The sequence below is a fragment of the Ruegeria sp. AP7 genome (genome assembly GCF_056539905.1).
Window position 1 is genome coordinate 54,039 of record NZ_JBQFVT010000006.1, and the last position, 55,536, is coordinate 109,574.

59 protein-coding genes (1 of these 59 cut by a window edge) are annotated in these 55,536 nt (G+C 56.4%); 35 read left to right on the forward strand and 24 right to left on the reverse strand.

Features of this window, described 5'->3' with window-relative positions:
• Positions 1–66: 66 nt before the first annotated feature.
• Genes flaF through ACR0KN_RS12755 form a run of 3 tightly spaced genes read left to right on the forward strand, consistent with a single transcriptional unit; the run spans position 67 to position 1,636 of the window.
• Positions 67–441: a flagellar biosynthesis regulator FlaF gene (flaF, locus tag ACR0KN_RS12745; protein WP_480653994.1), complete on the forward strand. Its 375-nt coding sequence runs from the start codon at positions 67–69 to the stop codon at positions 439–441.
• Complete coding sequence (flbT, locus tag ACR0KN_RS12750; RefSeq protein WP_170545296.1) at positions 441–842, forward strand: flagellar biosynthesis repressor FlbT; 402 nt, start codon at positions 441–443, stop codon at positions 840–842. The genes flaF and flbT overlap by 1 nt, the downstream gene beginning before the upstream one ends.
• Entirely contained in the window at positions 839–1,636 is a 798-nt protein-coding gene (locus ACR0KN_RS12755; RefSeq protein ID WP_480653996.1) for a DUF1217 domain-containing protein, read from the forward strand. The genes flbT and ACR0KN_RS12755 overlap by 4 nt, the downstream gene beginning before the upstream one ends.
• Before the next feature lie 152 nt (positions 1,637–1,788).
• On the opposite strand, the gene ACR0KN_RS12760 is transcribed toward ACR0KN_RS12755, so the two are convergent.
• From ACR0KN_RS12760 to ACR0KN_RS12770, 3 genes are all read right to left on the reverse strand, one after another.
• Positions 1,789–3,348: a DUF427 domain-containing protein gene (locus ACR0KN_RS12760; RefSeq protein ID WP_480653998.1), complete on the reverse strand. Its 1,560-nt coding sequence runs from the start codon at positions 3,346–3,348 to the stop codon at positions 1,789–1,791.
• Positions 3,349–3,438: 90 nt separating this feature from the next.
• On the reverse strand, positions 3,439–4,140 hold the full coding sequence (locus ACR0KN_RS12765; RefSeq protein ID WP_480654000.1) for a winged helix-turn-helix domain-containing protein: 702 nt from the start codon (positions 4,138–4,140) through the stop codon (positions 3,439–3,441).
• Positions 4,112–4,399 carry a hypothetical protein gene (locus tag ACR0KN_RS12770; RefSeq protein ID WP_480654002.1) on the reverse strand — a complete coding sequence of 96 codons (288 nt, stop codon included), beginning with the start codon at positions 4,397–4,399 and terminating at the stop codon, positions 4,112–4,114. Before ACR0KN_RS12770 ends, ACR0KN_RS12765 begins: the two co-directional genes overlap by 29 nt.
• A gap of 176 nt (positions 4,400–4,575) precedes the next feature.
• Between ACR0KN_RS12770 and ACR0KN_RS12775 the strand changes: the two genes are divergently transcribed.
• The 4 genes from ACR0KN_RS12775 to ACR0KN_RS12790 all read left to right on the forward strand — a co-directional run bounded on the left by ACR0KN_RS12775 (position 4,576) and on the right by ACR0KN_RS12790 (position 8,520).
• Positions 4,576–5,055 (forward strand): hypothetical protein, encoded by a 480-nt coding sequence (locus tag ACR0KN_RS12775; protein ID WP_480654004.1) that lies wholly within the window; start codon positions 4,576–4,578, stop codon positions 5,053–5,055.
• A gap of 110 nt (positions 5,056–5,165) precedes the next feature.
• On the forward strand, positions 5,166–5,783 hold the full coding sequence (locus ACR0KN_RS12780) for a ribonuclease HII (RefSeq protein WP_480654006.1): 618 nt from the start codon (positions 5,166–5,168) through the stop codon (positions 5,781–5,783).
• Positions 5,784–5,888: 105 nt separating this feature from the next.
• Complete coding sequence (locus ACR0KN_RS12785) at positions 5,889–6,992, forward strand: site-specific DNA-methyltransferase (protein ID WP_170545279.1); 1,104 nt, start codon at positions 5,889–5,891, stop codon at positions 6,990–6,992.
• Positions 6,993–7,131: 139 nt separating this feature from the next.
• Positions 7,132–8,520 (forward strand): adenylate/guanylate cyclase domain-containing protein, encoded by a 1,389-nt coding sequence (locus ACR0KN_RS12790; protein WP_480654008.1) that lies wholly within the window; start codon positions 7,132–7,134, stop codon positions 8,518–8,520.
• A 78-nt stretch (positions 8,521–8,598) separates the two neighbouring features.
• Here ACR0KN_RS12790 and ACR0KN_RS12795 read toward each other — a convergent pair whose 3' ends face one another.
• Entirely contained in the window at positions 8,599–9,735 is a 1,137-nt protein-coding gene (locus ACR0KN_RS12795) for an alkane 1-monooxygenase (RefSeq protein ID WP_480654010.1), read from the reverse strand.
• Between the two features lie 59 nt (positions 9,736–9,794).
• Positions 9,795–10,781 (reverse strand): A/G-specific adenine glycosylase, encoded by a 987-nt coding sequence (locus ACR0KN_RS12800; RefSeq protein WP_480654225.1) that lies wholly within the window; start codon positions 10,779–10,781, stop codon positions 9,795–9,797.
• Between the two features lie 150 nt (positions 10,782–10,931).
• On the opposite strand from ACR0KN_RS12800, the gene ACR0KN_RS12805 reads away from it, so the two are divergent.
• Complete coding sequence (locus ACR0KN_RS12805; protein ID WP_480654012.1) at positions 10,932–11,438, forward strand: DUF721 domain-containing protein; 507 nt, start codon at positions 10,932–10,934, stop codon at positions 11,436–11,438.
• A gap of 14 nt (positions 11,439–11,452) precedes the next feature.
• A complete protein-coding gene (locus ACR0KN_RS12810) occupies positions 11,453–12,118 on the forward strand; it encodes a DsbA family protein (RefSeq protein WP_480654014.1) in 666 nt (221 codons plus the stop codon).
• A 38-nt stretch (positions 12,119–12,156) separates the two neighbouring features.
• On the opposite strand, the gene lpxK is transcribed toward ACR0KN_RS12810, so the two are convergent.
• From lpxK to ACR0KN_RS12835, 5 genes are all read right to left on the reverse strand, one after another.
• A complete protein-coding gene (gene lpxK, locus ACR0KN_RS12815; protein ID WP_480654016.1) occupies positions 12,157–13,155 on the reverse strand; it encodes a tetraacyldisaccharide 4'-kinase in 999 nt (332 codons plus the stop codon).
• A complete protein-coding gene (locus ACR0KN_RS12820) occupies positions 13,142–14,377 on the reverse strand; it encodes a glycosyltransferase N-terminal domain-containing protein (protein WP_170545265.1) in 1,236 nt (411 codons plus the stop codon). The genes lpxK and ACR0KN_RS12820 overlap by 14 nt, the downstream gene beginning before the upstream one ends.
• On the reverse strand, positions 14,374–15,174 hold the full coding sequence (locus ACR0KN_RS12825; protein ID WP_170545263.1) for a 3'(2'),5'-bisphosphate nucleotidase CysQ: 801 nt from the start codon (positions 15,172–15,174) through the stop codon (positions 14,374–14,376). Before ACR0KN_RS12825 ends, ACR0KN_RS12820 begins: the two co-directional genes overlap by 4 nt.
• Positions 15,161–16,507 carry a TldD/PmbA family protein gene (locus tag ACR0KN_RS12830; protein WP_480654019.1) on the reverse strand — a complete coding sequence of 449 codons (1,347 nt, stop codon included), beginning with the start codon at positions 16,505–16,507 and terminating at the stop codon, positions 15,161–15,163. Before ACR0KN_RS12830 ends, ACR0KN_RS12825 begins: the two co-directional genes overlap by 14 nt.
• Positions 16,508–16,632: 125 nt before the next feature.
• Positions 16,633–18,156, reverse strand: coding sequence for a DUF2125 domain-containing protein (locus tag ACR0KN_RS12835; RefSeq protein ID WP_480654021.1), 1,524 nt, complete (start codon positions 18,154–18,156; stop codon positions 16,633–16,635).
• 132 nt (positions 18,157–18,288) lie between these two features.
• Here ACR0KN_RS12835 and ACR0KN_RS12840 point away from each other — a divergent pair, with 132 nt between their 5' ends.
• Genes ACR0KN_RS12840 through ACR0KN_RS12850 form a run of 3 tightly spaced genes read left to right on the forward strand, consistent with a single transcriptional unit; the run spans position 18,289 to position 20,380 of the window.
• Positions 18,289–19,038, forward strand: a complete 750-nt coding sequence (locus ACR0KN_RS12840) for an SDR family oxidoreductase (protein ID WP_170476297.1) — start codon at positions 18,289–18,291, stop codon at positions 19,036–19,038.
• The gene (locus ACR0KN_RS12845) at positions 19,035–19,643 is read left to right on the forward strand and encodes an enoyl-CoA hydratase/isomerase family protein (RefSeq protein ID WP_170545257.1); all 609 of its coding nucleotides are present in this window, start codon (positions 19,035–19,037) and stop codon (positions 19,641–19,643) included. Before ACR0KN_RS12840 ends, ACR0KN_RS12845 begins: the two co-directional genes overlap by 4 nt.
• Positions 19,644–19,645: 2 nt before the next feature.
• Entirely contained in the window at positions 19,646–20,380 is a 735-nt protein-coding gene (locus tag ACR0KN_RS12850) for a VOC family protein (RefSeq protein WP_480654023.1), read from the forward strand.
• Here the strand turns inward: ACR0KN_RS12850 and ACR0KN_RS12855 are convergent.
• On the reverse strand, positions 20,377–20,673 hold the full coding sequence (locus ACR0KN_RS12855) for an HNH endonuclease (protein WP_480654025.1): 297 nt from the start codon (positions 20,671–20,673) through the stop codon (positions 20,377–20,379). The genes ACR0KN_RS12850 and ACR0KN_RS12855 overlap by 4 nt on opposite strands.
• A gap of 44 nt (positions 20,674–20,717) precedes the next feature.
• Between ACR0KN_RS12855 and ACR0KN_RS12860 the strand changes: the two genes are divergently transcribed.
• Entirely contained in the window at positions 20,718–21,896 is a 1,179-nt protein-coding gene (locus ACR0KN_RS12860; protein ID WP_480654027.1) for a TIGR03862 family flavoprotein, read from the forward strand.
• A gap of 3 nt (positions 21,897–21,899) precedes the next feature.
• On the opposite strand, the gene holA is transcribed toward ACR0KN_RS12860, so the two are convergent.
• The 4 genes from holA to ACR0KN_RS12880 all read right to left on the reverse strand — a co-directional run bounded on the left by holA (position 21,900) and on the right by ACR0KN_RS12880 (position 26,516).
• Positions 21,900–22,928 carry a DNA polymerase III subunit delta gene (gene holA, locus ACR0KN_RS12865; RefSeq protein WP_480654029.1) on the reverse strand — a complete coding sequence of 343 codons (1,029 nt, stop codon included), beginning with the start codon at positions 22,926–22,928 and terminating at the stop codon, positions 21,900–21,902.
• Complete coding sequence (gene lptE, locus ACR0KN_RS12870; protein WP_170545248.1) at positions 22,925–23,416, reverse strand: LPS assembly lipoprotein LptE; 492 nt, start codon at positions 23,414–23,416, stop codon at positions 22,925–22,927. Before lptE ends, holA begins: the two co-directional genes overlap by 4 nt.
• Positions 23,403–25,955: a leucine--tRNA ligase gene (gene leuS, locus ACR0KN_RS12875; RefSeq protein WP_480654031.1), complete on the reverse strand. Its 2,553-nt coding sequence runs from the start codon at positions 25,953–25,955 to the stop codon at positions 23,403–23,405. The genes lptE and leuS overlap by 14 nt, the downstream gene beginning before the upstream one ends.
• A gap of 72 nt (positions 25,956–26,027) precedes the next feature.
• Positions 26,028–26,516: a DUF3576 domain-containing protein gene (locus ACR0KN_RS12880; RefSeq protein WP_480654033.1), complete on the reverse strand. Its 489-nt coding sequence runs from the start codon at positions 26,514–26,516 to the stop codon at positions 26,028–26,030.
• A gap of 282 nt (positions 26,517–26,798) precedes the next feature.
• Here ACR0KN_RS12880 and ACR0KN_RS12885 point away from each other — a divergent pair, with 282 nt between their 5' ends.
• Positions 26,799–27,806, forward strand: coding sequence for a porin (locus tag ACR0KN_RS12885; protein ID WP_480654035.1), 1,008 nt, complete (start codon positions 26,799–26,801; stop codon positions 27,804–27,806).
• Between the two features lie 102 nt (positions 27,807–27,908).
• The gene (locus tag ACR0KN_RS12890; protein WP_480654037.1) at positions 27,909–28,568 is read left to right on the forward strand and encodes a YggS family pyridoxal phosphate-dependent enzyme; all 660 of its coding nucleotides are present in this window, start codon (positions 27,909–27,911) and stop codon (positions 28,566–28,568) included.
• Here ACR0KN_RS12890 and ACR0KN_RS12895 read toward each other — a convergent pair.
• Positions 28,552–29,052 (reverse strand): L,D-transpeptidase family protein, encoded by a 501-nt coding sequence (locus ACR0KN_RS12895; RefSeq protein WP_170476273.1) that lies wholly within the window; start codon positions 29,050–29,052, stop codon positions 28,552–28,554. The genes ACR0KN_RS12890 and ACR0KN_RS12895 overlap by 17 nt on opposite strands.
• Complete coding sequence (gene ribA, locus ACR0KN_RS12900) at positions 29,049–30,143, reverse strand: GTP cyclohydrolase II (protein ID WP_260023277.1); 1,095 nt, start codon at positions 30,141–30,143, stop codon at positions 29,049–29,051. The genes ACR0KN_RS12895 and ribA overlap by 4 nt, the downstream gene beginning before the upstream one ends.
• A gap of 161 nt (positions 30,144–30,304) precedes the next feature.
• On the opposite strand from ribA, the gene ACR0KN_RS12905 reads away from it, so the two are divergent.
• The 6 genes from ACR0KN_RS12905 (at position 30,305) to ACR0KN_RS12930 (ending at position 34,406) form a co-directional block, all read left to right on the forward strand.
• Entirely contained in the window at positions 30,305–30,991 is a 687-nt protein-coding gene (locus ACR0KN_RS12905; protein ID WP_008756096.1) for a response regulator transcription factor, read from the forward strand.
• A 188-nt stretch (positions 30,992–31,179) separates the two neighbouring features.
• Positions 31,180–31,647 carry a GNAT family N-acetyltransferase gene (locus ACR0KN_RS12910; protein ID WP_480654039.1) on the forward strand — a complete coding sequence of 156 codons (468 nt, stop codon included), beginning with the start codon at positions 31,180–31,182 and terminating at the stop codon, positions 31,645–31,647.
• A 114-nt stretch (positions 31,648–31,761) separates the two neighbouring features.
• Positions 31,762–32,550, forward strand: coding sequence for an exodeoxyribonuclease III (locus tag ACR0KN_RS12915; RefSeq protein WP_480654041.1), 789 nt, complete (start codon positions 31,762–31,764; stop codon positions 32,548–32,550).
• 87 nt (positions 32,551–32,637) lie between these two features.
• Entirely contained in the window at positions 32,638–33,555 is a 918-nt protein-coding gene (locus ACR0KN_RS12920) for a tetratricopeptide repeat protein (protein WP_480654043.1), read from the forward strand.
• A 27-nt stretch (positions 33,556–33,582) separates the two neighbouring features.
• Positions 33,583–34,224: an LON peptidase substrate-binding domain-containing protein gene (locus ACR0KN_RS12925; protein WP_010440815.1), complete on the forward strand. Its 642-nt coding sequence runs from the start codon at positions 33,583–33,585 to the stop codon at positions 34,222–34,224.
• On the forward strand, positions 34,221–34,406 hold the full coding sequence (locus ACR0KN_RS12930) for a Trm112 family protein (RefSeq protein ID WP_010440817.1): 186 nt from the start codon (positions 34,221–34,223) through the stop codon (positions 34,404–34,406). The genes ACR0KN_RS12925 and ACR0KN_RS12930 overlap by 4 nt, the downstream gene beginning before the upstream one ends.
• Here the strand turns inward: ACR0KN_RS12930 and ACR0KN_RS12935 are convergent.
• Positions 34,403–35,629, reverse strand: a complete 1,227-nt coding sequence (locus tag ACR0KN_RS12935) for an FAD-dependent monooxygenase (RefSeq protein ID WP_480654045.1) — start codon at positions 35,627–35,629, stop codon at positions 34,403–34,405. The genes ACR0KN_RS12930 and ACR0KN_RS12935 overlap by 4 nt on opposite strands.
• Before the next feature lie 88 nt (positions 35,630–35,717).
• On the opposite strand from ACR0KN_RS12935, the gene ACR0KN_RS12940 reads away from it, so the two are divergent.
• The 4 genes from ACR0KN_RS12940 (at position 35,718) to ACR0KN_RS12955 (ending at position 41,878) form a co-directional block, all read left to right on the forward strand.
• Entirely contained in the window at positions 35,718–37,046 is a 1,329-nt protein-coding gene (locus tag ACR0KN_RS12940; protein ID WP_480654047.1) for an amidase, read from the forward strand.
• 108 nt (positions 37,047–37,154) lie between these two features.
• Positions 37,155–38,336, forward strand: coding sequence for an aminotransferase class I/II-fold pyridoxal phosphate-dependent enzyme (locus ACR0KN_RS12945; protein ID WP_480654227.1), 1,182 nt, complete (start codon positions 37,155–37,157; stop codon positions 38,334–38,336).
• A 14-nt stretch (positions 38,337–38,350) separates the two neighbouring features.
• The gene (locus tag ACR0KN_RS12950; protein ID WP_480654049.1) at positions 38,351–41,242 is read left to right on the forward strand and encodes a DNA translocase FtsK; all 2,892 of its coding nucleotides are present in this window, start codon (positions 38,351–38,353) and stop codon (positions 41,240–41,242) included.
• A gap of 39 nt (positions 41,243–41,281) precedes the next feature.
• Entirely contained in the window at positions 41,282–41,878 is a 597-nt protein-coding gene (locus ACR0KN_RS12955) for a LolA family protein (RefSeq protein WP_170545217.1), read from the forward strand.
• Positions 41,879–41,888: 10 nt separating this feature from the next.
• On the opposite strand, the gene ACR0KN_RS12960 is transcribed toward ACR0KN_RS12955, so the two are convergent.
• Entirely contained in the window at positions 41,889–42,470 is a 582-nt protein-coding gene (locus ACR0KN_RS12960) for a transglycosylase SLT domain-containing protein (protein ID WP_170771537.1), read from the reverse strand.
• A gap of 60 nt (positions 42,471–42,530) precedes the next feature.
• Positions 42,531–43,412 carry an AEC family transporter gene (locus ACR0KN_RS12965; protein WP_010440831.1) on the reverse strand — a complete coding sequence of 294 codons (882 nt, stop codon included), beginning with the start codon at positions 43,410–43,412 and terminating at the stop codon, positions 42,531–42,533.
• A gap of 80 nt (positions 43,413–43,492) precedes the next feature.
• Between ACR0KN_RS12965 and hspQ the strand changes: the two genes are divergently transcribed.
• Entirely contained in the window at positions 43,493–43,819 is a 327-nt protein-coding gene (gene hspQ, locus ACR0KN_RS12970) for a heat shock protein HspQ (protein ID WP_010440833.1), read from the forward strand.
• Between the two features lie 24 nt (positions 43,820–43,843).
• Here the strand turns inward: hspQ and ACR0KN_RS12975 are convergent, their stop codons facing one another.
• From ACR0KN_RS12975 to ACR0KN_RS12985, 3 genes are all read right to left on the reverse strand, one after another.
• Positions 43,844–45,421: a gamma-glutamyltransferase family protein gene (locus ACR0KN_RS12975; RefSeq protein WP_480654052.1), complete on the reverse strand. Its 1,578-nt coding sequence runs from the start codon at positions 45,419–45,421 to the stop codon at positions 43,844–43,846.
• Between the two features lie 211 nt (positions 45,422–45,632).
• Entirely contained in the window at positions 45,633–46,049 is a 417-nt protein-coding gene (locus ACR0KN_RS12980; RefSeq protein ID WP_480654054.1) for an ATP-binding protein, read from the reverse strand.
• Between the two features lie 55 nt (positions 46,050–46,104).
• Positions 46,105–46,443 (reverse strand): STAS domain-containing protein, encoded by a 339-nt coding sequence (locus ACR0KN_RS12985; protein WP_170771531.1) that lies wholly within the window; start codon positions 46,441–46,443, stop codon positions 46,105–46,107.
• Positions 46,444–46,545: 102 nt separating this feature from the next.
• Here ACR0KN_RS12985 and ACR0KN_RS12990 point away from each other — a divergent pair, with 102 nt between their 5' ends.
• A complete protein-coding gene (locus ACR0KN_RS12990) occupies positions 46,546–47,718 on the forward strand; it encodes a thiolase family protein (protein ID WP_480654057.1) in 1,173 nt (390 codons plus the stop codon).
• Positions 47,719–47,793: 75 nt separating this feature from the next.
• Positions 47,794–48,246 carry a GAF domain-containing protein gene (locus tag ACR0KN_RS12995; protein WP_480654059.1) on the forward strand — a complete coding sequence of 151 codons (453 nt, stop codon included), beginning with the start codon at positions 47,794–47,796 and terminating at the stop codon, positions 48,244–48,246.
• Positions 48,247–48,256: 10 nt separating this feature from the next.
• On the opposite strand, the gene ACR0KN_RS13000 is transcribed toward ACR0KN_RS12995, so the two are convergent.
• The gene (locus tag ACR0KN_RS13000) at positions 48,257–48,541 is read right to left on the reverse strand and encodes a DUF1294 domain-containing protein (protein WP_319545411.1); all 285 of its coding nucleotides are present in this window, start codon (positions 48,539–48,541) and stop codon (positions 48,257–48,259) included.
• A gap of 117 nt (positions 48,542–48,658) precedes the next feature.
• Between ACR0KN_RS13000 and ACR0KN_RS13005 the strand changes: the two genes are divergently transcribed.
• The 7 genes in view from ACR0KN_RS13005 to ACR0KN_RS13035 are tightly spaced (at most 24 nt apart) and all read left to right on the forward strand, a layout consistent with a single transcriptional unit that may run on beyond the window.
• Entirely contained in the window at positions 48,659–49,228 is a 570-nt protein-coding gene (locus tag ACR0KN_RS13005; RefSeq protein WP_480654061.1) for a helix-turn-helix domain-containing protein, read from the forward strand.
• The gene (locus ACR0KN_RS13010) at positions 49,228–49,851 is read left to right on the forward strand and encodes a LysE family translocator (protein ID WP_480654063.1); all 624 of its coding nucleotides are present in this window, start codon (positions 49,228–49,230) and stop codon (positions 49,849–49,851) included. Before ACR0KN_RS13005 ends, ACR0KN_RS13010 begins: the two co-directional genes overlap by 1 nt.
• A 4-nt stretch (positions 49,852–49,855) precedes the next feature.
• Positions 49,856–50,236, forward strand: coding sequence for a GFA family protein (locus tag ACR0KN_RS13015; protein ID WP_480654065.1), 381 nt, complete (start codon positions 49,856–49,858; stop codon positions 50,234–50,236).
• 15 nt (positions 50,237–50,251) lie between these two features.
• Positions 50,252–52,699 carry a GcvT family protein gene (locus tag ACR0KN_RS13020; RefSeq protein ID WP_480654067.1) on the forward strand — a complete coding sequence of 816 codons (2,448 nt, stop codon included), beginning with the start codon at positions 50,252–50,254 and terminating at the stop codon, positions 52,697–52,699.
• 24 nt (positions 52,700–52,723) lie between these two features.
• Positions 52,724–53,770, forward strand: a complete 1,047-nt coding sequence (locus ACR0KN_RS13025) for an alcohol dehydrogenase family protein (protein ID WP_170771517.1) — start codon at positions 52,724–52,726, stop codon at positions 53,768–53,770.
• A 12-nt stretch (positions 53,771–53,782) separates the two neighbouring features.
• Complete coding sequence (locus ACR0KN_RS13030; RefSeq protein ID WP_480654069.1) at positions 53,783–54,676, forward strand: homocysteine S-methyltransferase family protein; 894 nt, start codon at positions 53,783–53,785, stop codon at positions 54,674–54,676.
• 9 nt (positions 54,677–54,685) lie between these two features.
• Positions 54,686–55,536: the 5' portion of a GlxA family transcriptional regulator gene (locus tag ACR0KN_RS13035; RefSeq protein WP_480654071.1), read on the forward strand. The gene runs 130 nt beyond the window's last position; only the first 851 of its 981 coding nucleotides appear in the window; the start codon lies at positions 54,686–54,688; its stop codon lies beyond the right edge, outside the window.

Below are 55,536 nucleotides of genomic sequence, written 5' to 3' on the forward strand. Positions count from 1 at the left end.
AGCCGGGGCGCGCGCGCCGTGCCCCGGATTTAACTGCCCGCTGATGGACAATCGGAAGGATTTCAAGTGAGTCCGCAAACGCTCGCCCAACGCGCTTATGCGCAATCTGCTGCGCCGACGCGAACGCCCCGGGATACAGAATATGAGGCGATATCCAAAATCACACACCGTCTGAAGTCTGCGGCAGCACGCAGGGAAACGGATTTTAGCGCCTTCGTCCAGGCATTGCATGAAAACCGCCGGTTATGGAGCGTGTTGGCGACCGATGTTGCGGATGCTGATAATGCACTGCCGAACAATCTGCGGGCTCGAGTATTTTATCTCGCTGAATTCACGGAACAACACAGCAGCCAGGTGTTGGGAAATAAAGCGACAGTAGAGCCGCTGCTTGAAATCAACATGGCAGTCTTGCGAGGACTACGTCAAATGAGGGGGAATTGATGGGCGGTCTGGTGCTAAAGCTTGCCCCAAAAGAGCGGGTTCTGATCAACGGTGTCGTCATCGAAAATGGTGACCGCCGCAGCAGATTTTCCATCATGACACCGCAAGCCAAAGTTCTGCGTCTGCGCGATGCAATTCACCCTGAGGAGGTGAACACCCCAGTGCGTCGTGTCTGCTATGCGGCACAGCTTGTGCTGTCTGGTGACACTGAACCCGATCAAGCGCGTCAGCAGTTGCTGCGACGCGTAGAGGAGTTAAGCCAGGTCTTTACAGATACCGATAGCCGCCGAGTGTTAGCCGATGCCACAGAAGCGTTGGTGGCCGAGCAATACTATAAGTGCCTAAAAGCGTTGCGCTCTTTATTACCACGAGAAGAGCGGTTGATGGCGTATGAGCAATGACCTTTCAACCGGTCGTACCCAACGGTGGAATTGTGGGCTGGCGATTTCTTCAGCGGACGTATGACGCGCAACTGCAAAGTTTTTCGAACTCGTCGATTAATGAGCGTGAGACAGCGTATTTTCTGAAAAACATAGGAAATGTTCGCTTGGCTGAAGATCTGGTTGCTGATCGTCGCTTGCTACAGATCGCCTTGGGCGCTTTTGGCCTCGAAGATGATCTGAACAATCGGTTTTTCATTCAAAAGATCCTGTCGGACGGTACTCAGGCGGAGGATGCATTGGCGAATAGGTTGGCTGACAACCGATATCGTGACTTTGCAAAAGCTTTTGGATTGGGGCCGGGTGAGATTCCCAAGACGAGTTTGGTCAGCGCGATGGAGAAGATCGCCGAAGATAATCTGACCGTTCGGTTCGAAATATCGGTTGATGAATCCGATAAAACGATGCGTATCGCGTTATTCACGCAGCACGCCTTGCGCGAGATAGCTCAACAAGGTGGAAGTGAGAACAGAAAATGGTTCGACCTTATGGGATTGCCACCGTTGCGCAATATGATGGAAACGGCATTAGGCCTGCCCAGATCATTTGCACAGTTGGATTTAGACAAACAACTTGAAGTCTTTAAGGATCGGTTGCATCGCGCCACCGGATCCTCGGATCTGGCGCAATTTACGGATATAGAAGCCGTCGAAAAATTGACAGATACCTATCTGACCCGCAGCCAAATCGCGCAAATCCAGAGTGTAACTTCACCTGCACAGACGGCTTTGATCCTGCTGGGTGGCGGGTTTTGATACTAAATTCCGGATCTCGGACGGAGTTCGATCTGGGTCAGAAATCGCTAAAACTCTGAAGCGTAAATTCGAATGTGGTAAAGACCAGGCTTCGGCAGCTAGGTGTTCAGATCTTTCGACGCGTCGTGTCCGCTGACAATATAAGTATCCGGTTAGATATCTGCAGAAGCTTGCAGTGCAAAAGAACTAATCGGTTGCGAAACGTTGTGCAGTTTGATCTCTCCCAACGGGATGGCCTGTTTGCAGGCGGGCTCGATATCGTGGGATACAACGATTCTGTGGCCAGCTGTTTTGCCATATTCCCCTAGTCTGGCGGCGATATTGGCCGCTTGTCCGATCACCGTAAAATCCAGCCGTTCTTGTGAGCCTACATTGCCGTAAGTAACACGACCATAGGCGACGCCTATTGAGCAATCGCAATGATAGTCATTTTCGCCGTTGCGCAGCTCAGCCAGTTTCTCGACGATCTCAATCGCGGAGAGCTGCGCGTTGGTCCGGGCATTAGCGGCGTCGTCACCCGCCGGGAAAACAGCTAGTACCGCGTCGCCGATGAATTTCAACACTTCTCCATCATGGTCGTGCACGATCCCCGATACTGTTTCGAAGAACGCGTTCAACAAATCGATGTATTCATCGCGGCCCAACGTCTCTTCGAGCGCGGTTGAGTTGCGCAGATCACAGAACATTATGGCCGCATCGATATCATCACCATCACCTCGGCGGATTTCACCGCCCAAAACCCGGGCGCCCGAGCGTTTGCCCACATAGGTCTCAAGCAAAACCTGGGCGTTTTCGCGCTGCATGAAGACCTCGTAGAAGCGCGCGATTACGGAAGAGCACTCAAAAACCAGGCCAAGGTTTTCTGTTGTGAATCCATCTGGGTGATCACTGGTCAGGGTCAGGACGTTTATTCGCCCATCCGAAAAGGGTAGTGGCATGGCAACATAGTCTGTTGCCCCTTTCGCGCGCAGATCTTCGATGATCGGAAAACTGTTTTGGGGATTGTCGTTGTTCAGGCGTTGACGCACGCCGCCCAGGCCGTTTGAGACGTGGCGCAGGGGGCTATTGGTAAAGGCAGGGTGATCGTGGATCTCGTAGGTCGGGGTGTGGGTTGAAATCTCGGCCGTGTCCTTTTCCCAGATGTAGTGTTTACCTGCGATCAATGGGTGCAGCGACCAGACCAGGATGCTAAGGCGCTGTATAGCGATGCCGTGTTCCAGCATTTTCTCGGCCAGTGCTTTGGTGAAAGCATCGGGTGTTTCGATATCCGACGCTCCGCGCATCAACCAGTCGATCAAAGGCCCGCTGATATTGCCGTCATCGGGTTGCCGAAGTTGGTTTTCTCCAAGGTCGATCCGCGTCGCCGTGTTGGGCATAAAGCCGATATGTCCTTGAATGGCTGCGCTTTCGGGAAAGGCATCTTCATAGGCCCAGATCGAGTTTCTCAGGTGCTCTTCCGGCAGGCTGATGTCGTGATAGGTTGCGGTACCCTTGAAGGGGCAGAATGTTTGCAACTCAGTCTCGGGGCTGAGTTCCACGCACAGATCTTCACGCGGGATGTAAACTGCAGGGGGCAGCCGCGTTTCATACATAACCTTGGCATTATGGCTTTCGGCTAGCAGGATATCACCACGGTAGATCGCAATCCGCCCTTTTAACGGTTCAACCGAAATACCATAGCCTTTGACATTTGGTGTGGCATGGACGTTCATCTGCAACCTCCCCTGGCCAAGCCCTTATATGATGGGCCTTCAGGGTGACGATTCCAAGATGTGTACACAGATTTTACCGCGTTGAAGCAGTCAGACCATCTGAATAACGTCTTTTTCGATCGACAACATGTAGCCTTTTTTTGCGATGTTTTTCACCAGCAATTCACTGACCATCTGATTGCCGAGTGCGTCCCTTAGGCGTTTGATACGGGTGGCACCGGCGGCTTCTTCGCAATCGACCACGTTCCGCCCTGAAATCATGGCTTCGATCTGCGCTCCGGACAGAACTTCGTCATCCAGCCGGGATTCGGCTAATACCGACAGGGTTTCCATTGCTGCGGGAGTTAGCCTGAAATCCATGTTGTTGAGGTATACCGTGTTTTCCTCGCGGCTGATTAGCAGCGAGGTCACCTGAATCCCGGTCCGCTCAATCTGCGCCATGCGGCGGTTCAGCAATACTAGCATAACCAGAAATACCAACGCAGTGATCAACATCGCGGTTGCAAATACCAACAGGACAAAAATCACCATCCTATAGCTGGACAGCGTATCGGCGAATGCTGTGCCGGATTGGGCCAGTATTTCCAGCAGGCGGATTTCGGATTGTGAGGTCAGGTCAGACTGGACAAACAACCGCTCGACACGCGCGTTGAAAGCGTTCGCATCCGGTAGCGTCCAGAACAGGAAAACCGCTGCAATCACCAGGATCGCGACGATTGCCGCTATCCCCAGACCAACCAGCCGAACCCCCGAGCGACGCGCTTCAGTAACGGAGATAGAATTTTCCGGCATTGGCCTTCCTTTGATCCAATCCAGTCGCCTCAAAAACGGTCATCACGTTCAGCAGGGTCCAGCCGTTTGATTTCAGCCGCTTGGCGACTTCGTTCCGGGCCGAGCCCTTATCGCAGCTTGAGACCTGCATGACGCCATAGTGCAGGCGCAAGGGGTTGTCCTGCTTGGCTTTGTAGTCGGCAAAGCAATCTGCCGCGACGGTCTGCGACCCAATCGATATCAGGGCCGTCAGAGCCAGAGAAGAGAGGATCTGTTTCATGGGCTGCATCCTGCGCATGGGTTGGGCGGATATTCAATAACCTCAGGGGTTTTGAGGTGCTGATATTGGATAACAGATTGCCGTTATTGCTTGTCTGAAGGGGGAGGTCGCAATGTCGGGTCATCAGTTTTGCGGTCGTTAACAGGCCTGCCCCATTATCCGAAAGGACACGTATCATGCACCGGAAGTTCATTGCTCTGATCATCGCAACCGCCGTCGCCATCACCGGGATCTCGACGTCACAGGCACGCGCGGCGGATACCCGAGATATTCTCGGCGGATTGGCTGCAATCGCGATCATAGGTGCTGCGGTCAACCACTATCATCAAGAGAAAAAGCGCGACGAAGAGGCAGAACGCCGCAAGCGTCATAAGAAGGCGGAAGCCAAGGCGAAGAAGGCTAAGAAAAAACATGCTGTACGCCCGTTGCCAAAGCGGGTGGCCCGTTATGATCTGCCGCAGCGCTGCCTGCGCACGTTCAATGCCTATTCGAGCAATCGTCCCTTGCTTGGGCCGAACTGCCTTAAGAAGCACTATAAACATGCCGATAGCCTGCCACACCAATGCAAGGTTGGTTTCTGGAATGGTAAAAGGGTAAAACGGGCATACGAACCCGCCTGCCTGCGCCAGAAAGGATACCGCGTCGTTTACCAGTAACCGGTTTCGAGCAGGAGTGGCGCCACAGAAGCGCCACGCGGGAGAGGGTGGCGCAAGCTGCCCTCTTCTTTTTTCTTGCGCCCGGCAAGGAAACGCGGTTTGCCAATTGTATGACGACACCTGATTTCGAACTCGAACGGGCTTTGCTGGCGCGCGGATACACCCGAATTGCCGGGGTGGATGAGGTTGGGCGTGGTCCATTGGCCGGGCCGGTTGTTGCGGCAGCGGTGGTATTGAATTCGCAGGATATTCCGGACGGGCTGAACGATTCCAAAAAACTGACGGCCAAACGTCGCGTTGGTTTGGATGAGACATTGCGCAATCGGGCAGAGGTCGCGGTGGCCGAAGCCACAGTCGCCGAGATAGATGAGCACAACATTCTGCGCGCCTCACATCTGGCGATGGTGCGTGCGGTCGCGGCGCTCGACCCTGCACCGGATTTTCTGCTGATCGATGGAAACCTGATCCCGCGCGGGATGAAACTGCCCTCGCAGGCGGTGGTGAAGGGCGACGCACGGTCGGTGTCGATTGCGGCGGCGTCAATCATCGCGAAAACCTGGCGCGATCAGTTGATGGTGGATTTGGCGCAACAGCATCCCGGCTACGGGTGGGAGGCAAATGCCGGATATCCGACAAAACAGCACCGCGAGGCGCTGCGAAATCTCGGGGTGACCCCACACCATAGACGTTCGTTCAAACCGGTCCACAATATCTTGTATCAAGAGTAAATCGTAAGTCGCTGATTCAAAAAAGAAATTGACGGCGAATCATCTTTGACTCATCCTTGTCCCAACCAAATGAGCGCAAAAGCGCCGTGGAACTGAGGCAGTGATATGACCACAATCAAGACGAAGGGCGCAACCGCGCTCCCTTTAAACACGATTCTATCCGGGGACTGCATCGAGGTGATGAACAGTCTGCCCGAGGCGTCGGTTGATCTGATTTTTGCGGACCCCCCGTATAATCTGCAGTTGAAAGGCCAGTTGCACCGGCCAGACAACTCTCAGGTCGATGCGGTCGATGATCACTGGGATCAATTCTCAAGCTTTGGCGCCTATGACCAGTTCACGCGTGAATGGCTGAAAGCGGCGCATCGTTTGCTGAAACCCAATGGCGCGATCTGGGTGATTGGGTCTTATCACAACATTTTCCGCGTGGGTTCCGCCCTGCAGGATGCGGGCTATTGGATTCTGAATGATGTGGTTTGGCGAAAATCGAACCCGATGCCGAATTTCCGCGGCAAGCGCTTCACCAATGCGCATGAGACGATGATCTGGGCCTCCAAACGTGAGGGTGCGAAATACACGTTTAACTACGAAGCGCTGAAAGCGCTGAATGAAGGCGTACAGATGCGCAGCGATTGGGTGCTGCCGATCTGCACCGGGCACGAGCGCTTGAAGGATGAAAATGGCGACAAGGCGCACCCGACACAGAAGCCAGAATCACTGCTACACCGTGTTTTGATTGGCTCGACCAATCCGGGTGACGTTGTGCTCGACCCCTTCTTTGGTACTGGCACCACGGGTGCTGTCGCGAAAATGCTGGGGCGAGAGTTCATCGGTATCGAACGCGAAGAAAGCTATCGCAAGGTGGCTGAAAAGCGCATCGCCAAGGTCCGTAAATTCGACCGCGAGGCGCTGGAAGTCAGCGCCAGCAAACGCGCCGAGCCACGCGTGCCATTTGGCCAATTGGTCGAACGCGGCATGCTGCGTCCGGGTGAGGAGCTTTATTCCATGAACCAGCGCCACAAGGCCAAGGTACGCGCGGATGGGACGTTGGTAGGCGACAACGTCAAGGGCTCGATCCATCAAGTGGGGGCGCATCTTGAAAACGCGCCGTCCTGCAATGGCTGGACTTACTGGTGCTTCAAACGCGATGGCAAGACTGTGCCAATTGATGTGCTGCGTCAGCAGATCCGATCAGAGATGCATAGCTGATTTACTCAATACCGCCGGTGCCTGTGGCCTGACACAAGGCACTAAGCCTTGCCCCGCCGTTTAGGCGGGGTCTTTTGTTTTCCTCTATAGGATGTTTGCATAGGGTAGCCCCTGACAGCGCATATGGGAGACCGATGCAATGACCGAGACAACCGCCAGTCAATCTCGTCTGAGCAGACTGTTCTTCACGCAGCCGGACAATTATGACCTAGACAACAAGTACACCGAAGCCGCGCTGGAACGGAATAAGCGTGAGGGTTTGGAGCTTGCAGTTCGGGCGCGCTGGATCGCAATGGCCTTTACAGCACTATTGCTGATTTACCTGAATCCCCACTGGGAGGTTCTCTGGTACCATTTCATTCTGTTGCTGATCTGCGCCAATGGTTGGTTGATCCGACGTGCGGGGCGCGTTGGTCAGTCCCGAACAGAGCTACTTTTGATCTTCATTGATCTGCTGATCATGACACTGGGTATGATCGTTCCTAACCCGTTCAGCGACGACGTGCGGCCGCTGGCAATGCAGTATCGGTTCGACAACTTCCAGTATTTCTTCATCATTCTGGCTGCAGGAACTCTTGCCTATTCCTGGCGTACCGTCATCGCGATTGGAACTTGGACGGCGTTCATGTGGACAGCAGGTTGGGTGATCGCATGGTGGGTCTCCACGCCGATACCGGGGATCAGCGAGCGCGTATCCGAGGCCTTGGCAGGTTATCCAGACGTCGCAGAATTCATGGATCCCAACAGTTTCATGCCGACGCTCCGTATTCAGCAGGTGATTGTTTTTGTCATGGTTGCAGTGACGCTTGGTGTTTCGATGCGGCGCCTCAATCGCTTGTTGATGTCGAATGCCGGACTTGAACGTGAGCGCGCGAACTTGTCGCGCTATTTCTCTCCGAATGTGGTTGATGAGCTCAGCCAGAACGATGAGCCTTTGAAGCAGGTCCGCAAAGAAGACATTGCGGTTCTTTTCATCGACATCGTTGGGTTCACCAAATTTTCTGCGGGGCGCGATCCGTATGAGGTTATCGAGGTCTTGCGCGGGTTCCATGCGCGGATGGAGACAGAGGTGTTTCGCCATCATGGAACGCTAGACAAGTATCTTGGAGACGGATTGATGGCTACGTTTGGCACACCGCTGCCGGGTGAATTGGATGCGAGCAATGCATTGGCTTGTGCCCGGTCGATGGTCGATATGATCGACCGCTGGAATATTGATCGCAAACGCGCCGGTGAGGCAGAGATTCAGATTGGTGCAGGGGTTCACTATGGCTCAGTTGTCCTGGGTGATATCGGAGCGAACCGGCTGGAGTTCGCCGTGATAGGCGATGCGGTAAATGTTGCTGCAAAGCTTGAGGCCATGACGCGCGAATGCGCTGCCCGCATAATTGTCAGCGATGCATTGCGCACCCAAGCGTTGCAAGAAACACCGAACTCAGAAGACTTGATGGCAGGATTTGAACAGCGGCCGGATCAGACGGTGCGAGGTGTCGCCGCCCCGATGGATTTTTGGGTGCTCCAAAAATAGGGGCTCCCGCCTGTCAGAACCGCATCAAAGATGCGATCCTTCCTGTTGGGCGGAGCAGCACGCTGGCGCGTGCTGCGGTTAGGTGCGAGGCAGAGGGTTCTGCGCCTTGTTATAGGGCTGCCAGTCGGCGATCTCGGGATAGTATTGACGTCGCCACGCTCGGACCTTGGGGTTCATGATGCGTCGCCACAATGGTGGGATCATCGCCGCAATTGTCATGACCGGATACCCATATGGAAGTTGCGGGGCGGCGTCCTGAGAATGGTGTTGCAGCAAAGGGAACCTGCGGCTTGGTTTGTAATGGTGATCCGAATGGCGTTGCAGGTTGATAAGTAGCCAGTTCGACGCTTTATGCGACGCATTCCACGAATGGCGCGGGTTGACATGTTCGTACCTACCGTCGCCAAGATATTTGCGCGTCAGGCCGTAATGTTCGACATAGTTGACCAATTCTAGCTGCCAGATCGCGGTACCTGCCTGCAGCAGGAATAAGCCTATCCCGGCCCATCCTCCGAGCAGGTACGCCAGAAGCAGCATGGTCGATTGCAAGGCCCAATACCGCCAGAAGGGGTTCGTGGAAGCTGTCCAGGGGCGGTCTTTGCGGGCCAGTTTGTTAGCTTCGGCGTGAAACGCCGATTTTAGACTTTGGCGCAGGACGCGCGGATAAAAACGGTGGAAGCCTTCGTTGTAGAGTGCGGTCACAGGGTCGCGTGGGGTGCCAACATAGCGGTGGTGGACCAGCAGATGTTCGGACCGGAAATGGGAGTAAAGCACCATCGACAGCAGGATATCACCCAGCCATCGTTCCAGCTTGCCTTTCTGGTGCATCAACTCGTGGCTGTAATTGATTCCGATCGTGCCTGAAATAACGCCCATGCCGAAGAACACGCCGATTTTTTCGATTGTGGTCAGTCCCGTTGCGCGGGTCGTGTACCAGATCAGTCCGTAAAGCGTGAGGAACTGCACCGGAGCCCATGCTTTGGTCAGCCAAATATACCAGTCCAGCTCTTCATCTGGCGCGTCCGGGTCGGCATTTTCCAAGTTAAGCCCCGTCAGTTGATCCAGCACAGCGAAGGCCCACCAAGTTGAGAGAGGCACAAGCAAGACCCACCAACCACCAGCGAAGGAAGTCATCCAAATGATTGGGATCAGTAGGTATGAGACCCAATATGGAACGGCAGAATGCCAGCGAGAGAGGGTGTCAGATGCAATCATCTTGGGGCTCCAAAACGTTGCCCGAACAGTAGACCGCTCTTTATGTTTTGCACAGCGGTCTATTGGCCGCGCCAGAGATTGAAACCCTTGCGCATAACGGTGGGTAAGTCGCTGGGTTTGAACTGGTGTTTGTCCATGATCACAAGATCATCCGGAGTAAACCCATCGGGCAGTTTGGTCGTCCAGATACGCAGGATCAGTTGAAAATGGGTGAAAGTGTGCCGCACTTCGCCCGGTATTTCTTGCCAACGCGCCGGGAACGGAGGATTTTCTACAGGCGCATCGGACCAGTCCGAGCCCGGCCAGCCCAACATGCCGCCCAGCAGGCCTTTGTCGGGGCGGCGTTCCAATAGCAGAGCGCCATCACTGCGTTGGGCGATATAGATATGGCCCAACCGTGTAGGTTTCGGTTTTTTGGGTGTTTTTTGCGGTAATTCTGCCTGCGTACCCGCAGCCCGCGCCATACAGGTCGCATAGAGGGGACAAATCCCGCAAGCTGGAGATTTAGGGGTGCAGATCGTCGCGCCTAAATCCATAACCGCCTGAGCATGATCCCCGGGCCGCAGAGGTGGTGTCAGTGACGCGGCCTTTTCTTTCAACAGGGGTTTTGAACCAGGCAGGGGATCGTGAATGTCAAATAACCGCGCCATGACTCGTTCGACGTTGCCGTCCAAAACAGTCTCGGATTGATCAAATGCAATCGCTGCAATAGCAGCAGCGGTGTAGGGCCCAATTCCCGGCAGTTTCAGTAATGCGTCGTATCTCTCGGGGAATTGACCATCATACTCAGCAGCGACAACGCGCGCGCATTTCAATAGGTTGCGCGCGCGCGCGTAATAGCCAAGGCCAGCCCACTCGCCCATGACCTGGTCGTCTTGGGCCTGCGCCAAGGCTTCGACAGTAGGCCAACGGGTGGTGAATCTGATGAAATAGTCGCGTACGGCGGCTACGGTGGTCTGCTGTAGCATAACTTCGGAAAGCCAGACCCGATAGGGATCAGGCATGACACCGGCGGCGCGATCCACCGGGCCAATGCGCCACGGCATTTCCCGCGCGTGGCGGTCGTACCAGTCCAACAGCGTCTTGCTCAGGTCGATTTCGGTGCAGTCACGCAAGTTTTATGTAACTCCCTGTCGGGTTTCACTGGCGCACAGGTCGCAGCTTATTACAATAGCCGCGCAAGAGTTGGAAACCAGATGCAACGCAGACGTTCTTCGACCCGCGGGTTCAAGCGCACCGCCACTTTGCTGAATGACCGGATCAGGCAGGCCGGGGAAAGCCGGGGTTTTGCCGTCTCGCGCCTTTTGACCCATTGGGCCGAGATTGTGGGCCAGGACATCGCGTCGATCGCCCGGCCGGTGAATGTAGGATACGCCAAGGGCGGATTTGGGGCGACGCTGACGGTGCTGACAACCGGACCGCAGGCGCCAATGCTGGAGATGCAGAAAGAGCAGATCCGTGACAAGGTGAATGCCGTCTATGGCTACAATGCGATCAATCGGGTACGTATCACCCAGACCGCGCCGACCGGGTTTGCCGAGGGGCAGGCGAGTTTCGATCATAAACCGAAACAGACAAAACCTGTTGTTTCACCAGAAGTTGCAGCTGAGGCCGACAATGTGTCGCGCGCAGTTCATGATGAAGATTTGCGTGCAGCCCTTGAACGATTGGGCCGCAACGTTTTATCCAGACAGAAACGCTAAGAAAGGGCTGAGGAATGAGCCGGATTGCAACCGTAGTATGTGCGGCTGTCGCCGTAGCCGCTGGCGGCTATTGGCTGACAACGTCGAGTAATACGATCCCTTCGAACCCGCTTGTCGGTACCGCCGAGGCGCAAGAGGCGGATCTGGACACGTCAACCATCGTTGAGATGGTGCAGGGGGCGGAAGACGCGCCAGTCGAGATCATCGAATATGCGTCATACACTTGTCCGCACTGCGCGAACTTTCATCAGGGCGCGTATAAGCAGCTCAAGAAGGACTTCATCGACACGGGCAAAGTCAAGTTCACCTACCGCGAGGTGTATTTCGACCGCTATGGCCTTTGGGCATCGATGGTGGCGCGGTGTGCGGGTCCCGAGAAGTTTTTTGGCATTACCGATCTGCTGTATGAAGGTCAGTCCGAATGGACTCGCGCCGGAGGTCCCGCCGAAATCGTTGACGAGCTGCGCAAGATTGGTCGTCTAGCAGGTATCGACAATGATCAGCTTGAAGCCTGCTTGCAGGACGGCACCCGCGCGCAGACGTTGGTAGCCTGGTACCAAGAGAACGCTGAACGTGATGGAATTCAGGCGACACCCTCTTTCATCGTGAATGGCAAGAAGGTTGATAACCAGTCTTATGACGACTTCAAGAAGTTGATCGAAGACGAGCTGGGCAGCTAATCCCTGTTGGGCCAGCCTGTATCAGGCTGGCCATTCGTTCAGGGTGAGGGCGCGATTTTGGTTAACATCGCTTTGACCATTTCATCCTGATTGATGTGTAGCCGGACCGGAAGTGTCAGGACCTTACTTCGGAACGCCGCAGGTAAGCGCACGGCGTCCTTCTCGGTTGTAACCAATTGGGCGCTCAACGCTTTAGAGTCCTTCTCCAAGCGGCTCATAAGGGCGGTTGTCAGCGGCTGGTGATCGTCCAAAGCTTCGGCGCGCAGCAGTTTTGCGCCTTGTTGCCGCAGAGTTTCAAAAAACTTCTCGGGGTATCCGATGCCTGCAAATGCCAGAACAGAGGTATCGCTCCAGTCCATTCCGGTTTGCAGCGGTCGCATCTCACCCGTGGCGTGGGGCACCGAAAGGGCGTGGCTCCATCTTTCAACGAAAATCGATTGCGCCTCGGAATCGCCAAGGGACAATACAAGATCAGCTCGCTTCAACCCCGCTTCCACAGGTTCTCGCAAGGGTCCGGCAGGAAGGCACAGCCCGTTGCCAAATCCCCGCGCGGCATCCACCACGATGATCGAAAAGTCTTTGTTGACAGAGGGATTTTGAAATCCGTCATCCAGTACAATTGCGGTCGCGCCCGCAGCTGTGGCGGCCTGTGCTCCGGCGGCACGATCCTTGGCAACCCAGACTTCGGCGAATGCGGCCAACAAAAGGGGTTCGTCGCCCACCTGCGCCGCGGTGTGTTTCCGTGGGTCAACCTGCACTGGGCCTTCCAGAGATCCACCATGTCCGCGGGTGACAACATGAGGCTGGTGCCAGATGCCCCTAAGACAATCCAGTACCCATATTACGGTTGGCGTTTTGCCGGTGCCGCCCGCGTTCAGGTTGCCGACGCAGATTACCGGTATCCCCGGTGAGAGGCTCTGACCGCTCGCCACGCGGCGGGCTGTCGCGGACGCGTAGATGCGGCCGAGTGGTGCAAGTAATCTGGCCCGCAAGTCCAACTGATCGGGGGCCGAATTCCAGAAATCAGGGGCGCGCATGGTGGGCCCTCCGCCGGTCCAGCGTGTCTTGCACCATATCGATCAGTTGATCCGCCTGTGGCGCGCCTTCGGTTACAATCTGCCAACCGGCCAATGCCATGTCTGCGGTACGGTCCGGAGCCAGCAACTCGACTACGCCATCGCCCAACTCAGTCGCCGATTTTATGGTTATGGCGGCGTTGGCTTGGTTCAACCTATCATAAAGGACCTGGTAATTGCCGACATGCGGGCCATTAATCACCGCCGATCCCAACGCGACTGCAATTAACGGGTCTTGACCACCTGCGTTGCGTTCCAACGAACTGCCCATGAATGTCACGGCTGAAACACGATGCCAAAGGCCCAGATCTTCGGGTTCTGATGTCACGATGACTTGCGTTGTATCCTCAATGGCATGACCTTCGTCCCAATTAGCGCATCGCAAGTCCATCGCCTCTAAACGTTTGTACAATGGCGCGGCCTCGGATGCATCGGCCACGTGCAGAACCATAGCAAGACGCGGTAACAATCGTAGTGCCTGGCGATGTGCACTGAGTACCGAAATAAACTCCTTGGCCTGAACCCATGCGGCCAGCCAAACTGGCCGACCGGCCAGAATGTGGTTGGTCTCGATCAATTCATCCTCGGGCCAGGGGGTTGGGTTGGGGCTGACATGAAGAGGAGGCTCGACCGAAATTTTTGCCGAGTTGACCCCCAACCTCCGGATTTGGCGTGCTGTTTCATCATTTGTGGTGAGGATGGTCGTAAAGCAATCCAGCGTATAACGGGTAATATCCGGGAGCCAACGCCCACCTCGTGCCGTCTTCACTTCAACCAATGCCTCAAGCAGTACGAGCGGGATTGACCGTTCCTGCGCACGGGTAATGATGTTTGGCATTAATCCACCGCCGAACCAAAGTCCCATATCGGGGCGCCAATGGTCCAGGAAAGCTCGTGCGGCACCGGTGTGTTCGGCCGGGAGCTTTAGAATTTGGCAGCTGCACTCTTCCCATTCTCCGATATCGGCGTCGGGAGGCGCTGTTAGAAGCAGCGACAAACCCGGTCGCGCGGACATCAAGCGGCGACAGAAATCATCAACGGCGCGCAGCCGGTATGGTGTGCTGACATGCACCCATAAAACTTCTCCCTCGGGACGCGCTATACCTGCAAAACTGGTGTTCTTGGGAACACCCCAAGAAAGGACCCGATAGGCCGCCAGGCTGAGAGATCGTGGTTTACTCATGCTGAGATGCCGATCCCGCGTGGGTCCAATCTGGAACGAAGATTTTCATGTACCTCTGAGCCCGCCGCTACAACGCCATTCAGGCGAGGGTGAGCATTATTGAACCGTAATGGATGCCCTAACCGATCTGTACAGCGTCCGCCCGCCTCACGCAGGATAAGATCACCGGCGGCGATATCCCATTCCCAGCTGGGGCGCAGGGTCAGCATTCCGTCGAACCGTCCTTGTGCAACCAATGCCATCCGATAAGCGAGTGACGGCCGGTACACTCGGCGAAAGTCCGGGACAGCCTCAGACAGCCAATGGCGCGGATCAAGATTAGGTTTTGCGGCCAGAATCTCGGCGTCGGACAGCTGCACCCGCCCAGAAACGTATATGGGTCTGCCATTCAGCGTTGCGCCTTGCCCTTTTGCGGCGGCATAAAGCAGATCGCGCATTGGCAGATAAATGACCGCTGCCGTTACCTCCGCCTGCTCAGACACGGCCAGCGAATGCGCCCAGGTGCGTGATCCTTCGGCAAAACTGCGGGTGCCATCGATGGGGTCAATGACAAAGACCCGATTACGGGTCAGGCGATCAGGTGAATCCTCGGTTTCTTCGCTGAGCCAGCCGTAGTCCGGGCGGGCAGCCTGCAGTTCACGCTCGAGCATTGCATTGACGGCCAGATCAGCTTCGGTAACCGGTCCTGCGCCTTTGGGTTTGTCCCAGCGCTGGGCGTCAGGGCCCGAATAGCGCGTGGCGATCTTTCCCGCCTCGAGCGCGGCGTCGATCAGCAGGGACAGGTCAGTTGCCGGCAAGGGTCATCCCTTCAATCAGCAGCGAGGGCACAACGCGCGACAGGTAAGCCCGCGCATCGTTGGCAGGAATGATGCGCATCAACATGTCGCGCAGATTCCCCGCGATGGTGCATTCGTTGACAGGGTGCGTGATCTCACCGTTTTCGACCCAAAAACCCGATGCACCGCGGGAATAGTCGCCGGTATTGGGGTTGATGGTCGAGCCAATCATCGACGTAACCAACAGCCCTGTCCCCATATCGCGCAATAAGTCAGCACGTGTTTTGTCGCCCGGCGTCAGACTAAGGTTCCAGTTGCTGGGTGAGGGTGGCCCGGATACGCCGCGCGCGGCGTTCCCGGTAGAACTCATTTCTAGTTTGCGCGCGCTGGACAAATCCAGTGTCCACCCAGTCAGCACGCCATCCTCAACGATAGCCCGCCGGTGTGTTGCCAGGCCTTCGGCGTCAAATGGGCGCGAGCCGGAGATGCGCGGGCGATGCGGGTCTTCGATCAGCGACAGGTGTGACGGCAGAACTTGCTGCCCTAGGCTTTCCTTCAGCCAAGAGGCTCCGCGTGCAATAGCGGCGCCATTGCTGGCCGCCAGCAGATGGCCGATCAGGGACGAAGAAATACGCTCGTCGAAGACGACAGGGAAACTGCCGGTCTGCGGTTTGCGCGCACCGACGATCTGAACCGCGCGCTCACCTGCTGTTCGGCCAATCTCGGCCGGGCTGCGCAGATCTGACTGAAAGGTACGGCTGTCACCGTCATAGTCACGTTCCATCCCCGTGCCCTCGCCGGATATGGCAACGCATGAGGTTGAACGGCTGCTGCGCATGTAGCCACCCGAAAAGCCGTTTGTCGCGGCGAGATGGACCCGGTGAGTGCCATAAGCCGACGCCGCGTCAGAAACCTGCGATACGCCCGCAACTTCCAACGCCGCTGCTTCGGCAGCCAACGCGTCCTGCATCAGAGCTTCGGCGCTGGGTTCAGGGGCCGTGTCAAAAAGTTCCAGTGCATCCATGTCCCAGTCGGTGATCAACTGGTCGGGTTCAGCCAAACCGGTAAACGGATCCTCCGGGGCTTCCTGGGCCATGGCAACTGCCCTTTCGGCCATCGCTTTGAGGGTCTCGGGACGGCTGTCTGAACTGGAAACGATCGCCTGACGCTTGCCCAGAAAAACCCGCAGCCCCAGATCGGTTGCTTCCGAGCGTTCGGCATGTTCCAACGCACCACCACGCACCTCGACAGAAACGGATGATCCATCAATAACAATGGCATCAGCCGCCTCGGCGCCAGCCCTGCGGGCTGCGTCCAGCAGTTCGTCGCTGATGTTCTGAGGTGTTCGGGTCATGAGGCCTCCGGTCTGGTTATACTGGACCTAGCCTCGGATCGTTCGTCCCGCAAGGCCTGCAGCACAATAGCGTAATGTGCCTCAGGCGGGAAAGGCCACGATTGCGGCCTTTCCCCATATGTTGATCACTTGATACGCTGACCGTTGGCCAGAATCTGTCCGTCCTCGGTGAACTCAATATTCGAATTCAACGTGTCGGGTTCTTCGCCTGGAACAGCCATCAGACCCATCATCATACGGGCACCCAGCGCGTCGTTTTCCGAGACAAAGCCCATGCCGATCAGCTTGTCGAGCAGAGCATTGGCCCCGACAAGTTTCAGATTGGCGACGCCCGACGGGGCGGGTAGACCATCAAACTCTTCGGTGTTGGAATTGTCGAACGTGAAGTCTCCATTCCCGGTCAACTCTGCCCCGACCAGCGACACAAGCAGTTCGTTGATCTTCAGTGAATGCAACTCGCCCGGAACCACATCAGATGTCTCAAGCTCTTCCACTGCTTCTGGGTCCATGAAATCAACCAGAACCTTGGCGGTGCCGGTCGTATCCAACGCAATGGTTGCCGGATCACGGGGCAGCGCGCCTGCAGGGTCAAACATGCTCCATAAAATGTCGGACATGGTGAAATCGGTCAGGTTTATGCCAAACCCGAAGGGCTGGATCTCTTCCGACGCCTGAACGGGGAACTCAAATTTCAGCCCGGCATTGGCCATTGCCATTTCGATTGGGAACGGCAGGTCGGCCGTTGTGACCGCCAGCTTCGTGCCGTTCTGCGCAAGATCGTAAACAAGTCTCTGGGCATCGATGCTGCCGGTAAATCTGCCACCTTCGGAACTGCTGCTCAGCGAGAACGGTTCGCCCTCGGATGTACCCGCCATTTCGGTGCTACCCGAGGCATAGGTAAAGGTCCCTGACGCGGCAAACCCTGCCTTGTAGATGTCTTCAATACTTGCGACATCCATGCCGGGTGGGATGATTGTATCACCGTCAAATTTCAGGTCATCAAGCTTGCCGCTGATCCGGCCCGTATCTTCGCTATCAGGCTCGTTAAAGGCGACGTCATAGGACAGACTGCCAGCGGTAAGTTGCTGCTCTATATTGCGCTTCTCGTTGATTTCCATCCGGGAAGCGCCAGCAATATCGTTCATCTGGACATTCAGGGCCAACATGTCATCTGGCGCAGTCTCACCGTCGAATTCCATCGAGTCCAGCGTCAGAGACAGGCTGTTCGCCGTATAGTCGTAAGTCATATTTTCGGGAGTACCCGAGACGACCATTTCCAGAGCGTCATGAGAATAGACCAGATCGGCCGAGAATGTCTCCCCCTCAGCCTCCCCCGAAATTGTCATTGGAAAGCTGGCAGGGAACCCGATATTGACCGTGCCGTCGCCATTCTCGGTCAGCGTCATCTCGGGGATGACCATATCAAATGTGCCTTCGGTATCCGGAATCGCCATCGCCATCGTCATGTTCGAGATGGTTGTGACGCTGCCTGATACGCTTTGCTCACCCGTTACGTCATAGCCCATCCCGCCCAGATAGGCCTGCCAGTCGGACCAGACATCATCGGCTGTTACATCTGCAAATGCGCCGTTTGTGGCAACGGCATATGCCAAAGCTGCACCGCAGCTGCGGCGAAGGAAAACAGTCATAAGAGAACCCTTCTTGATCAATTTGACGGCATCGTCGTGCCTGTAGCGATCAGCGTCAAGGGGGAAGGGGTGGACCAATTCCCCATTTGCAGGGTACGAGTTAAGACAATTTCAAATGCAGGGATTTAAGCGATGCATATGCAAGGGAAAACTGTACTGATCACTGGGGCTAGTCGAGGCATCGGCGCAGAAGCCGGGCGCGTTTTTGCCGCAGCCGGGGCCAATGTTGCTTTGGTCGCGCGCAGCCGTGATCAGATCGAAGCGCTGGCTGCGGCGCTGGGTGAAAATGTGATCGCATTGGCTTGCGATGTCAGCGATTTTGCGCAGGTAGAACAGACAGTTGCCGACTGCATTGATCGGTTTGGTGCACTGGACGTGCTGATCGGGAACGCGGGTGTGATCGATCCGATTTTTCATCTGTCGAACGCGGATACACAGGCTTGGAGCCATGCGATCGATATCAATCTAAAAGGTATCTTCTATGGAATGCGCGCGGCTTTGCCCATCATGCGGGCGTCAGGCGGGGGCACGGTTTTGACCGTCTCGTCCGGCGCGGCGTCTAATCCGGTGGAAGCCTGGAGCCACTATTGCGCCTCCAAAGCTGGCGCCAAGATGTTAACTGAATGCGTTCATTTGGAAGAGGCGCATCATGGCATCCGCGCCATGGGCTTGTCGCCGGGGACCGTGGCCACTGATATGCAGCGGGTGATCAAGGCCAGCGGTATCAATCCGGTCAGCCAACTGGATTGGGACGATCATATCCCGGCAGATTGGCCTGCGCGAGCGTTGATGTGGATGTGTTCGGCGGATGCGGATGAGTTTTTGGGGACCGAGATATCGCTGCGCAATGAAGAAATTCGCAAACGAGTTGGTCTGACGTGATTGATCTGACCCAAGAAGACGGGTTGTGGACGGTCACGTTGAACAACCCGGAAAAGGCCAATGCACTGACTTCAGCGATGCTGGGTGAATTGGTCCACATCGCAGAGACCGCAACTGAGGCCCGCGCGTTGATCCTGACCGGCGTAGGCCGGGTTTTCAGCGCAGGTGCAGATCTCGAGGAAGCGCGGGCGGGACTTGCAACCTCAGATCTGTGGGAACGACTTTCGGGCGCGATTGCTGCGTTGCCCTGCCTGACGGTGGCGGCGCTCAATGGCACGCTGGCGGGTGGGGCCAACGGTATGGTTCTGGCCTGTGATCTGCGTATCGCAGTTCCGTCAGCCAAGTTTTTCTATCCAGTCATGAAGCTGGGTTTTTTGCCGCAACCCTCTGATCCTAAACGGATGGCCGCTTTGATTGGCCCATCCAGAACTAAAATGATCTTGATGGCCGGGCAAAAGATCTCGGCCGAAGAAGCGTACAACTTTGGGTTGGTTGATCGGGTTGTCGAGGCCGATCTACTGATGCCCACCGCGCGGGAGTTGGTAGCAGACAGTCTGTCTGCTGACCCAGCGATTGCAGCTGGTATCGCCGGATTGTGCCCATGAGAATGGCTGCACTGCGCTTGCGAGTGGCAGATCCGGATGGGTTGGCTGCGTTCTATCGTGATACGCTTGGTATGTTGGTTCAGGCCGAAGGTGCCAATCGCCGCGTGGGATACCCCGGCCAAGATGCTGATCTTTTGCTGATGCCGGGTGGCGGCGGCTATCACCACGACCGTGGTCAGCGCTATTGGAAGATCGGGATCACGCTGCCGAATGTTGATCTTGCGGCAGATATACTGCGCCAGAAGGGTATCGCGGTCAGCGCGCCGGGACAGTTTTTGGACATTGGCTACATGTGCCATCTGAGTGATCCCGAGGGGTTTGTCATCGAGCTGCTGCAGCATGATTTCGAGGGTAACCGACCCGACGAAGCCGCCGGCCCGGACACCCCATTTGCCGAGGCCCACATTGGTCAGATCACCTTGCGGACTGGTGACATCGCCGCTGAAGATGCGTTTTGTCGATCTCAGGGAATGACTTTGCTATCTATGCAAGATGTCGAACCTTACGGCTTTGATCTGCATTTCTATGCGTTTACAGCCGACGCGCCTCCTAACCCCGATCTCTGGGCGGTCGAGAATCGCGAATGGCTGTGGAAGCGCCGCTACACGACGTTGGAGTTCCAACATATCCCAAGTGCCCGGTTTGCGCCGGTGCCGGATTATCTTGGGATCGAGGTCGAAGGTTTGGCAGACCCGCGAGAGGATGCATTCGGTGATCCATGGCTCCCGGGTAGTTAACGACCGCGCCGTTTACCGGGCACCTTTGACCGAAAACCCGGTGGGCGTTTACGCACCCAATCCAGAAACTTTTTCAGCCTTGGGTGCGCGCGCAGCGAATCGACCGTGTTGTAGTCGCGCGCCAATTCGGCCTCGGTGAGTGTAGCATGTACTTCTTTGTGGCAGATCTGATGCAATAAAACGGTTGGCCCGGCCTTGCCTCCTTTGAGCTTTGGGATCAGATGGTGCAGGCTACCACCCCCTTCAGGGATCGGGCGGTTACAGAGCGGGCAGATCGGATCAGAATTTGCCATGACCTAACTTTGCGCCGAAGCGTGCATTGGGCAAGAGGAACACAATGGCGCAAACCGTCGTCATAGGAGCAGGACCAGCGGGATTGATTGCTGCCGAGCAACTTGCTGCTGCGGGGCATAAGGTTCTTGTGGCCGAAGCGAAACCTTCGGTGGCGCGCAAATTTTTGATGGCAGGAAAGTCTGGGCTGAACCTGACCAAAGACGAACCCTTTGAGACTCTTATTTCCGCATATGGGGCAGCTGCGAACTGGCTGCATCCGATGATCCAAGCGTTTGACGCGCAGGCGGTCATGTCTTGGGCCGGTGGTCTGGGGCAAGAACTTTTCACAGGTTCAACTGGCCGTGTATTTCCCAAAGCGATGAAGGCATCGCCCTTATTGCGGGCGTGGTTGTCCCGACTTGATCGGGCTGGTGTCGAGATCAAAACCCGATGGCGCTGGAAAGGTTGGCAAAATGGCGCTTTGGTGTTTGAAACGCCCATTGGGGCACAGTTTTGCACCCCAGAAGCGACTATATTAGCGCTCGGTGGCGCCAGTTGGGCGCGGCTTGGATCGGATGGGGCATGGGCACCTTGGCTTGTAGAACAAGGTGTCAGCGTGGCCCCGTTCGCACCCGCAAATGCGGCTCTTTCAGTCGATTGGAGCCCTTATATGCAACCTCATTTTGGTGCGGCCCTAAAGTCGGTGAGATGGTGGGCAGGTCAATTTCAAAGCCGAGGTGAGGCGACGATTTCCGCAAAGGGTTTGGAAGGTGGGGGCCTGTATTCTCTGACGCCGGCACTTCGGAATGGCTTGCCGCTTTTTGTGGATCTGGTTCCGGATGTTTTGAAGGATGCGCTGCATGAGCGATTGAGTGCGAAGAAACCCAAGGCAACCCTGTCGCATTGGCTGAAGAATAGTTTGCGCCTGTCTTCGCAGAAGGTCGCTTTGTTTCATGAAATGACCAAAGGCAGCGATTTGGCACCTTCGCATTGGGTTGAGACCCTGAAGTACTTGCCTTTACATCATTCTGGTCTGCGCCCGATGGATGAAGCGATCTCGACTGCAGGTGGTATTGAGCGTCATTCGGTGAATGAAGGTCTAATGCTGACCGCCTTGCCTGGCGTCTTCTGTGCAGGCGAGATGCTGGATTGGGAAGCGCCAACTGGCGGTTATCTTCTTACCGGCTGTCTGGCGACGGGTCGATGGGCTGGGCAGTCGGCAGTTGAATGGTTGAACCGATAGGTTTCAGCCGGATCTGGCCAGCATTGCCAAGCGGATCATGGCCCTCTCCACTAGCGCCATTGCTGGTGCAGTTTGGCCAGCCGAGCGCAAGGACAGGTCAGTATCGGTCAGAACCGTCAATGCGGTCTGCAATTTTTGTGCCCCCCAACTCTGGGCTTGCCGTAAGATCCGATCGCGCCGTTTGCCATAGACCGGAGGGCGCAATTTGCCGATTCCCTGTGCCGCCCCGCCTGGATCTGACGCACAGGCATAAAGAGTCCGGAAATGTCGCGTGGCACCGATACACAACGTTACCGCATTGGTGCCCTGCGCCTGCAACCGCCGGATCAGCGGCCCGATCTCTTGCGCGCGGCCTTCGGCGATAACGTTCAACACATCATCCAGAGCAGCCTCAGTTGACCGTGGCGCGCATGCATCGATATCTTCTATCGTCAGTTCGCTTGTATCGCCACGCTTGTAAAGCGACAGTTTCTCAACGGTTTGCGTGAAATCACCTGGGCTCAGCGCCATGGCGAGCTCGCTGAGGGCCGACATCGAATCACGTGGAATATTTTGTAACCCGGCTTGCGCTAGAATTCGTTCTACCTCGGCCCGAGAGGGTGGATCATCATAGATACCAACGGCGTACGCTACCGGGTTCGCCTCAAACGCTTTGCGGATTTTTGAGCTGGGTTTGAGCTGACCAGCGGTTACAACGATTTGAGCGTCGCCATGATCCCAGTCTTCCAAAGCGCCGAGAATCGCGGGCGCTGCCATATCTGTCGTGTCTTCGACAAATACCGCGCGTGGTCCGGGAAAAAACCCGACCGCCTTTACTGCGTCCAGCAACAAGGCCGGGTCGCTGCGCAGCTCGCTTCCAGGGATTCGGGTCAGGCGCATTTCTTCTTCCGCGCCGGGTCCAAGCAGGGCGGCCAGTACCTGTTGGCGTTTCAGGGCAACCCGCATGGCGTCCGCGCCGTAGATCAGCAGACCCGCTTTGCCCTCATCCGGCTTGGCAAAATATCCCTCAGCCTCGCGCGGGCTCAGCTTCATGCGGACAGGCCCGGTGTGGCATATAGACGATTTACGATCTGATCGGCCAGGATCACCATCAATCTCTCGGTCGCGTCGCGTTCATCAGCCAATGTTGAGACGGTCGAGCCAGCGGCAGAATAACCGACGAAATCTGTGACCCGTCCAGAGGCAAGGACCTGCCCGGTCGCGTCGGACTTCAACTCGTATCTGGCATTGCCATCAATCGTGTAGCGATTGGTTTCATTTGCCGTCGTGATTGAGGCTCGGCGGGTGACCGTCGAAACCACGACATCTAGTTTGTATTCATTGCCGGAGGTCGCGCTTCGGCCCAATTTACGCTCAAGATTCTGTACCAGCAGAAAACTTTCGACCGTATTCGGTGCTGATACCTCGACCTTGCCATCCAGAGCCGAGCCTGATCCACCGGGTGCATAGACCGGCTCGAACCCGCAAGCGGCAAGCGCTAGCGGCATCAACAGCAAGGTTCTGCGATCAAACGACGACATTTACGATTCGGCCCGGAACAACGATCACTTTTTTCGGAGCAGCGCCATCCAGCGCCTTTTGCACAGCTTCGGTGCTGAGCGCGATTTTTTCAACCTCTGCCTTGTCCATGTCTTTCGGAACGCTGATTTCTGCACGGCGCTTGCCGTTGATCTGAATGGGCAGGGTGATGGTGTCATCAACCAGCATCGCCCCATCGGCCACAGGCCACGGTGCTGTTGCGACCAAACCTTCGCCGTCCAGCATCTGCCAAAGCTCTTCTGACAGGTGAGGGGTCATGGGCGACATAAGCTGTGCCAGCGTTTTTGCGGCCTCGCGCTTGGCTGCGGTGCCCGCCTTTGATTTCGCCAGCGTGTTGGTGAAGGCATAAAGCTTGGCGATCGAGGCGTTGAAGCCGAAGGATTCGACGCCGCCTGACACATCGTGAATGGCTTTGTGCATCTCGCGCAGTAGCGCTTCGTCCTCGGCATTAGCGGCCACGTCCGACCCGACGATTTCCAATGCGATCCGGTAGACGCGGCTCAGGTGCTTGAACGCGGCTTCAGCGCCGGACGCGGTCCATTCCACGTCGCGTTCGGGTGGCGAATCGGACAGCACGAACCAGCGCGCGGTATCGGCACCGAAGGCCGAGATGATGCTTACCGGATCAACCACGTTTTTCTTGGATTTCGACATCTTGGCCGAAGGGATGATCTCTACCTCGGTGCCGTCGGCCAATTTGCCGTCGGTCACATCCTCGGGCAGGTGGTAGACCGGTCGGCCCTTGGCATCGCGCGTCTGGTAGATCTCGTGCGTGACCATGCCTTGCGTGAACAACGCATTGAAGGGCTCGATGGCTTTTTTCGGCAGGTGGCCAGTGATGTTCATCGCCCGGGCGAAGAAACGGGAATAGAGCAGGTGCAGAATCGCGTGTTCGATCCCACCGATATACTGGTCGACATTCATCCAATACTCGGCTTCGGCAAGATCGGTAGGCGATTCCGCGCGCGGCGCAGTGAAACGGGCGAAGTACCACGACGAATCGACGAACGTGTCCATCGTGTCGGTTTCACGCTTGGCCGGTGCGTCGCAGGACGGGCAAGGGGTGTCACGCCAGTTAGGGTGACGGTCCAGCGGGTTGCCAGGGATCGAAAAGTCGATTGGTTCGCCGTTGCCTCCGTCATAGGGCAGCTGAATCGGCAGATTCTCTTTCTTCTCGGGCACGGTGCCGCATTTGTCGCAATGGACAACGGGAATCGGGCAACCCCAATACCGCTGACGGCTCAGACCCCAGTCGCGCAGGCGGTACTTAGTGACGCCCTCACCCCATCCTGCTTTTTCGGCGAAATCGACCGTCGCGTTAATCGCCTCATCACCGGTCGCCTCGGTCAGACCGGCAAAATGTTTCACCCAGCGGACCTTTTCGGTCTTAGGCGGCACAAAGGCGATTTTGTCGACCGGTGTGTCACTGTCCAGTGCGAAGAACGTGTCGATCACCGGCAGGTCGTATTTGCGGCAGAAATCCAGATCGCGCTGGTCATGGGCGGGGCAGGCGAAGATCGCGCCGGTGCCATAGTCCATGAGGATGAAGTTGGCGATCCAAACCGGCAGCTCCCAGTTCGGGTCCAAAGGGTGCTTGACGCGGATGCCGGTGTCGTAACCCAGCTTTTCGGCCGTTTCGATGGCTTCTTCGGTCGTGCCACCCTTGCGGCATTCGGCAACAAATTCAGCAACTTCGGGGTTCTCGGCCTCAAGCTGCTTGGCGATCGGGTGATCAGGCGAGATGCCAACAAAAGACGCCCCCAGCAGCGTGTCGGGACGAGTCGTATAGACGGTGATAGGCTCTTCGCCATCGGTTCGTTCGAACCCAAACTGAAGGCCGCGCGACTTGCCGATCCAGTTTTCTTGCATCAGGCGCACCTTGGCGGGCCAGTTATCCAGCGTGTCCAGCGCGTCGAGTAGCTCCTCGGAATAATCCGAGATCTTGAAGAACCACTGAGTCAGCTCCCGACGCTCCACCAATGCACCCGAACGCCAGCCACGGCCGTTTTCTACTTGTTCATTGGCCAAAACGGTCATGTCGACCGGGTCCCAGTTCACTACGGCGTTCTTGCGGTAGACAAGACCGGCCTCAAGCATATCTAGAAACAGCGCTTGCTGTTGGCCGTAGTATTCCGGATCACAGGTGGCAAATTCACGGGACCAATCGATCGACAGGCCCAGCGGTTTCATCTGTCCGCGCATGTCGGCGATGTTGCCGTAGGTCCAGTCTTTAGGGTGGCCGCCGATTGCCATCGCGGCATTTTCGGCTGGCATTCCGAAGGCATCCCAGCCCATCGGATGTAGCACGTTGTGTCCGGTCGCCAGTTTATGCCGCGCGATCACGTCGCCCATCGTATAGTTGCGCACATGCCCCATATGAATGCGGCCTGAGGGATAGGGGAACATTTCAAGCACGTAGTATTTCGGCTTGTCCGCCTTGTGGTTGGCGGTGAAGATTCCGGCCTTGTCCCAGGCCTCTTGCCATTTTGCTTCGATTTCGTTGGCCGAGTAGCGCGACATGGTGCGGTCCTTCGTGAATGAAAACGCCGGGCATGAACCCGGCGTTGTATTATTGTGATTTCTTGCGGGTTGCTAGAACTTGTTGTCAGCAATCCGTAGCTGACGGGCCCGGGATAGGATTGCATCCTCAACCGCGCGAGAGGTTGCCGCACTGACCGGGGAACCGCCACTGGTTTGAAGCGCTACAGAAAGTGAGCGCGCCTCGAGCGCTGGATCACTAATATGTACCGTTGCGCGATACGACCGCCCGCCGCCGGGCGGCCTTCCGTAACCGGTAACGATCACACCTGTAAACGGATCAACCTCTTCAATGGGCAGGAAATTCAGCACGTCCAGGGACGCGGCCCAAAGATAGCGGTTTACCTGCGTTACCTGCTCGGATGTGTCCGGGCCGAAGATGTCCCATATCGTCGTACGATTCGGATCATTCAGCTCACGCTCTTCTGACGAGCTGCCATCAACGGTCAAAACGCTGGCGTCTCCTGGCGGCAGTCGCCCACGACTACAGGCAGAGACAGTCGCCGTCACCATGATCAAACCCAGAAACGTTATCAGGCGCATCGTTGGAAGGTCCTGTTTTACTTGTTTTGTACTGTTTGAATGTCACTCCTAGACAAGGAGTGCTGCTGCAACAAGCCTATTCTTTACATATGGGCGTGAGTTGCCCGCAGGACCTGGCGGAAAATCGACTGTGGCATCCTTGCACCAATTCGATCTGAATGACGGCAGAGCGTTTATGCCAAGCTTGCGCAACCGGGGTAAAAAAAGCGAAACGATGTCCGTGCTGAGACGCGTGCTTTGCATGTGTCGAGTAGAAATATCTTTGAAACCGAGGGAAACAAGATGAAAAAAGTTCTCTTCGCATCGACCGCTCTGATCGCAACCGCAAGTGTTGCAGCGGCCGACGTTAAATTCAGCGGTTATGGCCGCTTTGGTATTGGTTACCTGGAAGACCGTACCGGCACCGTTGATTCGATTGATGGCGGCACCGCTTCTGGCGTTGACACCGACAACACAATCCTGATCTCGCGTTTCCGTCTGAACATCGACGGCACCGCAGAAACCGACGGTGGTGTTGAGTTCTCGGCTCGTGTTCGTCTGCAAGCTGACGAAAACGCCGGCAACGGCGAAGCAGGCACAGCTCAGCTGAGCGGCGCGCGCTTCTCGGCAATCTACGGCGGTCTGCGTGTTGACGCGGGCAACGTATCGGGTGCCTTCGACAACCTGGCAAACTACTACGGTAACGAGCCTGGCCTGGAATTCTTCATCGGTCAGTATGCCGCTGTTGACTACAACTTCCTGGCATTCTCGTCGACCGGTTCAGGTTCGAACGCTGTGTTCTTCCAGTACGCAGTTGGCGATTTCGCCTTTGGCGCGTCGTATGACCAAGCCACTTTTGCTGAAACCGCAACTGCCGGTGCAGACACCGACAGCGGCGACCGCTGGGATATCAGTGCAACTTACACCTTCGGCAACGTCACAGCCGCTCTGGCCTATGGTCAGACCGACCGTCCGTTCGGTGGTGAGAAAGACACTCTGACTGTACTGACCCTGGGTGCTGACTTCGGCGACTTCAACGGTACCCTGTTTGTAGCTGACGATGACGTTGCAGACGATGCGCGCAACGGCACCGCGTATGGTTTCTCGCTGGCCTACAACTTTGGCGCGGCGACCACTCTGACCGCCGCATACGGTGACGGTAGCGCGGACGACGATGTCCAGGCTTACGGTATTGGCTTCATCCATGACCTGGGTGGCGGTGTGTCGCTGAAAGGTGGCCTTGGCCAGTCACGCTCCGGTGATGGCGACGAGCGCGTTCGCGCAGACTTTGGTGTCAACTTCAACTTCTAAGTTGATTTGAACCGCAAGGTTTAAGGGCAGGTCTTCGGACCTGCCCTTTTCTTTTTCGTCTACATGATGTTTTGCTGCAGCAAACGCAAAATGAGAGGCCCCATGTCGCTGCAAGATATCACTGACCGTATCGCAAATGCGGAATCCGCATCCGGGCGCGCCACTGGGTCTATAAAGTTGATCGCGGTTTCCAAGGTTCAACCCAACGATCGGGTCGAAGCCGTTTTGCAACAGGGCCATCGGTGTTTTGGAGAGAACCGGGTTCAGGAGGCAGCGGGCAAATGGCCCGCGTTCCGGGAAATTTATCCAGATGTCGATTTGCATTTGATCGGACCGCTGCAGACCAACAAGGCACGGCAGGCGATCGAGCTTTGCGATGCGATCCATTCGGTCGACCGGCCCAAGCTTGCGAAAACGCTGGCGAGATTGGCGCAAGAGATGGGCAAGTGCCCGGATCTGTTCATTCAGGTCAATACGGGTGAAGAGGATCAGAAGGCAGGCGTACTTCCACTTGATGCGGACACCTTTATCTCTGAATGCCGAGGCCTTGACCTGACCATTCGTGGATTGATGTGCATCCCACCGGTCGATGAAGAACCCGCACTGCACTTCGCGCTTTTGGCAAAAATAGCCGAAAGGAACGGGTTGGACGGGTTATCGATGGGGATGAGCAGCGATTTCGAATCCGCAATTGCCTTGGGCGCGACTCACGTTCGCGTCGGATCAGCCATCTTTGGTGCGCGCGTTAAGCCTGAGGAATGATCAGCCGATTACCCGGTGCAATCTGCCGCGCGATCCATCGTAGATGGTCGCGCCGGAAGGCGATGCAGCCTTCTGTGGGATAGCGCGGTCGTCGCCACTGATGCAGGAATATGGCCGAACCTTGACCGGGTATTGAGTCAGGGTAATTCCAGTCGGTCATAAGTATCAGATCGTACAACGGATCGGGACGACGCAGTTTTTCGTGGCTGTAGCCGTGAGGCGCATGAACCAGATGATTATAGGCGGTGTCTTCTACGTCGTCTGACCATAAATCGTTTGTTCCGATAGGGCGCGCCCAAGAAGCGGGCCGCGACATTCGGTCAGCGCGGTAGAGCATCCCGACAATATGATGCGCGCCCACTGGTGTAGCACCATCTCCTTCCCGCTTGGTTCGACTCAGAGATCCCCTGCCTATTGCACAGGGGAACATGCGCCCCAAAAACCGTATGCCCCGAGGTGTTAGAACCAGATCGCGTGGTGTCACAGTAAATGACCCGATTTCGCCGCTTTGGTTGCAAGATACGAGCGGTTGAAATCAGTTTCGCCCACCTTCAGAGGAACGCGTTCAGTGACGGCGATTCCGGTTCGCTCCATCATTGCGATCTTAGCGGGGTTGTTGGTCAGCAGACGTACCGAACTGAACCCCAGAGACTTCAAGATGTCAGACCCCAGTCGAAAATCCCGCTCGTCATCTTCGAAACCCAATCGATGATTGGCTTCGACCGTATCAAAGCCCTGATCTTGTAAGAAATAGGCGCGCATCTTGTTGGCGAGTCCAATGCCGCGCCCTTCCTGATTCAGATAGAGCAGAACCCCCGCACCTTCGGCGCCCATCTGAGTTAGAGCCCCGCGCAATTGCGGACCGCAGTCGCATTTCAGGCTGCCCATAAGATCACCGGTAAAACAGGCTGAATGCAGCCGAGCGAGGACGGGTTTGTCTCGGTCCGGGCGTCCGATCTCAACGGCGTAATGTTCCTCTCCGCCGTCTTCGGGGCGGAATACGTGCAGGCGACCAGCCTCTGAAACTTCCATCGGAAGGCGCGCGGCGACGACAGGATGCAACGCGCTTCGATCGGTCAGATGTGGTGCCGCGCGTGCATGATCGATACGGGTCAGTCCGTGCGTTGCTGCAAACTCATGGCTTTCATCGATGGGGACGACCACAGTCGCGGGTAGCAGTTGGGCCGATTTGGCCAACGCAATCGCGATCCGGTGCAAATTTGCGCTGCCCTGCCGCTGGGTCATCAACGGCCCTTTCATGGGCGCGTTCAGATCGTCCGAGGGGTCTGCGACTGCCTGGACCCAGCTTAGCTCGGCATCCGCCGGGATCATGACCCGGGCCAGATCGCCGTCATACGCGCGCGCTTTTAGTGTTTCGGCGCGCCGCATTGTAATGGCCACAACCGGTTCTCCACCAAGGGTACGTAAGTCTGCCAGTCTCTGCGGGCTCAGCGTTTCCGTGGCGAACGCAAGAACACCGAATCCCAGTTCATCCGTCAGAACGACAGGAACGCCCATTCGCAGGTCGGCCCGCGCCCGCGCCAGCAGTTCAGTTATGTTGGGGACGAGACTCATGTATGTTACCCTATAACGATTTGTCTTTCTCCTACCCTGATCAATGGGAAATGTGAAACAATTCCTATGCGACAGACACGAGGCCGTGAGGCGACTGCAGTATATCTTGCTGATTGCATTCTCCGTACGCAAGTGATGGAAAAGGCTTAGGAGGACCGGACATGGCTCAGCTCAAGAAAATCCTGCTGGTGGATGATGACGAAGATTTGCGCGAAGCGCTCAGCGAGCAACTCGTGATGACCGAAGATTTTGATGTGTTCGAAGCATCAGATGGTCAGTCCGCAATGGAGCGTGCACGCGAAGCGATTTATGATCTGGTTATTCTAGATGTCGGCCTGCCCGATACCGATGGCCGCGAGCTGTGCCGCCTGATGCGCAAGCAAGGTGTCAAAAGCCCTGTACTGATGCTGACCGGGCACGACAGTGATGCCGATACGATCCTTGGCCTGGATGCAGGTGCAAACGACTATGTCAGCAAGCCTTTCAAATTCCCGGTTCTTTTGGCACGCATTCGGGCCCAACTGCGTCAACACGAACAATCCGAGGATGCAGTATTTGTTCTTGGCCCCTACACCTTCAAACCAGCGATGAAGATGCTGATGACCGAAGATGATCGCAAGATCCGTCTGACTGAGAAAGAGACAAACATTCTCAAGTTTCTATATCGGTCGACCGATGGCGTTGTCGCGCGCGATGTCCTGCTGCACGAAGTGTGGGGTTATAACGCCGGTGTTACGACGCACACATTGGAAACGCACATCTACCGTCTACGTCAGAAGATCGAACCCGACCCGTCAAATGCGCGCCTTTTGGTCACAGAATCGGGCGGATATCGCCTTGTTGCTTGACTAATGGTGGATTGACTTGGATCAAAGTGATACCCTGTAGGTATCTTTAGATTACTCCCAACCCGCGCATGTCCGGGTTATGACATGCACCTCCCTGTTGGACTGCCGGGCCCCATGGCCCGGCTTTTTTTAACGCTCAGCCAATTGATCGCCTGAATTCTACTATGTTGTCACGATCAGAGATTGAGATGAAACTGACCTTTAAACGCCTACCCGAGGTTGATCCGCAAGATATTCTTTCGCACATGTCTGATCCTCGCTTGGCTGAACATTTGCCTCTGTTAACAAGCGGATGGGACAACGTAGCCGTCGTCCAATTTGTTCAGGTCAAGGAAGAGTACTGGGTGCGTGACGGGCTTGGGCATTGGGCAATATTGCAGGGCGATACATACATAGGTTGGGGTGGGTTCCAAAAAGAAGGCGACGAGTGGGACTATGGTTTGGTTCTGAGGCCTGAATATTTTGGATTAGGCTCGCGGATCACGCGACAGGCAATTGAATTTGCTATTGCGGACCCGCGCATCCCGTTCGTGACGTTTTTACTGCCTCTATCGCGTCGAAAATTGGGGGCTTTGGCACGGTTGGGTGCCCACTATATCGGTGAAATCGAGTATGAGGGTGCGAAGTTCAGAAAGTATCGTATTAAAACAGGCTGAAAGCCCGATACATGCTGTTTCACGCAATAGGATCCGATTTGTTGATCTTTTCCCATGGCGCCGCTCACGGTCGCGCGCTAACCTGCGCAAATCGAGACAAAGGAACTTTCCGATATGCCCTTTACCCTTGCCACATGGAACATCAACTCGGTCCGCCTGCGTGAGCCTATCGTGCTGAAATTGCTGCAGGAAGAGGCGCCAGATGTGCTGTGTTTGCAGGAATGCAAGTCGCCGGTCGACAAGATCCCGACCGAGGGCTTTGACGAGCTTGGCTACACGCATTTGATCGCGCGGGGGCAGAAGGGCTATAATGGTGTCGCCATCCTGTCCCGGCTGCCGCTAGAGGAAGTGGGGGACAAAGATTTCGCGGGATTGGGTCATGCACGCCATATCGCGGGTCGGCTGGATAATGGTGTGACCATCCACAATTTCTATGTTCCTGCCGGAGGTGATGTCCCGGATCGCGAGGTGAACGAGAAATTTGGTCAGAAACTGGACTACCTGACCGATATGCGGGACTGGTTCCATGCAGAGAAGCCGGAAAAGTCCATACTGGTTGGCGATTTAAATATTGCCCCGCGCGAAGATGATGTCTGGTCGCACAAACAACTGCTCAAGGTGGTTTCGCATACGCCGATCGAAGTTGAAGCGCTAGCCGAGACGCAGGATGCGGGTGGCTGGGTCGATATTACCCGGCAGGATATCCCCGAAGGGCAGCTTTATAGCTGGTGGTCCTACCGGGCGCGGGATTGGGACGCGGCAGATAAGGGGCGCAGGCTAGATCATGTCTGGGCCACGCCTGATATCTCGAACGCTGGCCATTCCAGCCGAGTTTTGCGCGATGCGCGTGGATGGGAGAAACCAAGCGATCACGCGCCGGTTTTTGCGACATTCGACGTCTGATTGATGTAAAAACGCTCGACTCAGCCCTTGGTTTCTGAACTGCGGGGCTGCATATAGAGCGCAAATACGAACCTGAGAGTAAATACCATGGATCTTTTGAACGGCGCAGCCAGCCCTGATACCACTGATCTGATCAAGGATGGGACCGAGGCCACTTTTATGGCCGATGTGGTCGAAGCCTCGCAAGAGATGCCGATCCTCGTCGATTTCTGGGCTCCATGGTGCGGTCCTTGCAAAACGCTAGGCCCGGCACTGGAAGATGCGGTGACCGCAGCCAAGGGCGCGGTCAAGATGGTCAAGATCAACGTGGATGAGGCTCAGATGATTGCGGGACAACTGCGTGTTCAGTCGATTCCAACCGTCTATGCCTTTCACAAGGGTCAACCAATTGACGGATTTCAAGGCGCATTGCCAGGGTCTGAGATCAAGGCATTTATTGATCGCGTGATCGAAGCCGCAGGTGGCGAGAGCCCCGGTAATCAGCTGGACGATGCGGTTCAGTCCGCAGAAGAAATGTTGACTGAAGGGGCGGCTGTTGACGCGGCGCAAACCTTTGCGGCTATTCTGGGCGAGGATGCCAACCACGCTGCAGCTTATGGCGGGCTAGTACGGGCGCATATCGCGCTGGGTGATCTGGATCAGGCTGAAGCCATCCTCAACGGTGCCCCGGCCGAGATTTCAACTTCACCCGAGGTTGAAGCAGCCCATGCGCAGCTCGAACTGGCCAAACAGGCGGCGGATGCGGGGCCGGTTGGTGAATTGACTGCGGCGGTTGAGGCTGAGCCTGACAACCATCAAGCCCGATTTGATCTTGCGCAGGCCTTGCATGCCAACGGTGATGTTGATGAGGCGGTCGCTCAATTGCTCGAACTGTTCCGCCGGGATCGCGAATGGAATGAGGGCGCGGCCAAGGCCCAGCTCTTCACGATCTTCGATGCGCTCAAGCCCAATGATCCGATCGTGTTGAACGGACGGCGCAAGCTCAGCTCGATGATATTTGCCTAAATTCCGATCAGGGCTACACTCGTCTACATGATGCACCCCGCTGATCTGCCGGAAACGGTGTCTGTGTTTCCTCTGCCCGGAGCGCTGCTGTTGCCGCGCTCGCGCCTGCCGCTGCACATCTTTGAGCCGCGCTATCTCCAGATGCTTGATGACGCGCTTAAAACGTCGGAGCGGCTGATTGGGATGGTGCAGCCGAACACCTGTCAGGGGGACGAGACCAAGCTGCATCAAATCGGTTGCGCCGGCCGCATCACACAGTTTTCCGAGACTGAAGATGGTCGCTATCTGATCACTCTGACTGGTATATCGCGTTTTAGGGTCAAATCAGAACTGGACAGTTTCACCCCTTATCGGCGCGCCTCGGTGTCGTGGGATGGGTTCGATCGTGATCTGGGCAAGGCCGAAGTGGATGACGGTTTTGATCGAAACAGGTTCCTAAAACTACTGGAACGGTTTTTCTCATCGCGCCAGTTGTCGACCGATTGGGACACGATGAAAGACGCAGACGACGAGCTTTTGGTCAATTCGCTGTCGATGATGCTCGAATTCGACCCTGAGGAAAAGCAGGCCCTGCTTGAAGCCCCCTGCCTGCGTACCCGGCGCGAGACCTTGGTGACATTGATTGAGTTCGCCATGCGTGGCGGATCGAATGAGGAACATTTGCAATGAGCACACCCGAACACGCTTTTGATCGTCATATGCTTGAGGCGTTGATTTGTCCGCAGACGCACACGACGCTGCACTATGATGCCGAGCGGCAGGAACTCGTTTCTAAAGCCGCCGGGCTAGCCTTCCCGATCCGCAATGGTATCCCGGTGATGCTTGTGGATGAGGCGCGCGAACTGGACTAAATCGGGCGCCCTTGCAGCAGTTTCGGCAGATCACCGGTCAGCCCTGCTGCCTCGCGCACAAAGCCCCGGCGCAGCCCGGGCAGAGATCCGACAATGCCCATACCGATATCCCGGCCCATGCGGAGTAGAGGGTTGTCGTTTGAAAACAGCTTGTTGAACACATCCGTCGCCATTGCGAGCGAGGCGGTGTCGAACCGACGCCACTCCTGATAACGCTCCAGTACCAGCGTTGATCCGATATCTTCGCCACGTCGGCCTGCAAGAGTCAGGACCTCGGCCAAGGCCCCCACATCGCGCAGTCCCGCGTTGAGGCCTTGCCCGGCAATGGGGTGCATACCGTGGGCGGCGTCTCCAACCAAGGCCAGTCGATCCGCTATGAAGGAATTGGCAATTGTCAGGTTCAGCGGATATGTGAACCGGTCGCCTTGCAGGTGGATGTCTCCAAGGAAATCACCAAAGCGCGGGCGCAGGATCTGCAGGTAATCTGCCTCGGGCAGGGCATTGATCTGTTTGGCCGTCTCACTGCGTTCGCTCCACACGATGGAACTACGGTTCCCGGTTAGAGGCAGAATCGCCAGCGGGCCGGGGGGCATGAAGAATTGATGGGCAATTCCGTGATGGGGCAGTTCGTGTTCTATGGCGCAAACCAAAGCAGTCTGGCCATAGTCCCATCCCGTGCGCTTTATCCCAGCGCGCATTGCAGTCCCGCTGCGACGACCATCACAACCGACCAAAAGATTGCCAGACAGAGTCGAACCATCGTCTAGCGTCAGCGTCGCTCCGAGTGCTGTGATGTCCTGAGATACAACCGTTTTGCCGCTGATTTCAGTGATCCTGGCATGTTCGGCCATGGCTTCCAGAAAGGCGCGCCGAAGGTGACGGTCTTCGACCATATAGCCCATTGGACCTTCTTCGATCTCAGCATGATCGAAATGCATGAAAAATGGCGAGGGTCCTGCACCGGCATGGCCGTCCGTGACCTTGATTTCGAGCATGGGCTGGGCGTGGTCTTCGACCTTCTCCCAAACGCCGATTGCGTCCAGAAGACGTTGTGAGGCCAGCGCCAGTGCGTAAGCACGCCCATCAAAGGCCGCGTTCTTGCGTACCTTCTCTGCCAGTGCATCAATTACGGTGACCGAATGCCCGGTCTGAGCCAGCGCCAGCGCAAGAGCAGGGCCATTCAGGCCGCCGCCAACAATCAGGATGTCGGATCTGTGTTCCATGTGCTGCAATATGCGTGCCCATTCGGGATTGTCCATGTGCGGTCCTGTCGCTACCGTCCGGACACGGAATTACTCGGGAGGTGACCGGATGCAAGACTGGCTGACCATGACGGCATGTGATTTGGGTCGTGGTATCGGAATGGGGCAGATCGATCCGGTTGAACTGACCGAAACATATCTGAGCGCGATTGACGCCCATCCACATCGCGATCGCATTTACGCCTGTGTTACCCACGACCGCGCCCGCGCCGAGGCACAAGCAGCGCAAGAGCGCGTCAAACTTGGCCTGCGTCGATCATTGCTGGATGGGGTTCCAATCAGCTGGAAAGACCTGTTTGACACGGCAGGCGTCGGAACCGAGGCAGGTTCGGCCCTGCTAAAAGGCCGCGTGCCCGAATCTGATGCGCAGGTGGTACGGAACGCGACCGCTATGGGCACGGTCTGTCTGGGTAAAACCCACATGAGCGAATTGGCGTTCTCGGGTTTGGGCCTCAACCCTGTGACGGCCACACCTCCGTGTGTGAATGACGAAGAGGCCGTACCCGGAGGTTCATCCTCAGGGGCAGGGGCCTCGGTGGCATGGGGTCTTGCGGCTGGTGGCATCGGATCAGACACGGGTGGATCGGTGCGCATTCCTTCTGCATGGAACGATCTTGTGGGGCTCAAAACCACGGCGGGGCGCGTTAGCCTCGAAGGCGTCGTACCGCTTTGCCTGAAATTCGATACGGTTGGGCCTTTGACAAGGTCTGTTGAGGATGCCGCTCATATGCTGGCTGCACTGGAGGGCACAGTCCCGGCTGATCTGCGCGGGGCCTCTTTGAAAGGTCGCCGCTTTGCTGATTTGCAGAACGTGGCCAAAGATGATCTGCGCGAGGTACCTGCTAAGGCCTATGATGAGGCGCTGGTGCGTCTGAAAGAGGCCGGGGCCGAGATTGTTCCGCTTGAAGTGCCCGAGTTGAACGATGCGATGGGACTGTCAGGTGTGCTTTATACGACCGAAGCCTATGGTCTGTGGCGCGACGTGATCGAAGCGAACCCTGAAGCGATGTATCCCGAAATCCTGGAACGGTTCCGCATGGGCAAAGCATATACCGGCCCGGATTACGTGGCTGCCTGGTCAATGCTGACTGCCTGCCGTCAGGCCTGGGACGCGGCGACCGCCGGGTTTGACGCGGTGCTTGCGCCGACCGCACCGATCTTGCCGCCTAATCTGGACCGGCTGATGAATGACCATGACTACTATGTCACCGAGAATCTTCTTGCCCTCCGAAACACAAGGATTGGAAATCTGATGGGACTTGCGGCGCTGACATTGCCCACGGGAACACCCGGTTGCGGGCTGATGATGCTGGGCTATCCGGGGTCGGAAGAGGCCTTGTTACGGCTCGGATCAGCCGCCGAAGGTGTTTTGACCTGAATGCCACAATCCCCTGATTCGGAACCTCTTTGTCTGGACGAGACCCGGGTCGATCTGTAATCTGCCAAGAAACGGGGCGCAAAATGACCCCGATATTGAGGCAGTATGATGAATTACCCCGAGCGGTTTTCGAACCTACCGGAATATGCATTCCCGCGTCTGCGCGCCCTGTTGGATCATCATCAACCGGGTGGCGATATCGTTCACATGACCATTGGCGAGCCTAAGCACGATTTCCCGCCCTGGGTAACCGACGTGATCATGGAAAACGCCGCCGGATTTCAAGGCTATCCGCCAAACGAGGGCTCGCCCGAATTGCGCGCTGCAATCGCTGACTGGGTCAACCGCCGCTATGGCGTGTCGATGGATGCAGATACCAATGTGATGGCTCTGAACGGCACCCGCGAGGGGTTGTACAATGCCGCGATGGCACTGTGCCCTGAACAGAAGAACGGCCAGCAGCCGATCATTCTGTGCCCTAACCCATTTTATCAGGTCTATATGGTCGCCTCGATCTCGGTCGGAGCGCAGCCCTATTTTGTGTCCGCAACCGCTGCGACCAGCCATTTGCCGGACTACACCAGTTTGCCCGAAGAGGTGCTGAATCGCACGGCCGTCGCCTATATCTGTTCACCCGCGAACCCTCAGGGGGCGGTCGCATCGCGAGACTATTGGGCTGAACTGATCCAATTGGCCGAGAAATACGATTTTCGCATCTTTGCCGATGAGTGTTACTCCGAGATCTACCGCGACGCGGCACCGGTCGGCGCATTGACCGTTGCGCAGGAACTGGGCGCTGATCCCGAGCGGGTTACGCTTTTCAACTCACTGTCCAAGCGATCAAATCTGGCCGGATTGCGGTCCGGGCTGATCGCGGGTGGGCCTGAGACAATAAAACAGGTCAAGCTGTTGCGCAGCTATGCGGGTGCCCCCTTGCCTGCACCGTTGCAGGTCGCCGCCGCCAAAGTCTGGGCCGATGAGGTGCATGTGCAGGAGAACCGCGCTCTTTATCAGGAGAAATACGCCATCGCGGATGAGGTCTTTGCAGGTGTGCAGGGTTACATGCCGCCTGAGGCCGGGTTCTTCCTGTGGCTGCCGGTCGAAAACGGCGAAGAAACCGCATTGAAGCTTTGGCAGGAAACCGGCGTTCGGGTTCTGCCGGGCGCATATCTTTCCCAAGGTGATCCGGGGCAAAACCCGGGCGAGCAATTTATCAGGGTCGCTATGGTGGCCCCAAAAACAGAGATGAAGCGCGGTTTAATTACACTCCGCGACTGCGTCTATTCGTGAGGTACGAGGGCAAAATGGCATCATTGAACGCGCGCAACCGTGACCCGCTGCTGGACAGCACCACGCAAGCCGCCATCGAACGGCGCAGTAAGGAACTGATCGGGATCGCTCTGATCTTGTTGGGGCTCGCAGCCGCCGCGATGGTATGGTCCTATACGCCTGACGATCCGAACTGGATGGTATCGACCGACGCACCTGTGCAGAATTGGATGGGGCGCATCGGGGCCTCGATCGCCGCACCGTTGTTCATGATCGTGGGGTGGGGCAGCCTAGGTGTCGCGCTGGTATTGGTCACATGGGGCGTGCGCTTTGCTGGCCATTTTGGCGAAGATCGCGCAATTGCCCGTTTGATTTTTGCTCCGATCTGGATTGCAGTTCTGGCCGTATACGCAGCGACGCTGGTGCCGGGGGCTGAGTGGCGCGCTACGCATAGCTATGGGTTGGGCGGTCTGTTTGGTGACACGGTGATGGGCGCTTTGTTGACGCTGTTGCCGATCTCTTCCCATTTTCTTGTCAAGCTGATGTCGCTCGCGATGGCGGTTGGGATGCTGGCGCTGGGCGTTTTCGTGTTGGGTTTTACCAAAGTCGATGTGCGCAATGGTTTCCGGGCCTTCTTGTTGGGGCTGGTCATGGCTTATGACTTGCTGATGAATGCGCTGGGCCGAGGGGCGACCGCGACCGCGCAGGCCGCGCGCGATCGAAAGGCGCAGTGGGCCGAGCGTAAAGCAGAACGCTCATTAGCGGTGCAGGCGGATTTTGATGATGATCTGGCCTATGCAGATCCTGTTTTTGGAGACCCTGAGCCTGAAATTCAGGAGCCCGCAGCTAAGACAGGTCTTCTGGCGCGGATGCCATCGCTGATCCGCCGCCCCGAACCGATGCCCGAGCCCGAGTTGATCGAAAACGTCGCTGTCGAAGGCTATTACGATATGCCCGGCGAGGATCGTATTCGGTCCAAGATTTCGGCTGCGGTACGCAATCGTAAGGTCGCGGCAGGGGAGCTGACGCCTGAACCTGATCCGAGCTTGCCATTGACCAAAGGGCGGGGTAGGGGCCCGGATCCGCTGATATTGAACTCTGGCGTGGCAGATGAATTGCCACCTGAGCCTCCGATGACATCTGCCGGTTTGCCCCCCGAACCACCGATGACTGCTGGTTCTGAGGCGTCTTATTTGGCTCAGGCTGATTTTGTGGCCGAACCGGACTATGAAGACGAGGCAGTGTTTGAGGATGCCCCTGAACAGGCGCCGCAACCACGGCAGGCGGTTAAGATACCGGTGGCTGAACCGCGTAAGCCCGTAGTGGCTCAGCCGGTTCGGCGCACTCCCCCGCCTTCGCGCCGGGCACAGGCCGAGGCGCAGCCGACACTTTCATTTGAGGAGCGGCATTCCGATTTCGAACTGCCACCGCTGGGCTTGTTGTCAAACCCGGCCAGCATTCAGCGTCATCACCTGAGTGATGAGGCGCTGGAGGAAAATGCGCGGATGCTGGAAAACGTACTGGATGATTATGGCGTCAAGGGTGAGATCGTCAGCGTCCGCCCCGGCCCCGTGGTCACAATGTACGAACTTGAACCGGCTCCGGGCCTGAAAGCCAGCCGTGTGATTGGTTTGGCGGACGATATCGCGCGCTCGATGTCGGCCCTGTCGGCGCGGGTGTCGACTCTGCCGGGGCGTTCGGTGATCGGGATCGAATTGCCGAATGAAAATCGTGAGATGGTGGTGCTGCGCGAAATCCTCGCCAGCCGTGATTTCGGCGATGGAAATCACGCGCTGCCGCTGGCATTAGGTAAGGATATCGGCGGTGAGTCTGTCGTAGCGAACCTCGCAAAGATGCCTCATCTACTGATTGCTGGTACAACCGGTTCCGGTAAGTCGGTAGCGATCAACACGATGATCCTGTCGCTGCTTTATAAGCTGACGCCGGATGAATGCCGCCTGATCATGATTGACCCGAAGATGTTGGAACTGTCCGTTTATGACGGTATTCCGCATCTGCTCTCACCCGTCGTGACTGACCCGAAAAAGGCGGTCGTCGCCCTGAAATGGGTCGTGGGAGAGATGGAAGATCGCTATCGCAAGATGTCCAAGATGGGCGTGCGCAACATCGCGGGCTATAATGGCCGCGTGAAGGACGCGCTGGCCAAGGGAGAGATGTTCAGCCGCACGGTCCAGACCGGATTCGACGATGAAACCGGCGAGCCGATGTTCGAGACCGAGGAATTCGCGCCTGAGGCAATGCCCTATATCGTCGTCATCGTCGATGAGATGGCCGACCTGATGATGGTCGCAGGTAAAGAGATTGAGGCCTGCATCCAGCGTCTGGCACAGATGGCGCGCGCCTCAGGTATTCACTTGATCATGGCCACGCAGCGCCCCTCGGTCGATGTGATCACCGGCACGATCAAGGCTAACTTCCCGACGCGGATCTCGTTCCAGGTAACTTCGAAAGTCGATAGCCGCACCATTCTGGGTGAGATGGGGGCCGAACAGCTGCTGGGGCAGGGCGACATGTTGTATATGGCGGGCGGCGCCAAGATTACCCGTTGCCACGGTCCGTTTGTCTCAGATGAAGAGGTCGAGGAGATCGTCAATCACCTGAAACAGTTCGGTCCGCCGGATTACATGAGCGGCGTAGTCGATGGCCCGGCCGAGGAAAAGGCTGACAATATCGACGCCGTTCTGGGCTTGAATACCGGTGGTAACACCAACGGAGAAGACGCCCTTTATGATCAGGCGGTGGCGATTGTGATCAAGGATCGCAAATGTTCAACCTCGTACATTCAGCGGAAACTCGCCATTGGCTATAACAAAGCGGCGCGGCTTGTTGAGCAGATGGAAGACGAAGGCGTTGTTTCCGGGGCAAATCACGTGGGCAAACGTGAAATCCTCGTCCCCGAGCAATAGGATATTTAATAACAAGGGCAGAACGCTTATCTGGGGCTTATGAAACAGATTGCTTTTGCCCTTGCTCTGACACTAGCCGCACCTGCCGCATGGGCGGCGGACAAGCTGCCGCTGTCGCAGATCTCTAACTATCTGAATCAGTTGAAAACGGTTCAGACCACGTTCACGCAAGTAAATGATGATGGCTCGTTGAGCACCGGAAAGCTGTGGTTGCAGCGCCCGGGTAAGATGCGGTTTGAATATGATCCGCCAAATGACGCGGTGGTTTTGGCACGGGCCGGAACGGTGCAGATATTCGACCCCAAATCGAACCAACCGCCCGAGCAGTACCCTTTGAAACGTACCCCGCTGTCTCTGGTCTTGGCGCGCAATGTCAATCTTGCACAAGCCAACATGGTCGTGGGTCACGACTTTGACGGAACAGCTACGATTGTCACGGCTCAGGACCCCAAGAACCCTGAAAGCGGCCGGATCGAACTGATGTTTACTTCCGATCCGGTTGAGCTGCGCAAATGGGTGATACACGACAACGCAGGCAGTCGGACGACCGTTCTGCTTGGGCCTCTGACCGAGGGGGGGACCCTCGATTCAAATGTATTTTCTAACAAGGCCAGAATCGGGTCAAGCAATCGCTGACGCGACAGGTTCAATATCGGCAATTCGCCAACTGGGCCTGATACAGTTCTGCGCGGGCGTCCACATCACTCGCCACATTCAGCAGCCATGACTTGCTGTTGTAGCTGCCGCGCGCGTAACCCGTATGACCTTCGTGATAGGCCAGATACTGGTTGCGTGTGTCGCTAGGGTGGATGCCGTTCCGCTCATAGCTTTTGTTCATGTACCAGCCGATGAAATCTGACGCATCGCGAATACGATCCCGCTTGGCGCGGCGTTTACCGGTTTCACGCTGATACTGCTCCCACGTGCCATCAAGCGCCTGGCCATAACCGTAGGCGCTGCTTTGACGACCCATCGGAATAACACCCAGCACATATTTGTGCGGCGTGCGTGCGTCGTGCCTATACCGGCTTTCCTGGTAAATCGTTGCCATCTGAACGTGGACCGGAACGCCCCATTTGCGCTCGGTGCTTTTGAAGGCCTTGATATAGTTGGGCTTCTCGCGCGCAATGCTGCACGCGTCATTCAATCTGCTTGGCGGCTGCTTCGACCCGCCACCACAGGATGCCAAAAGCAGCACCCCGAAGAGTACGAAAAGAAATCTGCTCATGTGCCTCGTGCCTTTTTTCTTTATTCTAGCGCAGATTGAGCATTTTGGAAATCACAATCGTTACAGAATAATAGCGAGAATTAGAGGTAGTGCTGCAACAGACAACATCGTCGAGACCATAACCATGCCGGCAACGGCGTCGGAATCAGCCTCGAACCTTTCCGCCAGCAGGTATGATGTCACGGCGACAGGCGTGCACATCTGCAAGACCAACACTCCAAAAGCCACAGGCCCCAACCCAAAACCGGCGGCAAAAGCCCAGCCGAGCCCGAAGCACACAGAAAGCTTGAGCAGAGAAAGCCAAATCGCCTGTTGCAGTTTTTGGGTTGTCAGTCGGGCAATCGCTACGCCCAGTGTAATCAGCATCATCGGAATTGCCATCTGACCCAGCAATTCCAGCGTGTTGGTCAGAAACAGAGGTGTTTGCCATCCGCGCCAAAGAAACAAAGCCCCCAGCAACGTGGCCCAAACCATGGGTTCGCGCAGAACCTTCCCAAAAGCTCCGCGCCCGGCAACCAGATAGATACCGTAGGTGAATGAGAACAGGGCGGTCACTGCCAAAAAGATCACCGCATAACCCAATCCTGCCTGACCAAATGCAAATATGCAAAGCGGTAGCCCAAGATTGCCGGTATTTCCAAAGATAAGCGGTGCCAGATAAGTGCGTTGCTCCATTCTGGTCAATCGCACAAAGGCCCAAAACACTGCTGCCAGCGCGATATGGGCCGCAATTGCCGCAATGGTGAACCGGGTCAGATCCCCACCGGGAATATTGGTCTGCATCAGGGCGACAAAAATCAGACTGGGCACCGCAAGTGTGACCGCAAGACGCGTTACAAACTGTAGCCGATACTCAAATCCAAGCCTAACCCATGCGAACCCGATCCCAGCCAAAAGGAACACAGGGGCCACGATTTCGAACACTGTCAGTAGTAGGTGCACAGACTGTTTCCCCGAATTTCCACTCAATGATTGGCTTTTCCGCCCGAAAAGAGGTAGTAACCTCTTTGGGGGCCGAAACAATGTTAAAGACACAAGCCAAGTACCGCCTGGGACAGGTGGTTCGACATAAAAGACACCCTTTTCGAGGGGTAATTTTTGATGTCGATCCGGAATTTTCGAATTCAGAAGAATGGTATCAGGCCATCCCCGAAGATAGCCGCCCTCTGAAAGATCAGCCGTTCTATCACCTGCTAGCTGAAAACGACCAATCCTTCTATGTGGCTTATGTTTCAGAACAAAATCTGATCGAAGACCAATCGGGTGAGCCCGTTGATCACCCCGACATCCCCAATATGTTCGGCCCGTTTCAGGACGGATCATACCCGTTACATTTTCAGTTGAACTGAATTCCGTAGCTGTATTGTAAGTGTTTAGTATCCAAGGGCGCAGCCGTCTTTACGCGGGTCACTTGCCCCTATCAAGATGCCTGTGTCACAGATTCGAATGGCTTGCGCGCCCCCAAGGGGTGTTTCCAGAACTTCAATGATGTGCCCCATATCGGATAATTGTTGTTTGATTGGGTCAGAATAGCCGCGTTCCATTTTTAATACACCTCCATCCGCAAACGCGCGGGGGGTGTCTATGGCCTGCTGCATCTCCATCTTGAAATCCGTCAGGTTTGATACAAGCCGGGCATGGCCGGTCGGTTGATAGGCACCCCCCATGACGCCAAAGGGCATCGTTATCCGGCCATTTTCACGCAAAAGACCGGGAATGATGGTGTGCATAGGACGCTTCCCACCTGCCAACTCATTCGGATGTCCAGGTTCAAGATTAAACCCGGCCCCCCTGTTCTGCAGCAATATTCCGAACTTCTCGGAAGCAATGCCCGAGCCGAACCCATGGTAGATCGAATAGATCAGCGAAACCGCCATGCGATCCCGGTCAACGACGGTGATATAGACGGTGTCCTTGTGCACGGATTCAGTCAGAGGGGCGGCTGCGGACATAGCGCGTTTCGGGTCTATGAGGGCAGCCAGGCTTGCAGCGGTTTCTGGGGCAAGGAAATGCGCCATCCGGCTGCTATGATCGGGGTCGGCAATGAACCGGTTGCGGGCGTCATAGGCTAACTTGGTGGCTTCGGCCTCAATATGCACCCGCTCGGCCCCCAATGGGTCGAGTGCTGCCAAATCAAAATGTTTCAGAATGTTTAGCAAAAGGATTGCGGTGGCGCCCTGACCGTTTGGAGGATGTTCGTACAGATCGACACCTGCGTAATCTCCACGAACAGGCGACGCTTCGTCACTCTGAACCGCTGCGAAATCTTGTGCTGTGTGTGTGCCTCCAAGTTCGGACAAGACCGCCAGCATGTCTTCGGCAATCTCACCGTTATAAAACGCGTCATGCCCGTGTCGTGCCACACGGCGCAGTACCTCTGCCTGGCCCGGTGCCCGAAAAATCTGACCGGTTTGCAGGGGTTTGCCATCCTTCAGATAGTGATCCCGTGCTGCACCTTGCAGGGTCGCGGCGCTATTTTGCCAATCAAACGCTACGCGCGGCGCAACTGGTACGCCAATTTCAGCATAGTGGATGGCCGGTCGCAGAATCGCTTCCAGCCCCAATCGTCCCTCCGATTGTGCCAATCGGCAAAAGGCCTCAACGGCGCCAGGAATAGTCACCGCATCGGGGCTGGTCAGAGGGACGGAGTTTAGTCCGCGATCACGCAATGCCCCTGCATCAGCATCCGCTGCGGCACGACCTGAGCCGTTTAGTGCGCGCACGGTGTTCTCACCTGCGCGGTTATACAGAACAAAACAATCGCCACCCAAGCCGGTCATCTGTGGCTCGCAAATGCCCAAAAGCACAGCACCCGCAATGGCGGCATCCATCGCATTGCCACCTTGTTCAAGAATGTCCAAAGCTGTTTTGGCGGCCAGTGGATGTGATGTGGCACACATTCCTTCGGTTGCCAGAACTTCAGACCGTCCGGGCTTGTGCAGATCGCGCATAGCGTACCTCTTCCGTAATCAGGCCGAGATTAGGGCTTGGGATAAAATTGTCCAACAATTTCAGGAAGGAGGTTCCTCGGCGCCGTTCACTGGGTGGGGGCTGTGACGCTAGGCGCCGAGGGAAGCTATCTGAGCTACCCCTTGTTTATGATCTTTGTTTGCGGCGCGACAATGGTTCGATCTGGGCGTTATTGTGGCCATTTGGTGCCGATCAGTGTGGCGTGTCAAAGTTGAAGCGAAGGTAGAGCAGATTAACTCCGTCTTTGCGCTCATACTGAATGTCGCTGCTAAGTCGGTGAATCAGGTACCAGCCAAAGCCGCCTTCAGGAAGGTTCTCCAAATCTGTGTCGATGGGTGCCGGTTGGCTGCTTGGCACACGCAAACCGGGCATTGGATCGCCGGAGTCAAAAATTTGGACTATCAGTTCTTTTGCGCACAAAGAGCAATCAATTCTAATGTCAGTCGGGGAAATCTCGGCATAGGCGTGTTCAACCACATTGTTTATGGCTTCGGTGAGCGCAATTCTAACATCGTCAGCTTTACTTTCTGGCAAGCCGTGTTTTGCCAGTCGAGCACTTAAAATAGCTATCCCTTCGGAGGCCTGAACCTGAGTCGCAGGAAAGCTCAAATTGAGACAATCTTGTTTGCAATTGGCGCCCACGGCGATTTACTCCTGCCGGTCGTCAATCCGCCTCTGCGCATATCGCTTCATCCAGCGAAGCGAACAACCTGAAAACGGTGTCCATACGCGTAAGACGAAACACTTTTTGAACAATCGGGCGCGGTTCTGCCAAGTCCAGGCGTCGCCCGTCGCCCAGTTGTTTCATTGAGGCGACAATGGCCCCCAGGCCACTAGAGTCTATGAATTCTACCGATGACAAATCCAGGACAATTCGTTTCGCACCGGTTTGTGTTTCTGCCCGCATGTCTTCTTTGAATTGAATCGCCATTGCGGCATCTATGCGGTCGCAGTGAACGGATATTACTTGTGTCTCGCCGGTCGTGTCGCTGCTGAGCCCCATGGTCAACCGCCCTTCGTATTGCAATTTGATCGTAGAAATACGCTAGACGGTAATTCTTACCATTCGGTATCCATGGTCGGGAAAGCACGAAGGAGATTCCGGATGAACGAAGTTGTGATCGCGGGGGCCGCACGCACGCCAATGGGTGGATTTCAGGGAATGTTTGACGGCGTCACTGCTGCGGATTTGGGTGGTGCTGCAATCCGTTCCGCGTTGAAAGGTGCAGGGGCTGAGACCGTTGACGAAGTGCTTATGGGCTGCGTCCTTCCAGCGGGTCAGGGCCAAGCCCCTGCGCGCCAAGCGGGATTTGCGGCAGGGTTGGGTGAAGAGGTGCCCGCCACAACGCTTAACAAAATGTGTGGCTCCGGCATGAAGGCCGCAATGATTGCGTTTGACCAGATCGCTTTGGGCCATACTCAGACAATGGTCGCTGGCGGGATGGAGAGCATGACTAATGCACCCTACCTTCTGCCCAAGATGCGCGGCGGGGCACGGATCGGGCACGGGCAGGTGGTTGATCACATGTTTCTGGACGGGCTTGAGGACGCCTATGACAAAGGCCGCCTCATGGGCACTTTCGCCGAAGACTGCGCCGAATCCTACCAGTTCACGCGCGAGGCGCAGGACGAATATGCTCTGCGATCGCTTTCGAACGCTCTGTCAGCGCAGGAAAATAATGCCTTTGATCAAGAGATTACCTCGATCTCGATTCAAACCCGCAAGGGAGAGGTCGTGCTGGATGCAGATGAGCAACCACAGTCGGCGCGGCCCGAGAAGATACCCACGCTGAAACCAGCCTTTCGCAAGGATGGAACAGTAACGGCGGCCAATTCTTCTTCGATCTCGGATGGTGCAGCCGCCCTTGTGCTTGCTTCGGCTGAGGCGGCTGAAAAGCAGAACCTGACCGTGCGTGCGCGAATCCTTGGTCACGCCAGCCATGCTCAAGCGCCGGGGTTGTTCACAACTGCTCCGGTCCCTGCCGCGCAGAAATTGTTGGATCGTATCGGTTGGAAGAAAGAGGATGTCGATCTGTGGGAAGTCAACGAAGCCTTCGCTGTTGTGCCCATGGCCTTCATGCACGAAATGGGCTTGTCCCGTGAGATCGTAAACGTGAATGGCGGCGCATGTGCGCTTGGTCATCCGATTGGCGCCTCCGGGGCCCGGATCATGGTCACGCTGCTCAACGCGTTGGAAAAACGGGACCTCAAGCGCGGTGTCGCGGCAATCTGCATCGGTGGCGGAGAAGGGACGGCCATAGCAATAGAACGCGTTTGACGCTTTGACTTTTTGCAAATACTCCGGGGAATTGGCGGCAGCGCCCGCAGTTTCCCGCATGCAAGGTCTATCAACATGACAGCCGATTACGACACACTCGCCAAAACCATTGCCGCCTTGACCGAAGGTGAAACCGACGAGGTTGCGCTGATGGCCACGGTGGCATGCGAAGTGCATCACTCCGACGACCGTTTCGACTGGACAGGGTTTTATCGCGTGACCGAGCCCGAGGTGTTGAAAATCGGACCCTATCAAGGTGGGCACGGCTGCCTTGTGATCCCTTTCGAACGGGGCGTTTGTGGCGCGGCTGCCAGGACAGGGCAGATTCAATTGGTCCCGGATGTCGACGCCTTCCCGGGCCATATTGCCTGTGCATCTTCCACACGATCCGAGTTGGTGCTGCCCGTGCGGGATGCTAACGGAGACGTTATCGCAGTGTTTGATATCGACAGCGATCAACCTGATGCGTTTACCGAGGATGACGCGGTTGCGCTTGGCTCCATTCTTGCGGATGTTTTTGCGCGCTAGGAATCTGCATCTATTGCAATAGCGCCCCGAGGTCGTGAGAGACGATCAGATAGCAAAGCCCGGCGTGACACGCGGTAATGGCATAAAGCCAAGTGGAAAATCCGCGCTTGCGTGTCTTGTGCCCAAATATCCAGCGCCCAAGAAGCGCGGCCAGACTGCCGCCCAGAGCTGCCAACCACAACAAGCGCCGCTCAGGAATGCGCCGCTTTCTGCGGCGTGCACGCAACTTGTCCCAACCAAAGATCAATAAGGTTAGGGCGTTAATGGCCCAAAGATAAATTACGGCAATCCACATGGACCGTGCTTAGCCAACTATTTTTGCGGACCCAAGTGAAAAAATGCTTGGAAATTTCACCGATTCGAGGCACCGTGAAAAAGTAAGAAAAAATTTCACGCTAACTCGGAGCGCAAATTGAACTCTCAGGCCCCCCACAGCGCAACACTCGGTGCCGACCTGCGCGCGCTGCGTAAGGCGCGCGGGTTGACGCTGACTGAAATCGCTAATCGATTGGATCGGTCCGTAGGCTGGCTCAGCCAAGTCGAAAGAGACATGTCCGAGCCTTCAATCTCGGATCTACGACAGATTGCAGAGTGTTTAGGCGTGCCGATGTCGATGCTGTTTGCTCATTCTGCAGCCCCAGCGGATGATCAAGGATATGTCGTGCGGGCCGGATCACGTCGTCCGATGGGCTCGGGTGAAGAAGGTCTGATTGAAGAATTGCTTTCGCCTGACCTGACCGACGATTTCGAGATGGTGCATTCAACGTTCGAGCCGCATTCGCAGATGCAGACGCCAGCAAACCGGCCGACACAGGAAGTCGGCTATATGGTGTCAGGCCGTCTGGAACTGACCATTGGTACGCGCAGTTTTCAGGTTGGTCCCGGTGACAGCTTCCGGATCAAGCACGAACCCTACACATGGTCCAACCCCTTTGACGAACCCGCGGTGGCCATCTGGGTCATAGCGCCTCCGGTGTACTGATGAGTTTTGAAGCCTGGACCATATTCGCTCTGTTCTGGGTGGTGTTTGTGACCACCCCGGGGCCGAATGCGGTCAACTGCATCTCAAATGGAATGAGCCTGCCATTCCCCAAAGCTATGCTGGGCGTACTCGCCATTCTGACACAGGCAAGCGTGTTCCTGATCCTCTCGGCAGTGGGGATTACTGTTTTGATTGCCACGTCGCCAATGGGGTTCTTTATCGCCAAACTGATCGGGGCGGGATTTCTTATCTGGATGGGCGTTCGCGGTTGGATGAACGCTGCGAAGCCTGCTCCAGATTCTGAGCGTCCGGCGCGGCATGTTTACTTTCACGCGTTGGCCGTCGCCACGATCAACCCCAAAAGCGTCGCCGGATACCTCGCGGCATTTTCGCAATTTGTGCAGCCGGATGTACCCATCTGGCAGCAGATGGCTGTGATCATGCCGACGGCACTGGTCATCACGACACTCAGCTATACCGGGTTCACCTTGCTGGGGGCACTGATGGGCAAGGCCGCACTGGGGGCGGTGTTCAATATCTGGGTACGCCGCGTGATGGCGACCTGTTTCATCATCTATGGCGTTTTGCTGGGGGCCAGCTCTACGCCGACAGCGAGGGGATAAAGACATGCATACCGGTTCCTGCCTTTGCGGCGCGGTCGCTTTTGTTGTTGACGGAGACCTCACGCCACCAAATGCCTGCCATTGCGGGCAGTGCCGCAAACAGTCGGGGCATTTGTGGGCCTCGACCGTCACGCATCAGGACAATCTCAACTTTACCACCAGCGAAACGCTGGGCTGGTATCGCGCCTCTGACATTGCCAAGCGCGGCTTCTGCCGCGCTTGTGGCTCGTTCCTCTTCTGGCAGCACAATGACGAGGACACGATCGCAATTTCCGTGGGCTCTTTGGATGAGCCGACCGGTTTGAATCTCGCCCAGCACATCTTCGTGGCGGACAAGGGCGATTACTATGACATCAAAGACAACCTGCCCCAGCGGGCTCACTAATAGGGAACCAAACACATGAGTGATTTTCCAACCAAGGCCCGCGTGGTCATCATCGGCGGTGGCGTTGTCGGCTGCTCATCGCTGTATCATCTGGCCAAGAAGGGCTGGACGGATTGTGTGCTGTTGGAAAAGAACGAGCTGACCGCAGGCTCGACATGGCACGCAGCGGGTAACGTGCCGACCTTTTCGACCTCGTGGGCGATCATGAACATGCAGCGCTACTCGACCGAGCTGTATTCGCGCCTTGCGGACGAGGTCGACTATCCGATGAACTACCACGTTTCGGGGTCGATCCGTTTGGCGCACAGCAAGGAACGGATGCAGGAGTTCGAGCGGGCCATGTCCATGGGCCGCTATCAGGGTATCCCGATGGAGATGTGGACGCCGGAGGAGGCCAAGGAACGCTATCCCTTCCTTGAGACTCATGATCTTGAAGGCGTGCTCTATGACCCGACCGATGGCGACATCGATCCGGCACAGCTGACCCAGGCGCTGGCCAAAGGCGCGCGCGATATGGGGCAGAAGATCATCCGCTTCTGCCCGGCAACCGGTGTGACCCAGCATGATGACGGCACTTGGACCGTGCATACCGATAAGGGTGACATCGCCTGTGACTATGTGGTAAACGCCGCTGGTTATTATGCCCAACGCGTAGGGGAATGGTTCAAACCTTTCGGCGGCCGCACCGTGCCCGCGATGGTGATGAGCCACCAGTACCTGTTGACCGACGAAATCCCCGAGATTGAAGCGTGGTCAAAAGAAAGTGGCGGCAAGCTGCCTTTGCTGCGCGATGTGGATATTTCCTACTATCTGCGGCAGGAAAAGAACGGCTTCAACCTTGGTCCCTACGAACCCAACTGTAAGGGCCACTGGATGACCGAGGATGACCCGATGCCCGAGGATTTCAGCTTCCAACTGTGGAACGACGATCTGGACCGCATCGAGGACATCGTCACAGATGCGATGGAGCGGGTGCCGCTGATGGCAACTTCGGGCGTTGGTCGCGTCATCAATGGCCCAATCCCCTACGCGCCAGACGGCTTGCCGCTGATCGGCCCGATGCCGGGTGTGACAAACGCGTTCGAGGCTCATACATTCACCTTTGGCATCGCCCAAGGTGGCGGCGCTGGCAAGGTGCTGGCCGAATGGATCGTCGATGGTCACACCGAATGGGACATGTGGGCCGTCGATCCACGTCGTTACACCGACTACACCGATCAGGATTACTGCAACCAGAAAGGCATGGAAGTCTATGGCAACGAATACGCCATGCACTTCCCTCATCACGAATGGCCCGCTGCGCGCGACAAGAAGGTTTCACCCGTGCACGCCAAGGTCAAGGAACTGGGCGGCGTCATGGGGGCCTATAACGGCTGGGAACGCGCCAACTGGTTCGCGCAACCCGGCGACGACACCTCTCTGGAGGCTACACATACTTGGGGACGTTCAGGACCTTGGGAACAGCGGGTCAAAGAAGAATGCGAAGCCGTGCGCGATCACTGCGGGGTTCTGGATCTGCCCGGCTTCTCGCGGTTCTGGATACAAGGCGAGGGCGCGGACGACTGGCTGCGTGGCTTCTGCACCGGCGGCATCCCCAAAGCCGGGCGCATGAACCTGATCTATGTCTCGGATGAAAGAGGGCGCATTCTGACCGAATTGTCTTGCATCCGTCTGGCTGAGAACAACTTCGTCCTGATCACCGCCGCAACGGCGCAGTGGCATGATGGGGATTTGATCCGGAATTCGGTGCCCGAAGGTGTGACTGTTCGCGAAACCACTACCGAGCGCGATACGCTGATCGTATCGGGGCCAATGTCGCGGAATGTGTTGTCCGGCATCACGGATGCGGATCTGCAGCAAGGCTGGCTGACCCATCAGTTTGCCAAAGTTGCCGGGCAGGATGCCTTTCTGATCCGCGTCTCTTTCGCGGGCGAGTTGGGCTGGGAAATCCACGCTGAAAACGATGCGATGCCAGCCATCTACGAAGCCGTGCTGGCTGCCGGGGCCAAACCCTTTGGCATGTATGCGCTAAACTCTTTGCGGATCGAGAAAGGTTATCGCGCGTGGAAGGGCGATCTGAGCACGGATTACTCTTTGCTTGAAGGTGGTTTGGGTCGTTTTGTCAAACTCGACAAGCCGCAGGATTTTGTTGGCAAAGCGGCCATTCAGAACGAAAAGCAGCAAGGCGTTAAGAAATCCTTTGTCACTCTGATCGTGGACGCAGGCGAGGTCGATGCGCCTTACATGTCCTGCATCTGGAGCGGCGATGAGATCGTGGGTGAAACGACCTCAGGTGCGTGGGGGTACCGCATTGGTGCTTCCGTCGCGCTGGGCATGGTGCGTGCAGATCAGGCCGTGCCAGGAACTGAGCTGGAGGTTGAAATCTACGGTCAAAAATGCCGTGCTGTTGTGCAGGAAGACCAACCGCTTTGGGATCCTTCGAATGAACGGTTGAGGGCCTGACGACCTATATAGAAAGGAACGCAAATGACCCGGCAGATGCAAGGCGTATATCTGAATGGCCACGGTGGACCCGAGGTGTTGGAATGGCGGGACGATATCCCAGTTCCAAACCCTGATCCGGGGCAGGTCCTGGTCCGCGTTGCCGCTGCCGGGGTGAACAACACTGACATTAATACGCGGATCGGCTGGTATTCCTCGGACGTCACGGGTGCAACGGATGCGGTCGATCAGCAGGTCGAAGCAGGTGGTTGGGGAGGTGCGCTGCACTTTCCCCGGATCCAGGGTGGCGATCTTTGTGGAATTGTCGAAGCGGTTGGATCGGGTGCGGCGTTCAAGCCTGGTCAGCGGGTGACTTGCCCGATCAATTTACCGCGCCCGGTTCCTGGCCGACCACAGGATTTTATCGTGCTTGGTTCAGAAATTGACGGGGCCTTTTCTCAGTATTGTCTGATGGAAAGTGATGACCTGTACGACGTAACTGAATCGCCTTTGTCTGACGTTGAAATTGCCGCGATTCCCTGTGCTTTTGGAACGGCCGAAGGCCTGCTGACTCGTGCCGGTGTCATCGCAGGTCAAAAAGTGCTGATCACAGGGGCGTCGGGCGGTGTGGGCCTTGCTGCCGTCCAGCTTGCAGCGCTGCGCGGGGCGACGGTCTGGGGCGTTAGCAATGCCGCCAAATCTGAGGTGGTCAAGTCACAGGGCGCAATCGGGACTTTTGAACGCGACGCGGCTTTGCCGGAAGACATGTTCGATGTCGTTATAGATGTGGTCGGAGGTCCGGCTTGGCCAGACCTGATACTTGCGTTGAAACCCGGTGGCCACTATGCCGTAGCCGGCGCGATCGCAGGTCCCATTGTCAGCGCGGACTTGCGGGATATCTATCTGCGCGACATCACGATCCATGGGTGCACCTATCAGCCACCGGACGTTTTTGACCGCCTTGTTGCATTGATGAATGCAGGTCGGATCAAGCCCTTGGTCTCAAAGACCTATCCGTTGCGCGACATAGTTCAGGCGCAAGAGGATTTCCTGTCCAAGACTTTGCCCGGAAAGCTTGTTCTGGTGCCGTGAAAGAGGGAATAAATGGCTGATATTACGCTTTTGGATGGTTCGATCGGGCAGGAGTTGGTGAAGTTGAGCGGTGATAAGCCGACGCCACTTTGGTCAACACGCGTGATGATCGACAAACCCGAACTTGTGGCAGAGGTTCACGCCGCCTATTTCCGAAGCGGTGCAACGATCGCTACGACAAATACCTACGCCATACACCGCTCACGATTGGTTCGTGAGGGGATTGAAGATCAGATGCCCAATCTCATTGACGCTGCCTTGTCACAGGCCGAACAGGCGCGCTGTGGCATCAGTGGGCGGATCGCAGGCGCGCTTGGCCCGCTATTGGCCAGCTATCGGCCCGATCTGAAACCCGACCCTGCGGATGCCGCCACGAAATTCGCCGAGCTGGCTGCAATGATGTCGGACCGGGTCGATTTTTTTCTGATCGAAACAGTATGCTCGGTGCAGGAAGCCGAAGGTGCGCTGCGCGGAACCGAGAACTGTGGGAAACCCGTCTGGCTTGCCCTGTCGGTCATGGACAAGGACGGAACCCGCCTGCGTTCAGGCGAACCACTGGGGGACATTGCCCCTCTTGCTACGCGCTATGCACCCGAGGCGGTGCTGATCAACTGTTCACGCCCCGAAGCGATTCCGGCGGCTTTGGATGTCATCGCAATGTTGGATCGCCCGTACGGGGCCTATGCCAACGGCTTTACAGGCATCAAAGAAGGCTTTCTGGAAGAGGCCCCAACGGTTGATGCCTTGGAAAGCCGCCATGACCTGGGCCCTGATGCCTATGCACGGCACGCGATGGGTTGGGTGGCGCAGGGCGCTACGATCGTTGGTGGTTGCTGCGAAGTCGGGCCGGAACACATCAAAACCCTCGCCGAGAATTTACGTGCGGCCGGACACAAAATCGTCTGAGGGACTTAGATGCCTGTCCGGACCAAATCTGACCAACAGCAGGATCGCGTCCAGTACCATTTTGACATTCTGGTTGCGTCGGGTTTCGTATTGCTCGAACTGGCCTCGCTGGTTGAGGTTTTGCGCTTGGCGAACCGTGTGTGTGCCCACCCGCCGTTCACGTTCACTTATCGGTCGCGACAAGGAGGGCCGGTGGAAAGCAGCAGCGGAGCAACAGTATCGACCGACACTGTCCCGGCGCAACCGAATGCGAATTATCTGTTTGTGATCGGAAACTCAGACCCGGATCAGCCTGAACTTTCTCTGGGCCGTGTCGTGCGCGACTATACGTTTCGGGGCGCCCAGGTATTTTTGTTGGCTGAAGCTGCAAGCCGGTATATCGACGAAAATAGCGCTGATCATATGGCAACCCATTGGGAAAATGCCTCTTTCCTGCGCGAACGTGGTGCTAGGTTTGAGGCCAAGCTATCTATCGCCACCGAGCAAGGTTCGGTTGTCACCTGTGCCGGCATGGAGGCAACCACAGATATCGCGCTGGCCGTGATTGGGCGGCATATCTCGGGTGCGGCCAAGATGACGGTTGCCGACATTATGCTGCATGAAAACATCCGTGACTTTTCATCCATGCAACCTTTTTCCGGCGCCCGGATAACGGCCACTGGTGACGAGAAATTGGATCAGTGCATCAAGCTGATGCAGGCAAACATTGAGGAACCTCTGCCGATCAAACAGATCGTTGACATATTGCAAGTATCGAACCGCTCTCTTGAGCGAAAATTCAAAGCAATTTTCGGAACCACGCCGAACGGTTTCTATCGGGAAATGCGACTGGCCAAAGCTAACAACCTGCTTCTGAATAC

What these genes read in the sequence shown, in the direction of transcription:
- flbT (WP_170545296.1), top strand. Translation starts at nt 441, where the DNA reads ATGGGCGGTCTGGTGCTAAAGCTTGCCCCAAAAGAGCGGGTTCTGATC.
- ACR0KN_RS12755 (WP_480653996.1), top strand. Translation starts at nt 839, where the DNA reads ATGACCTTTCAACCGGTCGTACCCAACGGTGGAATTGTGGGCTGGCGA.
- ACR0KN_RS12760 (WP_480653998.1), bottom strand. Translation starts at nt 3,348, where the DNA reads ATGAACGTCCATGCCACACCAAATGTCAAAGGCTATGGTATTTCGGTT.
- ACR0KN_RS12765 (WP_480654000.1), bottom strand. Translation starts at nt 4,140, where the DNA reads ATGCCGGAAAATTCTATCTCCGTTACTGAAGCGCGTCGCTCGGGGGTT.
- ACR0KN_RS12770 (WP_480654002.1), bottom strand. Translation starts at nt 4,399, where the DNA reads ATGAAACAGATCCTCTCTTCTCTGGCTCTGACGGCCCTGATATCGATT.
- ACR0KN_RS12775 (WP_480654004.1), top strand. Translation starts at nt 4,576, where the DNA reads ATGCACCGGAAGTTCATTGCTCTGATCATCGCAACCGCCGTCGCCATC.
- ACR0KN_RS12780 (WP_480654006.1), top strand. Translation starts at nt 5,166, where the DNA reads ATGACGACACCTGATTTCGAACTCGAACGGGCTTTGCTGGCGCGCGGA.
- ACR0KN_RS12785 (WP_170545279.1), top strand. Translation starts at nt 5,889, where the DNA reads ATGACCACAATCAAGACGAAGGGCGCAACCGCGCTCCCTTTAAACACG.
- ACR0KN_RS12790 (WP_480654008.1), top strand. Translation starts at nt 7,132, where the DNA reads ATGACCGAGACAACCGCCAGTCAATCTCGTCTGAGCAGACTGTTCTTC.
- ACR0KN_RS12795 (WP_480654010.1), bottom strand. Translation starts at nt 9,735, where the DNA reads ATGATTGCATCTGACACCCTCTCTCGCTGGCATTCTGCCGTTCCATAT.
- ACR0KN_RS12800 (WP_480654225.1), bottom strand. Translation starts at nt 10,781, where the DNA reads ATGCCGTGGCGCATTGGCCCGGTGGATCGCGCCGCCGGTGTCATGCCT.
- ACR0KN_RS12805 (WP_480654012.1), top strand. Translation starts at nt 10,932, where the DNA reads ATGCAACGCAGACGTTCTTCGACCCGCGGGTTCAAGCGCACCGCCACT.
- ACR0KN_RS12810 (WP_480654014.1), top strand. Translation starts at nt 11,453, where the DNA reads ATGAGCCGGATTGCAACCGTAGTATGTGCGGCTGTCGCCGTAGCCGCT.
- lpxK (WP_480654016.1), bottom strand. Translation starts at nt 13,155, where the DNA reads ATGCGCGCCCCTGATTTCTGGAATTCGGCCCCCGATCAGTTGGACTTG.
- ACR0KN_RS12820 (WP_170545265.1), bottom strand. Translation starts at nt 14,377, where the DNA reads ATGAGTAAACCACGATCTCTCAGCCTGGCGGCCTATCGGGTCCTTTCT.
- ACR0KN_RS12830 (WP_480654019.1), bottom strand. Translation starts at nt 16,507, where the DNA reads ATGACCCGAACACCTCAGAACATCAGCGACGAACTGCTGGACGCAGCC.
- ACR0KN_RS12835 (WP_480654021.1), bottom strand. Translation starts at nt 18,156, where the DNA reads ATGACTGTTTTCCTTCGCCGCAGCTGCGGTGCAGCTTTGGCATATGCC.
- ACR0KN_RS12840 (WP_170476297.1), top strand. Translation starts at nt 18,289, where the DNA reads ATGCATATGCAAGGGAAAACTGTACTGATCACTGGGGCTAGTCGAGGC.
- ACR0KN_RS12850 (WP_480654023.1), top strand. Translation starts at nt 19,646, where the DNA reads ATGGCTGCACTGCGCTTGCGAGTGGCAGATCCGGATGGGTTGGCTGCG.
- ACR0KN_RS12855 (WP_480654025.1), bottom strand. Translation starts at nt 20,673, where the DNA reads ATGGCAAATTCTGATCCGATCTGCCCGCTCTGTAACCGCCCGATCCCT.
- ACR0KN_RS12860 (WP_480654027.1), top strand. Translation starts at nt 20,718, where the DNA reads ATGGCGCAAACCGTCGTCATAGGAGCAGGACCAGCGGGATTGATTGCT.
- holA (WP_480654029.1), bottom strand. Translation starts at nt 22,928, where the DNA reads ATGAAGCTGAGCCCGCGCGAGGCTGAGGGATATTTTGCCAAGCCGGAT.
- lptE (WP_170545248.1), bottom strand. Translation starts at nt 23,416, where the DNA reads ATGTCGTCGTTTGATCGCAGAACCTTGCTGTTGATGCCGCTAGCGCTT.
- leuS (WP_480654031.1), bottom strand. Translation starts at nt 25,955, where the DNA reads ATGTCGCGCTACTCGGCCAACGAAATCGAAGCAAAATGGCAAGAGGCC.
- ACR0KN_RS12880 (WP_480654033.1), bottom strand. Translation starts at nt 26,516, where the DNA reads ATGCGCCTGATAACGTTTCTGGGTTTGATCATGGTGACGGCGACTGTC.
- ACR0KN_RS12885 (WP_480654035.1), top strand. Translation starts at nt 26,799, where the DNA reads ATGAAAAAAGTTCTCTTCGCATCGACCGCTCTGATCGCAACCGCAAGT.
- ACR0KN_RS12890 (WP_480654037.1), top strand. Translation starts at nt 27,909, where the DNA reads ATGTCGCTGCAAGATATCACTGACCGTATCGCAAATGCGGAATCCGCA.
- ribA (WP_260023277.1), bottom strand. Translation starts at nt 30,143, where the DNA reads ATGAGTCTCGTCCCCAACATAACTGAACTGCTGGCGCGGGCGCGGGCC.
- ACR0KN_RS12905 (WP_008756096.1), top strand. Translation starts at nt 30,305, where the DNA reads ATGGCTCAGCTCAAGAAAATCCTGCTGGTGGATGATGACGAAGATTTG.
- ACR0KN_RS12910 (WP_480654039.1), top strand. Translation starts at nt 31,180, where the DNA reads ATGAAACTGACCTTTAAACGCCTACCCGAGGTTGATCCGCAAGATATT.
- ACR0KN_RS12915 (WP_480654041.1), top strand. Translation starts at nt 31,762, where the DNA reads ATGCCCTTTACCCTTGCCACATGGAACATCAACTCGGTCCGCCTGCGT.
- ACR0KN_RS12920 (WP_480654043.1), top strand. Translation starts at nt 32,638, where the DNA reads ATGGATCTTTTGAACGGCGCAGCCAGCCCTGATACCACTGATCTGATC.
- ACR0KN_RS12925 (WP_010440815.1), top strand. Translation starts at nt 33,583, where the DNA reads ATGATGCACCCCGCTGATCTGCCGGAAACGGTGTCTGTGTTTCCTCTG.
- ACR0KN_RS12930 (WP_010440817.1), top strand. Translation starts at nt 34,221, where the DNA reads ATGAGCACACCCGAACACGCTTTTGATCGTCATATGCTTGAGGCGTTG.
- ACR0KN_RS12935 (WP_480654045.1), bottom strand. Translation starts at nt 35,629, where the DNA reads ATGGAACACAGATCCGACATCCTGATTGTTGGCGGCGGCCTGAATGGC.
- ACR0KN_RS12940 (WP_480654047.1), top strand. Translation starts at nt 35,718, where the DNA reads ATGCAAGACTGGCTGACCATGACGGCATGTGATTTGGGTCGTGGTATC.
- ACR0KN_RS12945 (WP_480654227.1), top strand. Translation starts at nt 37,155, where the DNA reads ATGAATTACCCCGAGCGGTTTTCGAACCTACCGGAATATGCATTCCCG.
- ACR0KN_RS12950 (WP_480654049.1), top strand. Translation starts at nt 38,351, where the DNA reads ATGGCATCATTGAACGCGCGCAACCGTGACCCGCTGCTGGACAGCACC.
- ACR0KN_RS12955 (WP_170545217.1), top strand. Translation starts at nt 41,282, where the DNA reads ATGAAACAGATTGCTTTTGCCCTTGCTCTGACACTAGCCGCACCTGCC.
- ACR0KN_RS12960 (WP_170771537.1), bottom strand. Translation starts at nt 42,470, where the DNA reads ATGAGCAGATTTCTTTTCGTACTCTTCGGGGTGCTGCTTTTGGCATCC.
- hspQ (WP_010440833.1), top strand. Translation starts at nt 43,493, where the DNA reads ATGTTAAAGACACAAGCCAAGTACCGCCTGGGACAGGTGGTTCGACAT.
- ACR0KN_RS12975 (WP_480654052.1), bottom strand. Translation starts at nt 45,421, where the DNA reads ATGCGCGATCTGCACAAGCCCGGACGGTCTGAAGTTCTGGCAACCGAA.
- ACR0KN_RS12985 (WP_170771531.1), bottom strand. Translation starts at nt 46,443, where the DNA reads ATGGGGCTCAGCAGCGACACGACCGGCGAGACACAAGTAATATCCGTT.
- ACR0KN_RS12990 (WP_480654057.1), top strand. Translation starts at nt 46,546, where the DNA reads ATGAACGAAGTTGTGATCGCGGGGGCCGCACGCACGCCAATGGGTGGA.
- ACR0KN_RS12995 (WP_480654059.1), top strand. Translation starts at nt 47,794, where the DNA reads ATGACAGCCGATTACGACACACTCGCCAAAACCATTGCCGCCTTGACC.
- ACR0KN_RS13000 (WP_319545411.1), bottom strand. Translation starts at nt 48,541, where the DNA reads ATGTGGATTGCCGTAATTTATCTTTGGGCCATTAACGCCCTAACCTTA.
- ACR0KN_RS13010 (WP_480654063.1), top strand. Translation starts at nt 49,228, where the DNA reads ATGAGTTTTGAAGCCTGGACCATATTCGCTCTGTTCTGGGTGGTGTTT.
- ACR0KN_RS13015 (WP_480654065.1), top strand. Translation starts at nt 49,856, where the DNA reads ATGCATACCGGTTCCTGCCTTTGCGGCGCGGTCGCTTTTGTTGTTGAC.
- ACR0KN_RS13020 (WP_480654067.1), top strand. Translation starts at nt 50,252, where the DNA reads ATGAGTGATTTTCCAACCAAGGCCCGCGTGGTCATCATCGGCGGTGGC.
- ACR0KN_RS13025 (WP_170771517.1), top strand. Translation starts at nt 52,724, where the DNA reads ATGACCCGGCAGATGCAAGGCGTATATCTGAATGGCCACGGTGGACCC.
- ACR0KN_RS13030 (WP_480654069.1), top strand. Translation starts at nt 53,783, where the DNA reads ATGGCTGATATTACGCTTTTGGATGGTTCGATCGGGCAGGAGTTGGTG.